Source organism: Ruminococcus sp. AM43-6, from assembly GCF_003461785.1.
In the GTDB taxonomy this organism is placed as follows: Bacteria; Bacillota; Clostridia; order Oscillospirales; family Ruminococcaceae; genus Hominimerdicola; species Hominimerdicola aceti.
Map to the genome: position 1 here is coordinate 1 of NZ_QTXU01000021.1, position 44625 is coordinate 44625.

A 44625-nucleotide genomic window follows, 5' to 3' on the forward strand; every position below is an offset into this window, starting at 1 on the left:
CTCTCGCTCGTATCGTAATTGGATATGAGGAGTTCCGCATACTGACAGCCGCCGTCGTACCGCTGTGCCAAGTTGTTAATTCTGCTGATCTCCTCGATGCGGATATTCGGCTTGTCCCATATCTCACGAATTTCGGGACAGTCGTTGTAAGAAACAAGAAACTTGCCCTTGATATCCAGAAGAGTGTCACGCAGTCTGATATGATCCTTGGTTTTAAACCCGACGTCCTTGTAATAGTTTTCGGTAGCAAAGTACGGCGGATCGCAGTAGAAAAAGCTGACAGGGCGGTCATACTGCCGTATCAGCTTTTCAAAATCCTTGTTCTCAACTATGACTTTCTGCAATCGCCTCGCCGCCAAGTCTATCATCGGGAAGTCCGACCAAATGGAATGCGGCTGACTTGCAAAGCTGTCAAGTCCGCTTGCATAGCTGTAACGAATAAGCTGATAAAATTTTGCCGCACGATCAATGTCCCGAAATTTCGGGAAAAGATTGCGTTTATGAAGCCCTGCTATCCAATCAAAATCCTCACGGGAATTGAGGACGTACCGCAGCTTGTATTTCAGCTTATTTGGCTTATCTCTGACACAGCGGTACAGATTAGAAAGATTGCTGTTAAAATCGTTATATACCTCAAAATCCATACCGGGCGGCTTATGGAACAGAACCCAGCCTGCGCCTCCGAAAACCTCTATATACCGCTCATAGTAGGGTGGAAACCTCGCAAGTACGGCGTCTCTGAGAGCCTTTTTTCCTCCTACCCATGACATAAAACTGTTCATGTTTTTCCTTTCTGCCGTTTATACCAACAGGAGAAAAGTCGCTTTGCAAGCACCAGATTTTTGATCTGCTGTTGGCAAAACGACCTTAATAAATATTAGATTTTACGCTGTTTTCAGCCCTTGATTATCGGGTCAACGTATGAAAAAATTATTCGCTTCTGTTCAAGGTAGCCGTCGGCTTTGTTTACCTCATTGCACAGCTCCTTGTACTGCCGCTCCGAAAGTACGGGTTTTGTCGCTCTCAGCATTGCAGGAATACTTCCAATACAGAACTTGAAGTCCACTTTAGCTTTGATTTTGTTTGTATGCATTAACCCATCTCCATTTCTAAATCTTCGTCCTGTTCCGAAACGCATTCTTCAAGATTGTTCACAATGTAATCCGACAGCCATGTGCTTCCGAAATCCTCCCTCGTCCGGAGCCGCCATATTGCAAGCTTACCTACATCAAGCTGAACATCTTCAAAGGGAAACAGCAGACAGGTAAGGCCTCCGTTTTTAAAGCTATATGCCTTTTCAAACCTATTGTCATTCTGCAATATTCCGCTTTCCGTCAGCATATCGTTTATGCCGTCGACCCATTCCTGCAGATCGCCGCCGCACCCTTGCAGGACAAGTCCCTCGCTGTCATTCATTTTTCTCAGATCGTGTAAAGAAATGCTTTTGATCTCCATTATTGCAAAACCTCCTTCCCGTAATATTTTTTCAGCAGATTTATGACGAAATGCTGACCCTTTCCCGTCACAAACGTCTGCTGATAGGTCTTGGTCATAGTCGGAGTTTCAAACACCGACTCCTTTACCGCAAAATATCCTCGGTCGATAAACGCCTGATAGGGGAGATTATTCGCCATAAGCACTCTCATACTCTTAAGCCAGCCGTAGAGCTTGTTTCTTCCGACAGGGATATTTTCGGCTCTTGCCAATTTTGCCATAGCGTTCATGTCGATGAGATTATCGGTATTTGCAACCTGATTCGCAAACTCCACTAACGGTTGGTCGTGACGTATCCGCTCGTTCAGCTTGTTGATAGCCATCATCTGCAAACGGAACAGATTGCGGTACGGCTCGTCGAGAAACGGAAGATAGTTTTCTATGAACATTTGCTCGTTGCTGACGTAGCCGCCTGTTTGATTGATCTGAGGCAGAATTTTATCAAAAATCCACGACTCAAATTCCGCAGCTCTCGGCAGCTTGCTGTGTGCAACAAGTCTGTAAACATCTCCCTCAGGAATAAAAATCATCTTAATAGTTTTACTTGGAGACTGCGGATGAGGTAGGTCGTGTTTCACGCCCCACCTGCAATGCCGCTTTATTGCGTCTTTTGTATTGCTGTAGCCCAATGCAGAAGCCACGTCCTTGCCGCAGAACATAATTCTGCCGTTATCATCCTTTAAAATTCTGAGAGAACCAAATTCCTCATTTTTGAAAATCTTGATCATATTATTCATTTAATTTATCTCCTCATCAAATTTCAGTAAATTTCTCGCAATTTCTTCAACAACGGGTACGCTTACGGCATTTCCGGCTTGTTTGTAGAGCTGTGCGTCGGACATCCCCGTTGCCGCAACTTTTTCGAATTGCTCTGTTGTAAAACCCTGCAGCCGCCATGCCTCAATTGGCATAAGGCGTCTTATCCGTCCATGGTGGACAATCCCGTGTCGATCGGTTACCGTAAGCGTAAACATCGGTTCGTTGGGATTTTTTATTCGTCTGCCGTTTTGACGGGTAGTTTCCTTAAACGGATTGATAATTGCTCTCGGTCCGTCCTCAATCAGAACTCCCGATCTTTCTCCTTTATGAGTTCCGTTTGTTACCCCCAAGTCCATTCTTGTATGCAGACATCGGGCGTTTTCCGTAATCTGCGGATTTTCGTTCAGATCACAAAAAACAGCGGAGTGTTCACCTTTGTGATGACTTACTCCGCTGTTCTGCCTTGCGGTTATACATCTTGCATTTTCTGTGAGATTAGGTGGAGGATTGCTGTCAATAAAGTACAGACCTGTTTTTCCGCCCATACCGCCCGAACCGCTGCACTGCGTCACCGCAAGTCCATCGGGATCATAAACTCTCGTGCCTTGACTTCCGCCTATGATTTGTTCAGTTTTCCGGCAATTCTGGCTGTCGCTTTTTCCGAAAGCCAGTATTTTTCCGGAACAGTCGATTCCAAGACATCCTGCAATGTAAACTCTTTTTCTGACTTGGGGAAGGTAATCGGCGCTGTTATACACACGCCATTCCACGCAATACCCCAGTTGAGAAAGCTTTTCAATGATTTTTGCAAAAGTTTTTCCCGAGTCAATCCCCATGAGACCGGGTACGTTTTCAAAGCAAAAATACTTAGGTCTTTTCGCTTCAAGCAGTCGGGCAAGCTCAAAGAACAGATCTCCTCGCTCGTCGGCAAAGCCTTTTCTTGCTCCGCAGACCGAGAACGGCTGGCAGGGGAAACCTCCAATAAGGAGATCAAAGTCTGCAAGTTTTCCGACGTCAATATCTCTGATATTTTCATAAAATTGTTCACCTCCGGTATCGTACAGTGCTTTGTAGGCTTTCTGCGCAAATCTGTCAATCTCGCACCACCCCACAATTTCAAATCCTCCGACTCTTTCCAGAGCAGATCGGAAGCCTCCGATGCCTGAAAATGCGTCGAATACTCGTATCATTCAAAGCGCCCCTTTCTGATTTTGACAATAAAAAAACCGCTAAATGATCTCTCATTTAACGGCAGTTCTGCGATATTTAATTGTATTATTCGGAGTCAGCTCCTATATGACTTTCGATCACAGCCATTATTTCATTCAATCGGCTTTCTCCGATACCCTTGATCTTGGATATATCTTCACGCAGCTTGTCGAAGTCGACTTCTGTGGCGTGTACGTCGTCTTTTCCTGTCTGATATATATTCTGAATGAAATTGTCCATTGTTTCACGGTCCATAGCTTTAATTTTTTTGTATAAGGCTCGGTCAAGGAGCGGCTTATTCGGCATATTCATTTTCCTTTCGCTCTTTTATTCGTATAATGGGCATTTGCTTTACCTTCTTGCCGATTTTAACACGCTGCAAAGCGAATACCATATCGTTTGTGCGTTCAAAGTAACCCATATCATGTTTCCAGCTTATACCGCACTTACAATGCTGTAATCCGATAAACTGCTGTTTCATTTTTCTGCCGCAGTTCGGGCAGATCTTACTGTTTTTACTCATGAACGTATTCCTCTCAGAATTTTATCTTGTACATTATATCACATAAACCGCCGTATTTCAAGTCCTACATGGACATATCCATTTCCGGTTCTTCCGATAATTCCTCGATTTCTGCGATTTCTTCATTTTCCGTATTTTCTTCTGTTTGTTCGTCTGACTGAGTTTGTTCATGCTTGATCGTATGAAATTTATCTTCATCGGGCAGAAGATTCAAAGTTCTGCCGTTATCCCACTTAACCATGACTGAGCCGATATCGTCGACTCCAATAATAGTTCCATTGGTGCCGCTTTCCACAGGACATAAGTCCTCCATGTGGTCAAGACAAATCCGAGTACCCTCGGGATACCTCTGTCTAAGCAACTCAACTTTCTTTTCATTGTATACCATGCGTACCTCACATTGTCATTCCAATATCGGGTTCATCGGTCAAATCTTCTGACTGAATGCTGTTTATTTCTTCCTCCGTCTGCAAGCTCCAGTTGTCATCTGAATTCCAGAAGCTGACATAAATATCGCCGTCGGGAGTTTTTATCGGCCGCTGTTCAAGAGACTCCCCAACGCCGTCTGAAAGTTGTCCCTCGCAGTACAAGCGGAATTCTTCAAGCTCTTCATCTGTAAGCTGACCGTAAATCTGAGCCGTAATAACGCCAACAAGCTCTCCGTCGCGCTCCTCGACAGACATAAACGCCGAGCGTACCTTTTGGTCGACTGAATTGCCCTTGCCATACCAGTTCATGAGACCCCGTTCTTTCTCCTCGGGCATTGTAAAATCCTCAATAAATCGGTTTATCTCCGATTTGTAAGCAGAAGCCTCATAGGACGAGATTTTTTCGTATTCCTCGTCATACCGGCATTCCGGTTCTCTGTTGATTTCAAGCGGACAGTAAAATTTTAATTCCTGTAAATGATTCTGCATATGATTTTCGTACAACAGTTTGGCGTTTGGAATATACTGGGCATATCTTGCATAGGGAGCACCCTCAGACTCTATTAACAAGCCGTCGCCCTGTTGCTTGTCGTAGATCAGCAGACAATGGTGTACGCCGTTGCCGTACCACATACTGTTAAGGTTTTCACTTATGAGATCGTTATTGCACATCGGAGTGTGTTTCAGCCTCTCAAATTCTTCGGTCGGAACAGGCACAGCTTTTTCCACCACGCAAGTATACGTTTTGAATTCCGATTCTTTGCGAAGCAGATTTGTGTTGATTATAAGTTTGTTGTTCATTGATTTCCTCCTTTGTTTTATTTTCCATTTTAATAGTATAGCTGCCACACGGGTATCACGTCCTTCCTTGAGAAATAAAAAAAGACCGTTTTGTCATTTATCACATTTCGTGATATTAGACAAAACAGTCTTGAAAAGTTTGTGAAAGTTTTTTCATAAATAATCGGCAAGTTAAGAGCGAAATTTGCTCAAAGCCTGCCGATTTGTTTGACAATATTTCGTTGTGTAGCGTTCAAATCCTTCCGGTCGGCTAAAATCGTGAAAAAGCATCCACGGTTTTCACCTTAAAATTTCCGGTTAAAAAGCATGAAAAAAGCCCGCATTTACGGGCTTTTCGGCTGGTGCATCTTTTTTGTTCCACCAATATGGCTGGGGTGGAAGGATTCGAACCTTCGGAATGACGGAGTCAGAGTCCGTTGCCTTACCACTTGGCGACACCCCAATGTTTGTTCGATTTAGCTTGTTTTTGGTTGGGATAGATGGATTCGAACCATCGGAATGACGGAGTCAAAGTCCGCTGCCTTACCTCTTGGCTATATCCCATCGTCATGTCCCTCACTCAAACAGCTTAATCATTATAGCACACCATTTCGGGAAATGCAATACCTTTTCATATTTGTTTACAAAGCATTTACAGTGTATTAACATATATGGGCAAAACGACGTAAAACCGTAGGATGTTGTAGAAAAACTATTGAAAATGGTCAAAATATGTGATAAAATGACCATAAGAGCGTGGCTCGGAACAAAAAACGAAAGGTCGTAACCGTTATGGAAGAGAAGAAAAAAGGATTTATCAAGAAGTTTGTAAATGAGTTCAAGGCGTTTGCTCTCAAAGGAAACGTCATGGACTTGGCAGTGGGCGTTATCATAGGCGCTGCGTTTCAGAATATCGTGACGTCATTTACTGAGAATTTTATCAACCCGATAATAGGCTGTATAGGCGGCGCTGACGTAGAGGGCAAGATACATTTGCTTGGAAATCAGTACATAAACTACGGCGCATTTCTGACGGCAGTGATCAACTTCATAATCATGGCGTTCGTTATTTTTGTAATAATGAAGGTCATAAACAAGCTTGCGTCACTTGGCAAGCATGAAGAGCCTGAAAAGCCTGCAGAGCCACCGGTGGACGTAGTGCTTCTTACAGAGATCAGGGATCTTCTCAAGGCACAGCAGGCGGCTGAGGCGAGCAAAGAGGAAGAAAAGGCAGAAGAATAAGATCTGAAACGGTACACTTTTTAAGTTAAGGGGCAGCTCCCATGTGGGGCTGTCTTTTTTTGGCGGTTATCTTTTTGACGGTATTCGCTCAAATTCAGGTAGGGGCAAACACTTTTCTTCTGTAAAAACTCCACAATTATTTATCTTTCACTTTGTCACTTATTCTGTTTTAAATCTCTTTACTTTTTTGTCATCATATGATAAAATAATAACATATATGTTTGTGAATACTTTTAAGCTTTTAAGTTTTCTAGCTTTCAAGCTTTTAATTATGAAAGGAAGTTTTTGTATGCCTATAACCGAGATACTGGAGCGTAACGCACGAGAGTTCGGAAACGATGTTGCTCTGGTAGAGGTCAATCCTGAGATCAGAGAAACCAGACGTGTGACTTGGAAGGAATATGAGCTTATCGAGCCTAACCCAGTCTGTCATTATCGCCGTGAGATAACCTGGAGCGTTTTCAACGAAAAGGCTAACCGCTTTGCCAATCTGCTTTTGTCCCGTGGGGTAAAAAAGGGTGACAAGGTGGGTATTCTGCTTATGAACTGTCTTGAATGGCTGCCTATTTATTTTGGTATCCTCAAGACGGGTGCGCTTGCAGTGCCGCTGAATTTCAGATACACTCCGGAGGAGATAAAATACTGTCTTGACCTTGCCGAGGTGGATATTCTTGTATTTGGTCCTGAATTTATCGGCAGAGTTGAGGAGATAGCTGATGAGATAAGCAAGAACAGACTTCTTTTCTATGTTGGCGAGAACTGTCCGTCATTTGCAGAGCATTATGACAGGCTCACTGCAAACTGTGCAAGCACTACTCCGTACATAGAGCTTACTGACGAAGACGATGCGGCTATCTACTTCTCGTCAGGCACAACTGGCTTCCCTAAGGCTATCCTGCACAATCACGAGAGCCTTATGCACGCCGCAAGAGTTGAGCAGAATCATCACGGTCAGACCAAGGACGATGTTTTCCTTTGTATCCCTCCCCTTTATCACACAGGTGCGAAGATGCACTGGTTCGGAAGCCTTATCTCAGGGGGTAAGGCGGTGCTTCTCAAGGGCGTGAAGCCCGAATTTATACTTGACACTGTATCAAGGGAGAAGTGTACTATCGTATGGCTTCTTGTGCCTTGGGCGCAGGATATCCTTGACGCTATCGACAGCGGCGAGGTGACACTTTCAAAGTATGAGCTTTCACAGTGGAGGCTTATGCACATAGGCGCACAGCCTGTTCCGCCGTCACTTATTGCACGCTGGAAAAAGGTTTTCCCTAACCACAAATATGACACTAACTATGGTCTTAGCGAATCTATAGGTCCGGGATGTGTACACCTTGGCATGGATAACATTGACAAGGTAGGCGCAATAGGCAAGGCAGGCTTTGGCTGGAAGGTCAAGATAGTTGATGATAAGGGCAACACTGTAAAGCGTGGCGAAGTGGGCGAGCTTTGCGTAAAAGGTCCCGGCGTTATGACCTGCTACTACAGAGATCCAAAGGCGACAGCTGAAACTCTTAAAGACGGCTGGCTTTTCACGGGCGACATGGCTCAGGAGGACGAGGACGGCTTTATTTACCTTGTTGACCGCAAAAAGGACGTTATTATAAGTGGTGGAGAAAATCTTTACCCTGTACAGATAGAAGACTTTTTGAGAAGTCACGACGCTATCAGGGACGTGGCAGTAATTGGTCTGCCTGACCAGCGTTTGGGCGAGATAGCGGCGGCAATAATCGAGCTAAAGCCAGACCACCCATGCACAGAGGAAGAGATAATGGCGTTCTGTCAGAAGCTTCCGAGATACAAGCGTCCGCACAAGATAATTTTTGCAGACATACCGAGAAACCCGACGGGCAAGATAGAGAAGCCAAAGCTCAGGAAGATATACTGCGGAGAGAGCCTTGTGGCAAAGCAGAATCACGGATAAAAAGTAAAGAGGGGTAACGAAAATGGGACGAGAAGTAGTATTTGCCAACATACGAAAAAGAATGATAGCAATGATAGCTGGCGGTGTGATACTCACGCTAATGGGTGGATTTATCTCATTTGCGGCGGTAGTAGCCGGTGAATACGGCGTATTGATACTTGGACTTTTTGCTCTTACGCCTGGTGTTATATTTCTTATATTTGGTACATCACGGAGGACGCACCCTGAAAAGAGCGGCATATTCAAAGCCAATCCCGATCTTTTACAGCAGGCTGACGAGCTTTACGCCAACATACAATATCAGGACGATCATATTATCGTATCCGACAGGGTGCTTGCCAACAAGAAAGCGCCATTTCAGATGTGCTGGCGAGAGGAAGCCTACGGCATTTACCAGCACACAGCGAGTATGAATTTCATCAGCTACACAAACGAGATAATCGTCTGCACGAAGCACAAGAAGAATGTACTGCGTTTTAACGTATATGCCAAGGGCAAGGACACCGCCATGGGGCTTATGCAATTGCTTTCCCAATGTTGTCCCAACGCAATGGTAGGTTACACTCCTGAAACGCTTGCATATGTTAAGGAGATGCAGAGGCGTGCTCAGCAATAGATGATGGACAAGCTCTTTGTGCTTAAATTTGCACAAAGGGCTTGACTTTTTTTGTGATTACTTGTATAATAGTATAGTTGACACAAGGAGATGTACCCAAGTGGCTGAAGGGTCCGCACTCGAAATGCGGTAGTACGGCAAAACCGTAGCGAGAGTTCAAATCTCTCCATCTCCGCCAGCAGGGGCGTGCCCCTGCACCCAATCCGCTATCATTTATGGTAGCGGATTTTTTTGCTCCCGCCCATAGGTATGATATGCTGGGAGGGGTTTGATGCTCGCCGTGACGGGCATTTCCCGTCATGGCTTTTTTGTTATCAAACTTCAGTCCCGCTCAATAAGTTTGTTTGTAAACTTTACAAAGTAGGGGACGTGTCCCTGCACCCAATCCGCTATCATTTATGGTAGCGGATTTTTTGCTGCCACACAAAATCTTGCATTTCCGCCAGAACTGTGTTATAATCCTATATATCAAACATCATAACACGGAGGTCTACCATGTACGAAAATTTTAAATATCTCGACGTTGTTGCACAAAAAGAGATAACCAACGGTGTTTTCTCAGGCTCAGTTCTCAGCGTTATCCATAAAGGCGAAACTGTCTATCTCAAAAGCTTTGGTCTTGCTGACAAGGAGAAAAATATCCCTATGAAAACTGACAGCATTTTCAGACTTTTTTCTATGTCAAAGCCTGTCACAGCCGCTGCCGCAATGATACTTATCGAGCGTGGTCTGCTCGACACTCGTCACCTGCTCAAGTGGTTTATCCCTGAGTTTTCCGATCCTGTGGTCCTTGATGAGAACGGTGAGCGTCCTGCCGACAGAGATATAACCATAGGCGACCTGCTCACCATGACTTCCGGTATCCCTTATCCTGACGGCACTCCCGCAGGTCAGAAAATGGGTGCGCTTTGGGGCGAGCAGTCTGAAAAATATCTCAAGGGCGAAAAGCTTCTGGATACCGTAAGCTTTGCCAAAGAAATGGGCAAGCGTCCTCTTATGTTCTCCCCTGGTGAAAAGTGGTTGTACGGTGCATCTGCTGACATCATGGGTGCTGTTATCGAGGTGGTTTCTGGCATGAAGTTCGGAGATTTTCTTAGAAAAGAGATCTTTGAACCCCTCGGTATGAACGATACAGGCTTTTATATCCCGGCGGAAAAGTACAGCCGACTTGCCCAGTGTTATGAATACAAAAATGGCGGAAACGAACCTTTCACTCACTTCCACCTTTGCCTTACTGATTACACTGTACCCCCTGCCTTTGAGTCGGGCGGAGCAGGTCTTGTTTCCACTGTAGAGGACTATGCAAAGTTTGCCAAAATGCTTATGAACAAGGGCGAGCTTGACGGTGTGAGGATACTCGGCAGAAACACGGTCGATTTCATGACAAGAAATGGTCTTACACCTGAACAGCGCAAGACCCTTAACTGGGACAGCACAAAGGGTCACGGCTACGGTAACTTCATGCGTATCCTTGACGACCCTTCCACTGCAGGACTTATCCAGTCAGAAGGCTCTTTCGGCTGGGACGGCTGGATGGGTTGCTATTTCAGCCTTGACCCAAAAGAACAGCTCTGCATACTATATTTTATCCAGCAGACAGGCGCAGGCACTACCGATTCTGCAAGGCGTTTGCAGAACATCGCATGGGGTGCAGTAAAATAAGCAGGGGAGGTCTGAGATTTGAAATTACAGGAAGGCAGATTTATACAAGGGCTTAGAAATATGTTCAGTCTGCGCTGGGATATGGCTGACCCTGATGAGATACATAATACGATAATATCCGGCGCAAAGCTTCAGGGTACGAATATGTGTATCCTCATGCTTGCCATACTTATAGCCTCCATAGGTCTGAATATGAACTCCACCGCCGTTATAATCGGTGCTATGCTCATCTCACCTCTTATGGGCGGTATAACAGCCATAGGCTACGGAATCGCCACCAATGACCTGACCCTTTCAAAGGGTGCGGCGATAAGACTTGGCATACAGGTGGTCATTTGCCTTATCACCTCGACTATTTACTTTACTATCTCACCTATCACCACAGCCTCCTCCGAGCTTCTCGCCCGAACCACACCTACAGCGTGGGACGTTCTTATTGCCCTTTTTGGCGGACTTGCCGGCATAATAGGTCAGACCCGTAAGGAGAAAAGCAACGTTATCCCCGGCGTGGCTATCGCAACAGCACTCATGCCGCCGCTTTGTACCGCAGGCTACGGCTTGGCAAGACATCGCCTTGACTATTTCGGCGGTGCATTGTATCTCTTTTTCATAAACAGCTTTTTCATCTGCCTTGCGGCTATCGTTGTACTGAAGCTTTTAAGGCTGCCTCACGGCAACGATATTTCCCCGAAGGCTTTGAAAAAGATACACAGAAATATCGCTTTTATCACAGTTATTACCATGCTTCCTAGTATTTATCTTGGCTATGATATTGTGAAAAAGACAATGGATAACAGCAGTGCAGAGAAGTTTATCACCGAGAATTTTGACTTTGACGGCACTCAGATAGTGCAGAAAACAATAGATACCGATAAACGTATGATAGAAGTGGCGCTCCTTGGCAAGAAAATAAGTACTGCCGATACAAAGGCACTTCAAAGCGAGCTGAAAGCTTTCGGATTGGGAGATTATAAGCTTGTGATAACACAGACCGAGGTGGAAAGCGGTGTTACCGCTGACGAGGTCGAAAAGATGCTTGAAAAGAATGCCGACGATGAGGAAACACAGAACAAGGTGGCACAGGTGCTTGCGCAGAAAGAAAACGATGACCTTAAAGCCGAGAATGAAAATCTGAAAGCACAGCTTGACAGCTATCAGAGCTATGATATAGACATGAGCGATATCGCCGAGGAGCTTGCTATCGTTTATCCAAACATAACTGGTGCGGCAGGCGGTCACATGAGCAGTCATTCAGTAGGCTCGCCCACAACAGTTAATGGCGTAACAGTGGTGCTATATGAGAACAAGGTTCTTACCGATGAACAGCTCAAAACGGTCACAGAGCTTCTGAAAAAACGTCTTGACGTGTCAAACGTCACAGTTATCCAGCAGGTGGAGAAGCAGAAAGATACCACCTCAAAGGCTGAAAGCACCGATAAAAAGAAAAAGAATTGAAAAAATTCTGAAAACCCCTTGCAATCTGAGAAGATGTGTGCTATAATATATTAAAATGTATAATTATGTTTTGGAGGAACAAAAATGAGCGTAATTGAGATCGTTGCAGGCGCACTGCTGATCGTAGCCAGCCTCGTTATCATACTTGTAGTTCTTGCGCAGGACACCAAAGAGCAGGGTCTTACATCTGCTATCGGCGGTGGATATAACGATTCTTTCTATGGAAAGAACGGTTCAAACACCAAGGACGCTAAGCTTAACAGACTGACAAGGATAAGTGCGATACTGATATTCGTGATAACTCTTGCTGTAAATATTATTTATCAGATCAAGAAATAATTACCCGCCCTGCTCCGTGCAGGGCTTTTTCTTTGCAGAAAGTAAGAATGGGGAAAAGAATGTAATGAAATGTGCAGACGGTGTAAAGAATAAGATAAGACCGCTTTTTGCGGATCTTTATGACTCGCTGATGTTTTCATATTTTGACGGCATTTTCGGCACTGCCTTTTGCGACGATACCACCGCACCAACTGCGGCGGTCATATGCTGCGGCGACTTTTATTTTGCCGCAGGTGACAAAAGCTTTGGGGCTGATATGCTCAAATTTTGCAGCGATAACAAAAACGCAGTCATAGTTCCTGACAGCGAGGAGCTTGCAAAAGCCTTGTGTGCCCGCGACGGACAGCTTAAAATAGTCAAAAGATATCACACCTGTCCGCCTGAAAACGACTTTGATACCGACAAACTGCGTGAAACATTATCAAGAGTACAAAATATGGGACAGCTTAAACTGTCAATGATAGATGAAGAACTTTATAAGAAAGCCTTGGTAGAGCAGTGGTCGGAGTCCTTTGTGTGCAATTTTAAAGACTTTGCGGACTTTTCAGCCCATGGTTTCGGATATGTGCTCACTGATAATGGCAGGATAGTCAGCGGAACTTCTGCGTTCTCATACTACGATAAAGGCGTTGAGATAGAAGTTTCAACCCGTAAAGAATACCGTCTGAAAGGTCTTGCACAGATAACTGCGGCGGCGTTTTTGCTGGAATGTGTACGCCGTGGGCTTACACCTCACTGGGACGCACGAAATCTCACCTCGCTTTCAATAGCACAGAAAATGGGCTTTGTGTTCAAAGATGAATACATAGCGTTGGAATATAAGTAAAAAGAAAGGAAATTTATGAAGTTAGATTACAGAAAAATAATATATTCAAAGTTAAAAAAAGCAGGCAAGAAGCCGCTGACTTTCAAAGAATTGCTGAGATCATGCAGAGGAAAGGGCTTTGAGTTTGAAAAATTCACAAAAGCCGTTGACAAAATGAAGAAAAACGGCGAGATAATGGAAGATAAGTTCGGCATAAGGCTCGTTGACCCTAAGAAATTCGTCAAGTGCGAGGTGGTAAGGCTCAATAAGACTTACGGCTTTGTGAAAAATCTTGACACTGACGAGGAAATTTTTGTTGTGGGCAAGTACCTCAAAGGCGCAATGCCACACGATATCGTTCTTGTGAGAACCTTCAAGGGCGAGGGAGCTTGCACCGAGGGCGAGGTCATGAGCATTGTGGAGGAGAATTTTGCCAAGTTTACGGGCGAACTTGTGAGCGAGTTCGGCGTGCTGAAAATCGTTCCTGATATGCTGTCAAAATATGCAATGACCTTTGAGAACCCTATGAGGCTTGAGCTTCACGAGGGCGATAAGGTGGTGGCACAGGTCACAAAGCGTGGAAACAGGCACTCTGAACACGTCTGCGAGATAGTTTCAAGCTATGGAAGCTCCATGAAAGCCTCTGCCTGCGCAATGAGCGTCCTTGAGGTCAATGGTCTGACCCCTGTTTTCCCAAGCGAGGTCATCTATGAGGCTAGGGAAGTGTCCGATTATTCAAGGATAAAAGAGGAGATACCGGGCCGCCTTGACCTCCGTGACAAGCCGATATTCACCATTGACGGCGCAGATACAAAGGATATCGACGACGCAATTTCTGTTGAACGAACCAAAACAGGTTATCTCCTTGGCGTTCACATTGCCGACGTTTCCCACTATGTTCAGCCAAAGTCACAGCTGGATAACGAAGCTTTCAAACGTGGCACAAGCGTTTATTACGCAAACCGAGTTATACCAATGCTCCCTAAGGAGCTTTCAAACGGCATCTGCTCCCTTAATCCGCAGGAGGACAGACTTGCGTTTTCGTGTCTTTGTGAGCTTGACAAGCAGGGCAATATCACAGAGTATAAGTTTGCAAAAACTGTTATCCGCTCCCGTGTAAAGGGCGTTTATTCCGAGATAAATTCACTTTTGGCAGGCAGTGACGATGCTGAACTTAAAGAAAAATATGCCGAGGTTTCAGATCAGCTTCCTATTATAAAAGAGCTTGCGGATATTTTGTATAAAAACAAGAAAAACCGTGGCTGTCCTGAGCTTGAAACCTCTGAGAGCAAGCTTATCATCAATGACGAGGATATCTGCGTGGGAGTTGAGAGGCGTACCCGTGGAAGAAGCGAGGAGATAATAGAGGACTTCATGCTTGTTGCAAACGAGTGTGCCGCAAGATTTGGCATGGATAATAACCTGCCGTTCGTTTATCGTATCCACGAAGAGCCGTCAGACGAGAAGCTTGAATCCCTGAGGGAAGCGCTTGTCAAGCTCAACGTCCAGTATAAGCTGGGCGAAAAGGCTTGCCCTGGGGATATGTCGGAGATACTCAAAGCCGCAAAGGGTACTGATATAGACCTTATCATGAACAATATCGTACTGAGAAGTATGTCAAAGGCAAGATATTCCACCGAGCCTGTGGGTCACTTCGGACTTGCACTGGAGGATTATGCCCACTTCACTTCACCTATCAGACGTTACCCTGATCTGACTATCCACAGAATAATGTCAGCTTTTCTCAGTGGCAGCAGTGCAGAGGAGTGCGCCACAAAGTTCAACAAGTTCGTGTACGCCTCAGCCGACCAGTCCACAAAGACAGAGCTTACCGCAATGCAGGTGGAGCGAAGCTGTGAGGATTGCTACAAGGCTGAGTATATGAACGCTCATATCGGTGATGAGTTTCAGGGAACAGTGGTTTCAGCCGTTGAGTTCGGTCTTTTTATCGCACTTCCTGACACCTGCGAGGGACTGCTCCACACGGACAATATGCCTGACGGCGAATATGTCTGCGACGATATGGTGAGCCTGAAAAACCTTACAAACGGAATGGAATATCGTGTGGGCGACCCTATCAGAGTAAAGGTGATAAACGCAAATGTAAACTCGGGCAAGATAGATTTTGCACTTGCTGACGAGGACTAAATTAGAAATCAAAAGGACGGTGAAAAAAAGCCGTCCTTTTTTGTGTGTTAAAAAAATGTAGGGGCTGGCGCCCTCGACAGCCCGCCTTTCTCGCACGTCACTATTTATGTTGCTTTTCACATTGAATAAACATCGCACAAACAATGTAGGGGCTTGCGCCCTCGGCAGCCCGCTTTTCTCGCACGTCACTATTTATGTTGATTTTCACATTGTATAAACATCGCTCGAACCATGCAGGGGACGACGCCCTCGGCGTCCCGTTCCTTTCACTCATCTTGTGACCTTACAAATTTATCGTTTCATGAATTGCGTATATGTACAAAAAATCGGACAGTCGCACCAAGCAACTGTCCGATAATTTTTTGTATTAATAAATTACTTTGAAAGACCCCAAATATCTCTAGCGTAGTCCTCAACAGAACGGTCTGCGGAGAAAATGCCTGCGCCTGCAATGTTTGCAAGGCTCATCTTCTGCCACTTTGTCTGATCCTTGTAGCACTCAGAAGCGTAAGCCTGAGCCTTCTGGTAAGAATCGAAGTCCTTGAGAGCCATGTATGGGTCAGAGTTCTTCAGGCTGTCAGCGATCTCGTTGAACTGCTGTCCGTTGATGCCGTACTGAAGTGTGTCGATAGCCTGCTTAACAACTGTGTTTGAGTTGTAGATGTCCATAGGCTTGTAGCCTGACTTGCAAGCGTTTACCTCGTCAACGTTCATACCGAAGATGATGATGTTGTCGTCTCCTACCTGCTCGTGTATCTCAACGTTTGCTCCGTCAAGAGTACCCAGTGTGATAGCGCCGTTTATCATAAGCTTCATGTTACCTGTACCTGAAGCCTCTGTACCAGCAAGTGAGATCTGCTCAGAGATGTTTGCCGCTGGCATGAGTATCTCAGAAAGTGATACGTTGTAGTCCTCGAGGAAGATAACGTTGAGCTTCTCGTTGAGCTTCTTGTCCTTTTTCAGCTCCTGAGAAATGTTCCAGATAAGCTTGATGATCTGCTTTGCCATGTAGTAGCCAGGAGCAGCCTTTGCAGCAAAGATATATGTCTTTGGTACAAAATCAGCGTTTGGATTAGCCTTGAGGTAATTGTACTGTGCTATGATGTTCAAAGCGTTGAGCTGCTGTCTTTTGTATTCGTGAAGTCTTTTTACCTGAACGTCGAAGATAGAATCAGTGTTGAGAACAACGCCATACTGATTCTTTACATACTTTGCAAAACTCTTCTTGTTGTCAAGCTTGATCTTTGCAAGTCTGTCAAGAACGTCCTTGTCGTCCTTGAATACAGCAAGCTTTGAAAGCTCAGCGGCATTCTTGAGGAAGCCGTCGCCTATCTTCTCGCAAAGAAGATCTGTCAGACCCTCGTTAGACTGATAAAGCCATCTTCTGTATGCGATACCGTTTGTAACGTTTTTGAACTTTGTTGGTGTGTCAAGGTACTCGTCCTTGAATGTTTCTTTCTTGATGATTTCAGAGTGTATCTTTGCAACGCCGTTTACGCTGTGGCAAGCGTGTACGCAAAGTGTAGCCATTTTCACCTTGTTGTCCTCAACGATAGACATATGTGAAACCTTAGCCTGATCCTTGTATCTCTCCCAAAGATCCTTGCAGTAACGCTCGTTTATCTCGATGATGATAGAGAAGATTCTAGGGCAAACGCTCTTGAGAAGGTTGCAGTCCCACTTCTCCAAAGCCTCAGGCATTACAGTGTGGTTTGTGTATGCAAATGTGTTCGTAACGATGTGCCAAGCCTTGTCCCATGAATAGCCGCAATCATCAAGAAGAACTCTCATAAGTTCTGGGATAGCAAGTGTCGGGTGAGTATCGTTGATGTGGATAGCTACCTTTTCATGGAGATTGTCAAGTGTGCCGTAAACGCTCATGTGCTGGTTTACGATATCGCCGATAGAAGCAGCGCAAAGGAAATACTGCTGTCTAAGTCTGAGTGACTTGCCCTCTGCATGGTTGTCGTTAGGATAAAGCACCTTTGTGATAGCCTGTGAAATGATGTTCTTGCTAAGAGCCTTCTGATAGTCGCCCTGATTGAACATTGACATATCAAAGTCAGCCATTTCAGCTTTCCAAAGTCTGAGCTTTGAAACTGCTTCGCTGTTGTAGCCTGATACGAACAGATCGTATGGAACAGCCATAACTGATGTGTAGTTCTCGTGAGTTACGCAGTGATACTGATTGTCCCAGTATTCCTTAAGCTCGCCGTCAAAACGAACCTCGACAGCCTTTGACGGAACAGGAACGAGCCATACAGAGCCGCCCGGGAGCCAGTTGTCAGGAAGCTCGGTCTGCCAGCCGTCCTCCAGCTTCTGCTTGAAGATACCGTATTCATAGCAGATAGAATAGCCTGTAGCATGATAGCCGTCGGCAGCAAGAGCGTCAAGATAGCAGGCAGCAAGTCTTCCAAGACCACCGTTGCCAAGACCTGCGTCAGGCTCGCACTCGTAAATGCCGTTTATAGAAATGCCCATGTCCTTAAGGACCTTTGTAGCCTGCTTCTGCATTTCAAGGTTATAAAGAGAAGTTTTAAGGCTTCTTCCCATAAGAAATTCCATAGAAAGATAGTAGACCTTCTTCTTGCCCTCAGACTGAGTTTTAACAGTGAACTTTCTTCTCTTAGCTTTAAGAATTCCTACAACGATCTTAGAAAGAGCCTCGTATACCTGCTGGTCGGAAGCGTCCTCAGGTGTTGTCTGGAAATCGTTGTGAAGAACGTCAAGAAGCTTTTCTTTAAGTTCCTGCGTGGAAATTGTTTTTTCTACAGCACTATTTGCCATAAATCTTTACCTCCTATATACTTTCAAGCCGAGCTTTGCGCTCTGCACCTTTATTACTATATTGGCGAAAACGTTTAAGAAACAAGGATAGTTTTCACCCATTGAGGGGATAGCACGCCCCCTGCTCCTGATAATTATACCACAAGCCGACAATTTTTGCAAGAAAAAATGCCAAACGCCCCAAAAATTTAAACACTTTTTACATAGGGCAGGCGTATGATTTGTAGAAATCATAGACGCTGATATGCTATTTTTGCAATAGCTGTCATGTTATGTTTGGAATATAATACAGGATATAGTATTTGCCTAATTTTATTATATGGTATAGTTGCATAATTGTCAAGGCGTTCAATTGTATAAAATGCTGATTTTGGAAGAATGAACAGCAAAAGGGGGCAGTAGGGGCGGTAGTTTTTATATAATCACAAGAATATAAATTTGCTAGGTGGGCATATAGGTCATATGATATGTGTTCAGAAAAAAGTGTACTTACGTTATTTGCAGCAAAAGGCTCAATTTCTATGATGCAGAAATTGAGCCTTTTTATATATTCGTTCGTTTTGATATAATATCTATTCTTCTTCTATCTTTTCTTCAGCCTTTGCAAGCTGTTTCTTGTCATACACGCTCTTTGCTACCTGAATACCGAACACGATAGCCGCACCGATGATAAAAAATACGATGCTGAATGTGCCGAAGGACATAGGGTCTTTAGGCTCTTTAAGCGTTGTAGGACCTATAACTATGGCGTACAGCGAGCCTATCATCATGCCGATAACGCAGTAGATAGTCTGGCTTCTGAACTTTTCAAGAGCCTTTTTGATAAGCCTGAGGGTAATGAACACCCCAAGGATAATGCCGATACCCAAAGAGCAGAGAAGTCCGAAATACTCGAAGTTCAGATGAAGGAACTCTTTTATTCCCGTGATAACAGGCATATAAAGACCGAATGTGAGAAGTATGGTGGAGCCTGAAATGCCGGGAAGCACCATTGCAGATATTGCGCACATTCCTGCAAGAACGACGAATATCACTGTGCCTATATTCATGTGAGAAACGTCAGCACCGCTGCCTGACGGATTTATAAGGGAAATGCCCACAACGATAGCAATGCCGATAACAGCCCATACGATGTTGTAATATTTGCCCTTAATGCTCTCTTTTTCTTCCATTATCATGACCGGTATCGCCAGAATGATAAAGCCCAGAAACAGCGAGCTTACCTTGTAGATGCCGCTTTCAAACACGTTGGCAAGAACGCTTACTGCAAGAAGCATACCGATCACCCAGCCTACGCCAAGCTTTATAAGAAAGAAAAATGCTTTTTTACGCTTTGCATTGTCACGTCCCATAATGTCGTTAAGGGAATTTATGAAGCTGTCATAAAAGCCCAACAGGAATGCTATAGTTCCTCCCGAAACTCCAGGGACACTGTCCGCAAGAGCCATGCAAAAGCCTCTGAGTGCGTTTATTATCATACTTGTTTCTATGCCTTAAAAGGCATATCCTCCTTCCGTGGTGTTGTCTGCTTTCGTATCAGCAGACTTTTCTTTTGTTCTGATGTAAGCTTTTTCTACCTGTGTCATCAGCTTTCCAAGCTGTGCTTCCTGCTTATCGTCACTAACAAGCGCCGCACTTTTTTCAGCCGAAGCCTTTGCCGCTCTCACATTACCCTGAGCGAGAAAACACTCGCCCTTGTAAAGCTCACAGTTGCACCGAAGCGTTTTGTCAGCGTCACGGCTTTTCTCTGCGCTGTCAAAAAACTTTACCGCCGCTTCAAAGCGTTCGTTGAAATATTCCAGCAGACCAATGGTGAAAAGCATTTGCCCATTGCGTTTATCGAGAAGACCTCGCTTGAAGTAATGCTCTGCCGAAACAAATATCTCGTTTGCCTGAGAAATATCACCTGACATTAGCCTGCCGTAAAGAAGCAGTTCAAAATACTTGTTCTGATCTGAGGGGGTAAGCCTATCAAAAGCTATACGGTCAAGTGTGAGAAAACAGTTTTCAAAGCGTTTTTCTGAAATGTAAACAGCGGCAAGCTTCAAAAGCCCGTGACCCTTATCTTTGTTCTGCCTGAGAAGATATTTTTCAAGAAGCTCAAAATATTCGTCACAGCCGCCCTTTTTAGCGTAGAGCCTTTCGAGCTTTTTTATTTTGAAGACCCATATGAAAAGCCCTGCAAGCTCGACGATGCACAGGAATATAAGACAAAGAGGAAGCGCTCTCATAAAAACGTTTATGCAAAACTGCGCTCCATAGCGACAGCCCTTTGAAAGCCATGCAATGCACATCACAGCATAACTCAGCACAAGGCTCAATGCGGCAATGAGCCACAAGGTCCTTACAACGCCTTTATGCACCTTGCTCACCTCTTTGTAAATCATATCACATATAAGTAAAAATCAAATGTTGTCTGTGTAAAGAATGGGTAAAAATGTATAAACTGTTCAAAAATTTTTAAATTTAATCTATTGCTGCCTACTGCATATCCTTATTTCTGTTTTTGAGAAGCTTCTGTCTTTTGCGTTCGTGTCTATCCATAACTATCTTTTCGCAGAAATCAACGACTTTTTTCATGAAAGGCTTGAAAATGTAGAAAAATTCGCCCTCATAGGTAACGACCTCGCCGTTAAAGCCCTTTTTGAACTTGTATACGCCGTAGTTAGGGTTTGTTTCATCGTTGTAGAATGGTATGCCCTGAAAATCATAGATATAGTTTTTGCCCTCCAAAGCCCAGTTTATCATCGTCCACTGCATGAGATAGTTAGGGTAGAGGTTTCTGTGGTGGTTTGCGGAAGCACCGTAAACATAGCAGGTCTTGCCTGCATACTGTGTTGTTACTGCACCTGACAATGGTATCTGCTTGCCGTCCTCGTCAACATAGCACATGAAAAGTCGGCAGTGTTCAGGACCAAGACCATTGAGCATTTTTACAAAATACTCCTTTGAACGGATAGAGAAGCCATCTCTGATACCTGTTGCCTGCATGAGAGGGTAGAAATCGTCAAGAGCCTCAGTGCCGCAAGCCTTGCAGTAAACGCCCTTTCTAGGGGCTTTTCTGATACGGTTTCTCCAGTCAGGCTTGAAAGTAGCCATGACCTCGTCAGGGGTCTTACCCTCGATATTTCTGAGCATATAGTTATTACGAGCCTGAATAGTGGTCAGCTCAGCCGCCTTGTGTATGTGCTTGAAGCCCATGTCCTCGATAAGCTTTGTACACTTGTCGTCGCCCTCCTCGAAACAAGGGTCCCACATAAACTGGTAGCATTTGTATTTCTTTGCAAGCACCTTTACGCCCTCGAAAAGGTCGGTCATGACCTCTTTATCAGACCAGTCGCAAACAGGGCCATGAGGGGCATACATAAAAGTAACACCGAAAATAGGCACTTTTTTGATTATGATAAGGCAAGTTCCACGGATATTGCCGTCAGCGTCACGGGAGATAACAGCGTCCCAGCCCCAGTTGTCCTTTACCTTCGGCCATTTGAGGGATTGCATGAAATTGCCGTATTTGCTGGTGCTTGCGAACTGTTCATATTCTGCAAGGAGTTTTTCATCGGACTTATTGATTATTTCCATTTTATAAAGATCCTCTCTGTAAGAATTTTTCTGTTATTATGCACTATTTCATTTATTATACTACATATTACGGGAAAAATCAAGGGGGGGAGGGGCGTTTAAGTGAGGAGTGAGGAGTGAGGAATGAGCAAAGCTGCCCCCAAGCACCGAGCGAAGCAAGAGATAAAGCGCACGCTCAAGCCCGGCGCTAGAGGGCTTGTGGGGTCTAGGGGCAAAGCCCCTAGCGGAGTTTGAGGCAGAGCCTCATTCGGCGATAGCCGACAAGGTGCAGATTTAATGAGAAAAAGCATACAAAAGTTGTGCTTCTTATCAAAAGTAATAACGGAGCAAAAAATCTGCACCGCCTATCCTATCCCCAATTACAACGTAAATCCGCAAAGAGCAAAGCGATTTTGCGGCGTGATGAAGTCGGGGTAGAATTGTAGTGGACGGCGCCCTCGACGTCCCGTTTCGGGGAACTGCAAGGTTTGAATTTATCACAATGTTGTGTAGACTTGTCGTGTGAAGAATATTGCGCTGCTCCCCTGAAGATGTGATTGGATAGTTTTCAGTTCTATCCAACAATGATATAATCGTGGGCTTGTTTCTTCGACGGGCGAACACTGTTCGCCCCTACTGCCGTTTGTGGGGGTATCAGGGGGTGTGTGATAATTGCAATGTGTAGTATTCTATACGAATTCAAAAAGCGGTGAAAAAGTGTTTTATACCACAATGTATGGCGTAAAATGCCCGTCACGGCGAGTGACAGTACAAAAAAACGGACAGCATAACGCTGTCCGTTTCAATTCTATCTCTTATTTGTCATCATGCGGCTCGGTGATAAGATCAAGATTGATCTCGTATTTGGAGTCGAGAGAGTTCTGTAAAGGTGCGTCCTTTACATATTTGTTTACAAGCGCTGTACTCTTTTCTACCGCCTGAAGCGTTCCTGCACCTGCTACACAGCCGCCAGGACAAGCCATGCCCTCGAGAAGATAGCCGTCATATTTGCCTGCTTTCGCAAGTGTGAGAAGCTTGCGGCAGTCCTTAAGTCCCTGCGCTGATACTACCTTGACCTCACGCTCTGGGTCAAGCTTGTGGATAACGTCTGCTACTGCCTTTGCTACGCCGCCGCTTACTGCAAAGCCACGTCCGTCACCTGTACCCTCGCAAAGATCTACTTTTTCTTCATCTGTAATATCTTCAAATGTTACGCCCTTGGCATTGAACATTCCCATGAGTTCCTCAAAGGTAAGCACAAAGTCTACGTCGCTGCGGATAGTACGTCTTGAAGCTTCAAGCTTCTTTGCCGCACATGGTCCGATAAATGCGATACAAGCGTCAGGATCGTCCTTTTTGAGCATTCTCGCTGTAAGTACCATTGGGGTCAAAGCCATTGAAATGTATGGGGCAAGGGTAGGGAAAAGCTTCTTCGCCATTACTGACCATGCAGGACAGCATGATGTCGCCATGAATGGCTGATGTTCAGGAACTTCTCTCATGAAGTCCTTTGCTTCCTCGATGGAACAAAGGTCTGCGCCTATTGCTACCTCGACCACGTCTGCAAAGCCAAGCTTCTTCATTGCCGCTGTGAGCTTTTCAGGGCTTGCCTTTGGTCCGAACTGACCTACAAATGCAGGTGCTACGATAGCGATGACCTTCTTCTTTTTCTTCATTGCTGTTATAAGCTGGAATATCTGTCCCTTGTCTACGATAGCGCCGAATGGACAGTTTACAAGACACATTCCGCAGGATACGCACTTGTCATAATCTATTTTTGCCTTGCCCTCTTCGTCTGAGCCGATAGCGTCCATGCCGCAGGCTCTTGCGCATGGTCTTTCCATTTTGTTTATTGCATTGTATGGACAGACACTCTGACATCTGCCGCACTTTATACATTTAGACTGATCTATTACTGATTTGCCATGCTTGATGGTTATGGCACCCTTTGGACAGACTTCCTGACATGGGTGTGCAAGACAGCCCTGACAGCAGTCGGTAACATGATAATGAGTTTCAGGACAGCCGTTGCAGGCAAACTTGATTATGTTTACAAGCGGTGGATCGTAATACTTTTCTGCGATCGCACTTTCTTCAATGCCGTCAGCCACAGACTTATGCTCCTCGATCGGTCTTAGGGGCAGACCGATAGCAAGACGGAGCCTTTCTTCAACGATAGCTCTTTCAAGGAAGATAGACTCACGGTAAACAGCTTTGCTTCCCGGTACTATCTTATAAGGAAGCTCTGCGATCTTTTCGGCATAATCGCCCTCTTCATAGGCAAGTCTTGCCACCTCTGTAAAGACTTTTCGTCTGATATCTGTTACTGAGGAATAGATACCTCTCATTTTCATATTTTTACCTCCTGCGTTGTTCTTCAAATTTGTGTCATACACTTACTATTGTACTAATTTTTCGGCTTTTGTCAAGTAATATATACTTTTTTTCATAAGGTATATTGAAAGTTTCGCATAGCTTACATATTTGTCTGAAAATGAGGTGCAGTGAGGGTACGAAACGGCTCGGAAAATCAAAGTATTTCTTTTTACCAATAGTTTTTCTGTTCATGAAGGTATGTGGCTTTTGCACAGTTTTGGGCAGGTCGATTTATGCAAACAAATGATAAATGATTTAATTTGACAACATTTCTGCAATTGTTGCATTTTTTATGCAACAAAATGGGCATTTTTCGGGATAAGTGAGAGATGTTTTTTGAGAGCCGTTAAGATACGGTGGAACATCTTTCACAGAAATTAAAAAGGAGGAACGATATGGCAGGCGAACAGAAAAGATTTGCGAGATTTTTCTTCTATCTGAGAAATCTTCGTGAAGCGGCTTTGCACACCGGTGCAAGGGCGGAGGAGGCTGAGGACAGAGGGCTTGAGCTTCTGCACTCGGCAGAAACGGAGGCGGAGCTTAAAAAGCTGGAGGAGGCTGACAGCGACACCCTTTCTTATGTGAAGCGAGGGCTGAACAGGATAGCTTTCGGGGCGGTGAATGACGCTGTAAAGCTGGTTTTTGACGCTGAGAACATGACGGCAAGGGACATCATGGGCATGGATCTTTTTAACGTGAGTGAGATAAAGATCAGCGGAAAGAACGTTTTGGAGATCAAGTTTTTTGACAGGCAGAAAGCCTTGGAAAAGCTTGGGGAGCTTGCGCCTCAGCTTGACGGCGGCGGTGAGTCGAAGCGACTTATCGAGAGCATTTACGGCAGGGACGGTGATAGCTTGTGAAAATAACAAGGCTGTCGGAAAATCAGAGGTTTGTTTTCAGGTGGTGGACGGCACGGGATCTTAGTGATTACGACGGGATAATCTGTGACGGTGCAGTCAGATCGGGCAAGACCTTTTGTTTGTCGGCGTCTTTTATGACATGGGCAATGACTAACTTTGACGAGTGCATTTTTGGGCTATGCTCAAAAACTATCGTGTCGCTGAAAAGGAATATCCTGCCTGCGCTCAGGGAGTATATGAAAGCCATGGGCATGACGGCTGTGGAGGTCACGTCAAAGAACTATATGGACGTGAGCTTTTGCGGCAGGAAAAACAGGTTTTACTACTTTGGCGGCAGGGACGAAGGCTCGCCCTCACTTATCCAGGGCGTGACCCTTGCGGGGGTGCTTCTTGACGAGGCGGCACTTATGCCCAGAAGCTTTATCGAGCAGGCTGTGGCAAGGTGTTCGGTGGCGGGGAGCAAGCTGTGGTTCAACTGCAATCCTGATAATCCTTACCACTGGTTCAAGAAAGAGTGGATAGACAAGGCTGAGGAAAAACGGCTTATCTACAGACATTTTGTGCTGGAGGACAATCCGACCCTTGACCGGGCGGTGATAGAACGCTATCACAGGATATATACGGGGACGTTTTACGAGCGTTTTGTGCTTGGCAAATGGACGGCGGCAGAGGGGCTTGTTTACCCTATGTTTGACGAGGAGAAAAACGTCTTTGAGGGGGATATACAGTGCGAGCGGTATGTAATAAGCTGTGATTACGGCACTGTAAATCCTTCAAGCTTCGGGCTTTGGGGCGAGAGTGGCGGAGTATGGTACAGGCTCAGGGAGTATTACTATGATTCTCGACGTGAAGGTATGCAGAAAACTGACGAGGAGCATTACAAGGGGCTTGAAGAGCTTGCCGACGGGCTTTGCATCGAAAAGGTCATTTGCGACCCCTCGGCGGCTTCGTTCATACAGTGCATACGCAGGCATGGAAAATTCACTGTCCAGCCTGCAAAGAACGACGTTGTTTCTGGTATCAGGCTTGTGTCGGACTGCATAAAGGACGGCAGGATAAGGATAAACCGCAGGTGTCGTGATACGCTTCGTGAGATAAATCTTTACCGCTGGGACGAAAAGGCAGGAAAGGACGCACCTGTTAAAGAGAACGATCACGCCATGGACGATATGAGATACTTTGCGGCAGAATGTCTGGGACGTGAAAAGGACGACTTTTTTGTACTGACAGTTGAACATTAGTGCAAAAAAGTGTACAGAAAGGAAGGAGAAAAAATGAGTATTTTCAGAAAGAAGGTCCGTGAATTTGTGCCGAACACGGCAGGCTCTGACAGAGAGTCGGGGTTTCATTACAGGCTTGCGCCTGAGGGGGTTTTTCAGCAGGAGCTTTATGACGCACTCAGGGCGAATGTGCCGATCATTGACGCTTGCTTCGGCAAGATAATAAGGCTCACAGGGGGCTTTAAGGTTACGGCTTGTGACGAGAGGGTGCAGGCGGAGCTTGACAGGTTTTGCAGAGAGGTTTCCGTGGGGGTGTCGGGAAAGTCCATTTACACTTTTGCGGATATGTATCTGGATTCACTGCTTACATATGGCAAGGCGATAGGCAGGATATATGCAGATTACAGGACAGGCAAGGTAAAGGGGATATATGTTGGCGACCCCACTTTGTACAGAGTGCGTGAGGGCAGGAACGCTTTTGAAAAACGTATTTTTTACATGGGAAGCGGTGAGGAGATACCGGTAAGAAGTCCTGAAAAACTGCTTTACACGGCGCTCAATCCTAGTCCTAAGCACCCTGACGGAGTGTCCATACTCCGTGGATTGCCGGCGCTGAGCGAGATACTTATGCGAATTTACGAGTGCATGGGGCAGAACTTCGACAGGGTAGGAAATGTGCGCTATGCGGTGACTTATCATCCTGAGGGGGAGAGCGACAGGGCGAGAGCCAAGGAACGTGCAGAGCAGATAGCTCAGGAATGGAGCAGAGGCATGAGGGCCTCACGAAACGGCTCGGTGCAGGATTTTGTGGCTGTGGGTGATGTGGACATAAAGGTCATAGGCGCAGACAATCAGATGATAGACACGGAGATACCTGTCAGACAGCTTATGGAACAGCTTGTAGCGAAGCTTTCAATACCACCGTTTTTGCTTGGGTTGAACTGGTCAACCACTGAGCGAATGTCTGCACAGCAATCGGATATCCTTACAAGCGAGCTTGAATATTACCGCAGGCTGCTTGAACCTATACTCAGAGAGATATGCGAGGTGTTTTTAAGGCTTAACGGATATGCTTGTGGGGTGGAGATAGATTGGGACAACATAAATCTTCAGGACGAGGAAGCGTTGGCGAAGTCAAGACTTTACAATGCGCAGGCTAAGGCGGCGGAGCTTGAAAACGAAAGGGTAGAGAACGAGAGAAAAAAGGAGGAAATGCAATGAGCGAAACAGTATCAGGCGAGGAGCTTGAAAAGATAAACGGCTATGCGAGAGAGCCGCTCACGGAGGACAAGGTCTTTGTTTTCAGGGTGGCGCTTTGTGACAATGACATTGACAGAGATGGTGAAAAGTTTTCATCAGGCGCTTTGGAGAAGCTTGCGGAGCTTTTTAAGGGCAGAACGGGTATTTTCGACCATGACCCTAAAAGCTCAAAGCAGACTGCCAGAATATTCGACACTTGGGTGGAAACTCTGCCTGAGAAAACTACAACAGATGGAGAGGTCTACCGCAGGCTTATGGCAAAGGCTTACATGGTGCGTACTGCTTCTAACGGCGACCTTATAAGCGAGATCCAGGGCGGAATAAAGAAAGAGGTATCCGTTAGCTGCACCATGGGAAAGAAGCTTTGCTCTGTATGCGGAGCGGATATGTACAAGGGCGGCTGTGACCATGAAAAGGGCGGTGAATACTGCGGTAAGCTGTGTTATCACATTCTTGACGAGCCGCTTGACGCTTACGAGTGGTCGTTCGTGGCAGTGCCTGCACAGGTGAACGCAGGGGTAACGAAGCGTTTTGCCTTAAGGGAGAAGCATGAAGGCACCGACAAGAGCTATGAGCTTGCCCTTGCGAGGGAAGCTTTTGAAAAGGACGTTTTAAGGCTCAGCTATTTCTGCAAGCCTTTTATGAGTGCAAAGTGTGTGAAAGAACTTGCGGAGCTTATGACAGTTACGGAGCTTATTGACTTCCGTGGCAGGCTTGAAAAGCAGGCGGCTGAGAATGAGGAGGTCTACAAAGCCGAAAGGGAGAGCTTTATCACGGGGGATTACAAGATGTAAGGGACAGATGTGAAAGGGGGTGATTACAATGTGGAGATAGAGGCTCAGGGGTCAGGAAAAATATGTTTCTCACCTGCAAAACAGCGAAAATGCGTAACATTTGTTGGGGCGATCTTGGGTCGCCCGTGAAAGAGAGGGTTTGATGCAGGCTGGGTTCATTGGAAAACACACATCTAAATCAGTACAAAAAATCGGACAACTTTAATTATCGAAAAGGAGAAAATAATATGTACAACAATATCAAACTTGAAAAGGGACTTTATTCTATCACAGGCAAGACATTCACACAGGCGCTGGCTGAGCTTGATCCTGACGCAAACTATGAGAACACCGAGCTTAAAGGTCTTGACGCCTTTGAAAGACAGCTCAAGCGTTTTGACATCAAGGTAAAGGGTGCAAATTCTGACAGGGTGGAGAAATTCTTCATTTCCACTGAGTCGGCAGTGCTTTTCCCTGAGTACATAAGACGCACTGTCAAGCAGGGCATGGACGAGGCTTCTATCATGGGCAAGGTAGCGGCGGCTGTTTCATACACTGACGGAGTGGATTTCAGAGGTCTGAACGTTACAAAGTCAGGTTCAACTGACGTTGTGTCAGAGGGTGGAAATGTGCCTATCACAACTGTCAGACTTAGCACCTCCAGTAAGACTCTCACAAAGTTTGCAAGACGTCTTAACTGTTCTTTTGAGTCTGTAAGGAAGCAGAAGCTTGAGGCTTTCGGCGTGGTGCTGAGAAACCTTGGGGCGACTATAAGCAGAGATGTGAACAGCCTTGCCATGACTGAGATAACAAGAGGTATTACAGCTCAGACTCTTATTGGCAGCGAGCTTACTTACGCTGATCTGGCGGCTTTTTGGGCTTCCATGGGCGAGTTTAACATGACGACCATGATCTGTACTCCTGATGTTATGGCTAAGATCCTTGCTATGGACGAGATGAAATACTGCATTGGCGACTATATGGCAGGCGGCACAGTTCAGACGCCATATGGTGTAACGCTTGTAAAGTGTCCTCAGCTCACAGGCGGTATTGCGGTGGGCATCGACCAGAGCAGTGCGGTTGAAATGGTGCTTGGGGGAGATGTTATCGTGGACTACGATAAGCTTCTTACTAATCAGAGCAACGAGATCGTTTGCTCGGTGCTTGCAGGTTTCTCTGTACTTACGAGCGGTGCTGTAAAGACGCTGAAAACTACAAAGTAAGCTGAGAGGATAATGAAAAAGGGACGGTGGGCGGGTATATTTTTTTGAAAGGAGCAGGAAAATGGCAATAAGCAAAGACAATGTAAAAAGCAATTTTATGGAGCTAAGCGGACTTGACGGCACGTCGGCTGAGGTGTATGCAGGGCTTATAACGGTGTGTGCTGACGAAATGGAAAAGGCTGTTGACCAAGAGCGAATGGTCGCTGAGGGCGGGACGGCTATATGCGAATTTGCAGCGGCAGCGGAGGTCTTTTACAGATTTATTTGTCTGAAAGCCGCTGAATACAAGGTCATGTTTACGGCACAGGGCAAGGCGGTGGAGGCTTTTGACGAGGAGAACAGGATAAAGGCGGCAAGAGAGCTTCGTGACAGCGCAGTTTCAAGGGCGGAAAGATTTTTCTCAAAGGACGGCTTTGTATTCAATGCCGTTATCGCATATTAGGAAGGAGGACGAGCCATGACAGTCTGGACAGAAATGGCGGCAGAGATAAAAAAGATACTTGACGGAGCAGGCTTTACTGCAATGGGTGAATACACATCGGCTGACAGTCTATTGCACAGTGGAGAAGCAATTGGCTTCTATGGACTTAAAGGCTATGATGTGGTCGATGAAGTCATTGGGCAGGGCGGCAAAAAGCTTTACACTGAGTATATATGTCATATCGACCTGCGGCTCATGGGCAAGGCAGGAAAATACGATGACATGGAGGAGCTTCAGGAAAAGTGTGAAAGCGTTATGGCGGAGCTTGCAAAAAGCGAGGTTCTGAATGTAAAGAGCGCAAAGCTTGGAAGCGCAGTTCAGACATTGCCCCTTCACAGGCTCGAAAGGCAGGCAGAGCTTAGTATCAGCATTTGCAGTGAGGAGGATATAAGTGAGTAAAAAGGGAAAGATAAAGCTTGACATCGGCACACGTTCATTTTATATGGATGGAGTTAAGCGAAGCGGAGGTTACATTCAGGAGGAAACAAAGGCTGTGAATGGTATTTTGCGAAATATCTCAGGGAAGGCGGCGGAGATATTTCAGTTCAGCGGCAGGATCGCTCCGTCGGACAAGGCTTACGCTTGGGCTGCTCTAAGCGAGAACGGGGGAAAGGCAATCAATTTCACGGCAGACGGGGTCTTATACAGCGGATACATACTCTCAGAGATAGAAATGGATTTTCAGCCTGACAGGATAATAGGAAGCCTTATGATAAAGCTTAGGGGGGCGGAATAATGGCGAAGATATACATCAGGTTTGAAATTATTGGCAGCGGCAATTTGGACTATAGAAACATTGTTTCAGCAAGGCTTGTGAAAGACCGCTATACGCCATACAGTGAACTTAGAGCGTCTGTCGTTCTGAATAACAGCATAAATCTTAACAATATCAGGCGTGTGGCACTTTATATAGGCAGCAGGCGTATGCACTACGGTCCTGCGGATTACATCAGAACAAGGGTGAGAGGCGGAAAAACTGTTCTTGAACTTATAAGCCGTGGGATAACACTTATGCTGGGGCAGAACGAGCCTGAGCCCGGGGTATGGTCTAAGGTGAGTTTGACAGATATTATGAAGAGCTACAGTCCCTCAAGTGAGATAACCTACGAGAGTGGAACTAACACTGTGAACTATGTGAACATCAAAGAGAAGTCTACACTGTGGGAGGCTATCGGCGTATATGCGGTCAAGGCTTACGGCAGGCGTGCATATATCAGAGGGGACAGGCAGGTCAATGTGTCGCTGAGTATCCTTTCTGTGAATATCGGTACTCAGCGTATTATTGAATATGGCAAACAGCTTGATACGAGATCGATGCTGTCGAAGATATATATGAAAAACGTGGACGGGGAGTATGGATATAGCTATTCAAGCGGTAAAACTATACCACATGGTATCACGAGGGAGAAGTATTATGGTCTTGATAAGCAGTGGCTCAATAATGTGGATGCCGGGCTTAAAGATAGGATAGAGTTTGCAGAGAGGGAGTATTTGGTGGAGCATATCACATATGAGGGGTATTGCGGTGAGGATATCACGGATAAAATAATTTGTAATGGATATGGCGTAAATGGAAAAAGAGTGAGCAGAATGGAGATAACGGTCAATAGCAAAGGTATGCAAACGAAGCTTTTATGTGAATAGGAAAGAGAAGTAAGGAATGAATAGAGCAAAAAAAACAGCGTACAGAAAAAACTGTACGCTGTTTGAAGCTTCGTATTAACCCTTTACGCTTCCCAGAGCAACACCACGAATGATGAACTTTGAAAGACAAAGGTAAACAATTACTACAGGGAGGATAGCAAGTACGATGTACAAGCTGAACATTCCCACGTCCTTCTCCTGTGGTCCTGCATAACGCATTGCGTTGAGTACCAGAGGGATCGTGTACTTACTCTTTGATGTAAGAATAAGTCTTGGCATAAAGTAGTTGTTCCAGTTTGTTACGAATGTAAAGATGATCTGAACTGCGAATGCAGGCTTGAGGATAGGAGTAACGATCTTGTTGAAGGTCTTGAACTCTCCGCAACCGTCGATACGGGCGGCTTCTACGATCTCAAGCGGAAGTGCAGACGCCATATACTGCTTCATGAAGTAGTATGTAGCTGGTGCTGCGACAGCAGGAATGATCAGCGGAATATAAGTATCTGTCCAGCCAAGTTTGTTCATGAACTGGTAGAAACCGATAGCTGAAGCCTGTGTTGGAACCATCATTACGATGAGGATGAACATATCTGCGAATTTTCTCAGCTTGAACTGGTAAACGTGTGTTGCATATGCTGTCAGTGCTGAGAAATATACGCTGAGCAATGAAGCACAAGCTGATATGAACAGTGAGTTAGCCAGTGAACGCCATACGCTTCCGTATGCTACGGCTGTTGAACCGCTGAAAAGGTTCTTGAAGTTTGTTGCGAGGAAGTGGTCAGGATACCATCTGATACCTGCCTGTGATCTGCCTCGTGTTGCGTTGATTATCAAAAGATAGAATGGGAAAAGTGAAACAACGACCAAAAGAACAAGGACAACATAAGCTATTATCCTATGTATGATAAGACCAGTACTATTCGTCTTTTCACCAACTATTTCAGTACTTCTTGGCATTTCAGCTTACCCCCTTTTCTTCTTTTTCTTCTTTCCGTCATGGTCAGCAGACGCAAACATAAGCGCAAGTCCGATAATAGCGGAAACGATAAAGATTATTACGCAGAGTGCAGACGCCTTACCGATGTCGCCCTGCTTATTTGCCTGGATTATCATTACGACGGTCTTAAGTTTTCCGTTAGGGCTACCCATATCCTTTGTGAGGAGGGCAGGTACGTCGTACATCTGAAGTCCACCGATGAGTGATGTTACAAGAACATATGACATGATAGGCTTGATGAGCGGAATTGTGATCTTCCAGAATGTCTGGCTGGAAGTTGCACCGTCGATCTGTGCTGACTCATAGAGTGATGTATCAACACCCATGATAGCAGCCATAAGAAGAATTGTTGTATTACCATACCAAAGTATGAAGTTGATGAGTCCAACTACACCTCTTGATCCCCAAACGCTTTCAAGGAGCGGTACCTTGATAAGATCATAGATAGCGCCGCCTCTGCTGAACAAGCTGTAGAACAGAAATGCAAAAGCAGATGCCATGATTACGTTTGGAAGATAGATAACAGCCTTGAAGAATCCCTGAGCCTTTATCTTAAGACGAAGGTCAGTGAACCATACTGCAAGGATAAGAGAGATAACGATCTGTGGGATAAATCCTACGATCCACATGATGATCGTATTCCAGAAAGACTGGAGAAGGTCACTTCCTGATGTGAATATAGTTGAATAGTTATCGAAACCGCAGAATGTCGGTGTTACTTCGACAGCCTGTCTTGTCCAACCACCGCCGATAGAGCCCTGATCCTTAACATAGTCCGTAAAGCTGTAATAGAAAGTCTGGAACAGAGGATATAGTGAGAAGATGATGTAAACTACAAAGAATGGGATAAGGAAAATATATCCCCACTTGGCATAGCTTATGCTTTTTCTCTTCATATAAGTATACCTATTCCTTTCGTGAGATTAATAAATAATAGGGGGGGATATCCTCCACCCCCTATATTTAATTAGATACTGTTTTTTTATACGATTAGAAATCGCAAGTAAGGTTACCATAGAGGTCTGTGATGTTCTTCTTGAAGTTCTCAAGAGCAGCCTCATATGAATCAACTGTGCCGAGGAAGTAGTCCTTCATAGCACCCTGGAATTTCTCGTTGCAGCCCTGGTCATAAGCAGAAAGCTTGTTCTCGAGGGAGATCTTGTCAGCAGCCTCTGTAAGAAGTGCAAGGTGATCCTGTCCGCCGAGGAATGCGTTTGTATAACCGCCGTCGATAAGCTCCTTGATAGCAGCCTTGTTGTTTGTGTAGTCCTGCTCGCCCTCAGTGATAGCCTTAGCTACGTCCTTGTTGCAAGTCATTACCTTCATGATATCAGCAACGATATCCTGGTTATCGGAGTCGATAGCGCCGCAGATCCATGTACCGCCCCAGTAGTAAGCCTGTGGGCCTGAGCAAGCCTTCCAGAGACCATAACCGCCGTTGCCTTCCTTAGCGTTTGAACCATCAGCCTTGATTTCTTCGTCAACTGTGTTTGGAAGAAGTGTGAAAGGAATGCCCCATGTTGAGAAGAAGTAGCCGAATACGCCACCGTCGATCTTCTGGCCAGCAGCCCAAGCATCGTCCCAAAGGGAAGTCTTGTTGTTGTAGCCCTTGTCTGTGTATTCCTTAGTCTGGTCAGCCCAAGCCTTGATCTGTGGGTCAACTGTGATCTTGTTGTCTGTTACCCATGGGCTAGACATATTGTTTGAGAAGCATCTGTATGTATCATCGAAACCGGATACCATCTTGTAGCCCTTGTCAGCCATCTTCTGAGCTGTTGCTGTGAATGTATCCCAATCCTTAACAGCTTCCTGAACCTTCTCTGGATCGCTTGTGCCGAGAACGTCCTCAGCGATCTTTGTGTTGTAGAGGAACAGACCTGGAGTTGCCTGCCATGATACACCCTTCAGCTCGCCTGTCTTTGTATCTGTTGCAACGTCCTTTGTGTACTGATACATCTGTGACATATCGTCGTCTGTGATGCCGAGGTCCTGAATAGAAAGTGCAACGTCGCCGTTAGCATATTTCAGAGCGTAGTCAGCTTCCATAAGGAACATATCTACCTTCTCTGTGCTGTCCTGCTGACCCTTAAGAGCCTCGTCCAGCTTTGTCTGGTAAGCGTTACCTTCGTTTTCAACCTGTACCCAGTTCAGCTTAACGCCGTTGATAGTTGCGATCTCCTTAGAACCGTCAGCAAGCTCGTTGTATGTAAGCTCGTTTGATGTGCCCTGTGGATAGTACTTATCAAGTCTTGACTTGAACTCTGTGTTCCAGCAGTAAATTGTAAGAGTCTTCTTTGAATCCTCTGATGAATCCACACCGTGAAGCTCAGCTGTGTTTACTCTGTCAGAGCTGTTGTTGATGCCTGTGTTGTTGCCAGCCTTTGATGTGTTGCCGCCCTTAGCATCAGGTGTTGAAGATGAATCTGAGCTGCCGCAAGCTGTGAACATTGAAGCTGCCAGACAGAGGCTCAATGAACCTGCAAGTACTTTCTTAAGATTTGCCATAATAATTTTCCTCCTTAAAATCGCATTAGTTTATTTGATTTGCTCCGCAGCATTTCTGCGGAAAATTAATGCCTTGAATTAATTGATGTCGCTTACCGAGCCGCCTTCCAGCAGCTTTCCGTCGACTGTTATCACCTCTTTAAAGGTGGTCTGTGGGTTTTCTATCAGTGAAACCAGCTGTTTTGCGGCTGTTACACCGATAAGGTCTGTGTCCTGAAGATAAGTCGTAAGCTTTGGAGAGAGAAGCTGTGAATAAGCTATTCCGTCGTAGCCCACTATCGAGATATCCTCCGGTACTGAAAGACCCATTTCCTTGACTGCATTAAAAGCTCCCATTGCTGAATAATCATCGGGCATGAAAACGCAGGTCGGTCTGTTCTCTCTGCTAAGAAGTTCTTTTGTCAGCTTATAAGTCAAATCAGGGTTGTGATAATCACCGTTAAGTATCCAATCGGGATCAACTGAAATTCCTCTTGTCATACAAGCTTTATAGAAGCCTGCCAGACGTCTTTCGGCTACTGCCGATCTGTTGCCCTGGATAAAAGCGATCTTCCTATGCCCCATCTTCGTCACATAGTTGATAAGCTCTTCCATACCTTTTTCATTATTGGACATGATCGCTGTTCTGCAATCGAAGATGTGGTCGATCGTGACCACTGGTATATCTCCGTTTATCACCTCGTACACGTCCTGCGACGTAAAATCCGTACAGGCAATGATAACACCGTCAACATTGCGGTATTTGCAATGTTCATATGTAGACATTTTCTGCTTGCCCACATCTCTATTTATAAAGGTTATATCATATCCTGCTGCTTCAGCCGTAGTCTTAAAGCTGTCAAGCACCTTTGCGAAAAACTCATGTGTAAGACCGCTTCCTGCTTCATCGAGGTACATGACCCCGAGATTATAGGTCCTGTTGGTCTTTAAAGCTCTTGCCTGAGAGTTTGGAAAGTAACCCATTTCTTTGGCGGCTTTCATAAGTCTTTCTCTTGTTGCCTCGCTTACGTCCTTATGGCCGTTGAGGGCTTTGCTTACGGTTGCGACGGATACTCCGCAGCGAACGGAAATGTCTTTTAAGGAAACCAATGATATTTCCGCCTTTCCGTAGATTTTAAACGTTTACGCTTGATGTTTTCCGTGAAAACTTATTTCAAACGTTTCCGTTAATAAAAATATACAATATTCTCGGCATAATTTCAAGTCTTTTTTCGCATTTTTATGCCCTCTGTAATAAATTATGGAGGTTTAGCCAATTTTTCAACTTTACTTTTGTGCATTTTAACAATGCTATTTGGACAATTGTAATCGATTTGTTACAAAGGAACTGACAGGCTAATCAAAAAGCTGCGAAAATGCACTGCGTTTTCTGAGGGGTATATGAAACCGGGCTGTGTGGTATGTGAAAAATGTATATAAACATTTCTTTTGTATACAATTATGTTATGTGAAATTACAAAAACCATTAAAGAACTTTATTCATTAAACGTTTTCGAATAATAATTGTTGAAAAGTGTGTTGTGACATATGATATAGTTAAAATATTGTCTTGATATGAAAATATGATAGTCATTTGATCGGAAAAGTTGGAATATTCGGTGTTTGCGAAGATATTTTGAAACGTTTAAGCATATTTCAGCGTTTTTTTATTGTGCAAAATAACGATGTGGAAAGAAAACGTATTTATTTCATACATTATATTCAAAAGGTACATATGATATGACTATTTTACAGGAGTTTTGCAAAACTTTAAAAAAATGCTTGAATAGATGTTGACAAATGTGTGGTTTTGGTGTATAATACTTAGGTCTGATATGCTGATATGGCTCAGTTGGTAGAGCAGCTCATTTGCTGAGCAAGCGACCGCTGCCAGAGGCAGATGAAGGGAGCTTGCGAAGGGAAGAAATAAGGAGAATTGCGACAGCGACAGCCGAGCAAGGCGACTATATTTCTGACCGTATATGAGCAGGTGGTGGGTTGCTGTTAAAGCGACACGGCGGCGGATCGGATAAACTGATAAAAAAATTAATATTTGCTAGTATGGCTCAGTTGGTAGAGCAGCTCATTCGTAATGAGCAGGTCGTCGGTTCGAGTCCGACTACTAGCTCCATATTGGTGATACCAAATGGATATTCACCTGAAAAAGCCCGTATTTACGGGCTTTTTTGATGTTTAGAAAGCGGAAAATTTTAGTGTAAAACCGTGGATGCTTTTCACCGGTTTTCACGAAAAAAGGGAGTCGAACCCTACACAACAAAAAATATCGAACATAACGGCAGACTTTGAGCAGATTTCGCTCTGAGCCTGCCGATTTGTTATGAAAAAATAATCACAAAGTTTTAAAGGCTGTTTTGTCTATTGTCACGAATTTAAGTGACGATGATAAAACAGCCTTTTTTCATTTCTAAGGAAAGGTTGTGATACCAATGTGGCAGCTATACTATTAAAAAACAAAAAACTATACGAACGGAGGAATGACAATGAATGAAAAACTTGTGATCAATGCAAATCTGCTCCGCAAAGAGCCAGAGTTCGGTACAAGAGTTTGCGTGGTGGAAAAGGCAGAAGCAGTCACCCATGACAAATTTGAACGCCTGAAAAGGCATCCGATGCAGGACAATGATCTGATCGCAGAAAACACAGACCTTATGTTCTGCGACGTAAATAATCAGTATCATTGCCTGCTCATATACGATGACGATCAGGGCGACGGACTGCTGATCGAATCAGAGGGCGCACCTTATGCACGATATGCTCAGTATATTCCAAATGCAAAACTGCTTTACGAAAATCATATGCAAATGCATTTGCAGGAAATGAAATTTTACTGCCCTCTTGAGATCAGCAGATGGGACGATGATGAATACAATGAAATCTCACCCAATGAGGCTTCTGCTTACGAATCGGAGATAAATTATTTTATCAGCGATTTTAATCTGCCTGAGGAAAAAGAGCGAGGTCTGATGCATTGGTACAATAGAGGAAATTCTGTTGACCAAAAGGTGTTTTCGGCATTTATGTCTGTCGAAGAAAATGACGAAGAACTTGTGGGAGTTGTTACAGCAAGCGTTTACGGTCAGCTTACGAAAGATGAACTTGAAGATCTCCGTGAATATTTTATCGGTCAGCTCAGCGACGGTGCAGGAGAGAGTCTGGAACAAAGACCGATAAAAACTCCTGACGGCGAGATCTATGTCAGCTTTTGGAGTTTTGATGACAGCTGGTCATTGCAAACGACGGAGGAAATGGATCGCACTCAATCCAAAGAGCTGACCGAAGAACCTGAAATGACATTGTGAGGTGATTTATGATGTATTACGAAAAGAAAGTAGAATGGCTGAAAGAACGATATCCCGAAGGAACTCGCATCTGCCTTGACAGAATGAATGATGACCCGTTCCCTGTTGAGTCGGGGACGTTTGGCAAGGTCGATCACGTTGATGACATCGGCACTTTGCATTGTATCTTTGACAACGGGAGAACGCTCGGCGTGATCCCAGACGTGGACGATTTTCACGTTATCAGAGAAGGATCGGAACAAACCGAGGAAGAAGAAATGAATATGTCAATGTAACGGTCAAGTTAAGAAAGCTTGGCCGTTTTTTTATTGAGGAAAGGAACGTGGTAAATGATAAAATATTTTGATATCTTTGCAGGTATCGGCGGATTCCGTTCGGGACTTGAAAAAGCAGGCGGCTTTCAGTGCGTCGGATACTGCGAAATAGATAAGTATGCTAAAAAAGCATACGAAACGTTGTATGATACGGAAAACGAGGTGTATTACGATGACGCAAGAAAAATCGACCCAAACAAGCTGCCTGATCTCGACCTTATATGCGGAGGATTCCCTTGCCAAAGCTTTTCGATCGCTGGAAAACGAAAAGGATTCAGCGATACCCGAGGAACTCTCTTCTTTGAGATCGCCAGGATTGCCGCCATTAAAAAACCTAAGTATCTGCTCCTTGAAAATGTTCCCGGACTGCTATCGCATAACGGGGGCAGGACGTTTGCGACCATCCTCGGTACGTTGGATGAACTGGGGTACGATGTCGTATGGGAAGTGCTTAACAGCGCAGATTTTAATGTCGCCCAGTCCAGAAAAAGAGTGTATATTATCGGATTTCATAGAGAAAAGTGTTCCGGAAAAGTATTGTCTTTCACAGATGCAAATCCAAAAACTCTTGTCAAAAGAATTTCAGGCAGAGAGGGAAACAGGGTATATTCAGCCGACGGACTGAGCATAACGCTGACAAGCCAGGCAGGAGGCTTCGGCGGAAAGACGGGACTGTATGAGATAATGGGACTGCCAATAAAATCAAAAACTAAGTCAGGATATCAGATAGCTCTGCCCGGTGACAGTATTGACCTTGCATACCCAAATATGAATTCAAGGCGTGGGAGAGTAGGAAAGGAGATAGCTCATACCCTTACAACAAGCTGTAATCAGGGATATTACGCATTGGGGATAGATATGAATCCCGACCCGAAGGTCACAGAGCTTGCAAGGTGCATAACTGCAAGGCAGGACAGCGGCATAGGTCATCATAAAGGCGAAAAGTCGGGAGTGATACTTGTTACCGAACCCATAGCTGTGCTTACTCCTGCAAAGGAAGCAGTAAGACAGCAGGGACGAAGATTCAAGCTTCCCGACGAGCCTATGTTTACAATTACGGTAACGGACAGACACGGCGTTGTTTACTGCGGATATATCAGAAAGCTTATGCCGCTAGAATGTTGGCGACTGCAGGGCTTTACAGATGAGCAGTTTGAAAGGGTCAAAGCCACAGGAATGTCTGACGCTCAGCTTTACAAACAGGCTAGAAATGCGGTGACAACTAATGTTATTGAGGCTCTGGCAAAGTATATTTTAGATATCGAAAAGGAGAATACAAATGGATAATACGATAAAAACATTTGTGAATGAGGAGTTTGGCTCGGTGAGAACTATCGAGGAAAACGGAAAAATACTTTTCTGCGGTTCTGATGTTGCAAAGGCATTAGGGTACAGAAGACCAAAAGATGCGATAACAGCTCATTGTAAGGGGGCTGTAAAACGCCGCCTCCTTACAAATGGCGGTGCACAGGAAATGAAAATGATATCCGAAGGTGATGTTTACCGCCTTATATCTCACTCCAGACCTCCCTATGCTGAGAAATTTGAAGGCTGGATATTTGATGATGTCCTCCCAACTATACGCAGAACAGGCGGTTATGTTTCAAACGAAGAAATGTTTATTGAAAACTACCTGCCCTTCCTCGACGAACCGTACTGTGACCTGTTCAGACTTCAGATGACGGCTATCGAAAAGCTGAACGAGCGTATCAGAAATGATAAGTCTCTCGTGGATTTCGCTCTGCACGTTGCCGACAGCGAGGATCTCATAGATATGAATGCTATGGCAAAGCTTGCGGCTGATAAAAATTTCAATATCGGCAGAACAAGACTGTTTCGCTGGCTGAAAGAAATGGGAGTGCTTATGTCAAACAATCTGCCGTATCAGAGATATATCGACCGAGGATATTTTGCGGTCAAGGAGTCGGTGTTCGAGGTCGAGGGTATGAAAAAGACTTATCGGCAGACGTTTGTGACGGGAAATGGTCAGCTTTTTATCATAGGTCTGCTGAAAAAATATTACGGGAAGGAGATGTCGTGATGTCCAAAAAGCCAAAATGTCCGCTGATAGGTCAGGACGGAAATGTATTTAATCTTATTGGCATAGCCTCAAAAACGCTGAAAAGGAACGGAATGTATGATGAGGCAAAGGAAATGTGCAGCAGAATAACATCTTCGGGCAGTTACTATGAGGCCTTGAATGTTATCGGCGAGTATGTTGAGATCACTTCTACCGATGATGAACAGACAGAAGATGAGGATATGGAAATGGAGATGATGTAAATGACGTATTTGTTCATTGGAATGATGATAGGTGTTATCATCGGAACAACAATAGGTTCTCTTGCCGTGGCTTTTAAGTCTGCTGAAAAAGAGATCGCACGTCTTGATAAGGAGGTCAAAGATGCACACAAACAGAGTTAAAGCGAAAGTAGACTTCAAGTTCTGTATGGGTAATATTCCTGCAATGCTGAGAGCAACAAAGCCTGTGCTTTCTGAACGTCAGTACAAGGAGCTATGTAATGAGGTAAACAAAGCCGACGGCTACCTTGAACAGAAACGCATTATATTCAGCTATGTTGACCCGATAATCAAGGGCTGAAAACAGCGTAAAATCTAATATTTATTAAGGTCGTTTTGCCAACAGCAGATCAAAAATCTGGTGCTTGCAAAGCGACTTTTCTGCTGTTGGTTCTAACGGCAGAAAGGAAAAACATGAACAGTTTTATGTCATGGGTAGGGGGAAAGAAGAATCTTCGTGACGAGGTTCTTGCAAGATTTCCACCTTACTATGAAAGGTATATAGAGGTTTTCGGCGGCGCAGGCTGGGTGCTGTTTCACAAGCCGCCCGGTGCAGATTTTGAGGTGTACAATGACTTCAATTCAAATCTTGCAAATCTTTACCGCTGCGTTCGTGACAAGCCTGCAAAGCTGAAATACAAGCTTAGGTATGTGCTTGATTCAAGAGAAGATTTTGAGTATTTAGCCCTACTTCATAAGCGTGGCATTTTGCCAAGACTTTATGACGTTGACAGGGCGGCTAAGTTTTATCAGCTTATACGTTACAGCTATGCAAGCGGTCTTGACAGCTTTGGAAGTCAGCCGCATTCGATATGGTCGGACTTCCCTATGATCGACCTTGCCGCAAGAAGATTGCAGAAAGTAGTTGTTGAGAACAAGGATTTTGAAAAGCTGATTAAGCAGTACGATAGACCAGTAAGTTTTTTCTACTGCGATCCGCCCTACTTTGCTACCGAAAGTTACTACAAGGACGTGGGATTTACGGCAAAGGATCATATCAGACTGCGTGACACACTTTTAGAGATCAAAGGCAAGTTCTTGGTTTCATACAATGACTGTCCGGAGATAAGGGAGATATGGGACAAGCCTAATACCCACATCGAGGAGATAAGCAGACTTAACAACTTAGCACAGCGTTATGACGCAGGCTGTCAGTACGGCGAACTGCTTATCTCAAATTATGACACAAGCGAAAGGGCAAAGGCAGTTCGTCAGCTTTCGCTCTTTGACAATTAAACGATCACGGAGGTTTGATTTATGAAAAATGGTATATGTACAAAAGGATTTATCAATGAGTTGGGAGACATAGAAGTACCCGGTGTGTTCTTTGAAGAGGGAGCGGAGGTGGATCTGAAAATATGGGTCGAGAGAGGAAGATTTGAGATCGCCCTTTTTCCTTCAGAGAATGAGAGTAAGCACCATGACTGCGGCATCTCAGAGGAGGAGATACAGCGTACCTGTGCAATGTTTGATGACTGCGGCGATTGTCCGCTGAAAGAGTATTGTGAAAGTGAGGCAAAAGAATGAGGATACTTGTGTTTGAACCTCTGAAAGAACCGTATGTGAAAGATATCGAGGACGATATCCAGGCAATGCAGGAGGTGGTCGGAGGAAGCATTGAACCTATATATTTTGAGCAGACAAATGACGCACTTTGCTGGTGCAATGATGAGTTTCTGCTGAACGGTTCAAAGCCTAACAGGATAGTTGGAAATACTCTTGTTCACGGCACTTTCTATATTTCTGGCAACTGTCTGAACGAATACGGAGAGTGGGATTCTTGTTCACTTGCTGATAAACAGATAGAAAAGTACAAGCAGCAGTTTGATCATATCATAGTGGATCTGCCCGGTATCGGGCTGGTTGCTGTTAGAGAAACAAGACCTGAAGTGATCGAACCGCTTGAAGAATTTGAAGAGTCACCGGAGATAAGTATGTAGTTTGCTAAAGCTTATGCTGTGCAAATTGTGACAAAGGTAGAACTTCAATAAAAAGTCTGGATTTTAAAGTATTAGTGTGATATATTGCTTGTCAAGGAGCGTGATAATATGAAAAAAGCAATGGTCATATCAATATTCTGTGCGGTATTTTTATCAGCCTGTGGAAATATATCGGAATCCACAGAAAGCGAAAACTCTTCAGTAGCTAGTCAAACTGCGGCCACGGCTATAGTTTCCGCAGAAACATCGGCAAAGGAAGAAATGGATACAAGTGAAACCACAGCGACCATTAAAAAGAGTTCGCAGACGGTATCATCTTCCTCAAAGCCGACAGATACTGAGGTAACTGCGGCTAAGAAATCAAGCACTTCAAATACAGGCGGCAATTCGGTTCAGGGGCAGAATAACGCTGTACAGGGTAATAACCAAGCTGTGCAGAATAATACTCCATCCAACAATTCTCAGGATAATAACTTAGCGGAGCAGAACGCCCAGCCGTCCAATGAGAAGCCTCAGAATGCCACCAAATCAACAACGGCAAAGCCGTCAGCATCGGCAGTACCTACGGTAACAAATCCGCCTGTCGCAAGGACAAAGCCGCAGACTACAACAGTTCCGCAGACTCAACCACCCTTGCCGGTGCCTACTGAGGAAGAACGATATATGGATATCGGCAGAAGCTTATCTCATAACGGCTCTGATTACAGCAAGGCAGAGGCGGTATACAACTGGATGACTGAAAACGGTTCGGGCACTTGTGTGAATTATTCGTGGCAGACCTACTATTTGTGCAAAGGTACAGGTCTGGAATGCTATCTTGCATGGACGCCGTCAAAACTGTATGGTCATGTAGCAAATGTCGTTAAGGTAAACGGAACATGGTTTGTTCTTGATACGCAGGGACAAGGATTTCTGCTGAATAACGACTGCGGATTCAGCGAAATAATAGATATTGATGAATCATATGTATCAGGGGCGGATTTGATAAGCAACCAAAGATATGATGAAATATATTAAGATGTGCAAACGAAAGAGCCGAAATCCGGCTCTTTTTCTTTGCAAAAATGAAAAGGAGAAATGCACTTTATGTTCAAAAAATCGAAAATATTAAAGAAACTCGGTGCAGGGTTCATGGCAGGACTCTGTGCTTTTTCTATGTTCGGTTCATCTATGAGCGGAGCTATTACGGCAAATGCCGCAAGTACGTCAACACAAAATTCAGCTTTCCCATCGGCAGATACGGTGATTGCAAAAGCGGCAACCTTGCTGGGTACACCGTATACCTATGGAAACAAGGGCTACTGGTATGCGTATGATCAGGGTCAGTACACTCCGCTGTCGGTGCAGACGATCAACAACCTCGGTATCGACTGTTCGGGTCTTGTGTACTATACTCTTACGCAGCTTGGATACAAAACATCGGGGTTCAGTTGGAACAACCCTGTGCCTGTTGATACAGATCATTGGCTTACAGTCAATGATAACTGCACCATAACTTACGACGGAAAGACTTCAAAGGTCGAAGTCGAAAAGAAAAACATCAAGACAACGGACCGACCGTATTGGGAGCGTGCTGACGGTTCGGTTATTACAGCAGGTTCTGTGGTGGTCGCTCAGAATCCGGGTGGTGAGGATCACGCTTGGATATATATGGGCGAATTTGACAGCCGTTCCGACGTTGTTTCTTATCTGAAATCTAT

Annotated in this window: 46 protein-coding genes, 4 tRNA genes and 1 pseudogene; 31 read left to right on the top strand and 20 right to left on the bottom strand. The window is 44.9% G+C overall.

What is annotated here, in order from left to right; translation table 11 throughout:
• From DW938_RS10740 to DW938_RS10790, 11 genes are all read right to left on the bottom strand, one after another.
• Positions 1-770, bottom strand: a 770-nt coding sequence (locus tag DW938_RS10740; RefSeq protein ID WP_147342376.1) for a DNA adenine methylase, incomplete at its 3' end; no start/stop codon positions are given.
• 125 nt (positions 771-895) lie between these two features.
• A complete protein-coding gene (locus tag DW938_RS10745) occupies positions 896-1093 on the bottom strand; it encodes a hypothetical protein (protein WP_117865688.1) in 198 nt (65 codons plus the stop codon).
• Positions 1093-1455, bottom strand: a complete 363-nt coding sequence (locus DW938_RS10750; RefSeq protein ID WP_117865687.1) for a hypothetical protein — start codon at positions 1453-1455, stop codon at positions 1093-1095. The genes DW938_RS10745 and DW938_RS10750 overlap by 1 nt, the downstream gene beginning before the upstream one ends.
• Positions 1455-2231: a phage antirepressor KilAC domain-containing protein gene (locus DW938_RS10755; RefSeq protein ID WP_118054602.1), complete on the bottom strand. Its 777-nt coding sequence runs from the start codon at positions 2229-2231 to the stop codon at positions 1455-1457. The genes DW938_RS10750 and DW938_RS10755 overlap by 1 nt, the downstream gene beginning before the upstream one ends.
• Positions 2232-3443, bottom strand: coding sequence for a DNA (cytosine-5-)-methyltransferase (gene dcm, locus DW938_RS10760; RefSeq protein WP_118054600.1), 1212 nt, complete (start codon positions 3441-3443; stop codon positions 2232-2234).
• Positions 3444-3528: 85 nt separating this feature from the next.
• Positions 3529-3774 (bottom strand): hypothetical protein, encoded by a 246-nt coding sequence (locus DW938_RS10765; protein WP_242992506.1) that lies wholly within the window; start codon positions 3772-3774, stop codon positions 3529-3531.
• Entirely contained in the window at positions 3758-3985 is a 228-nt protein-coding gene (locus DW938_RS10770) for a hypothetical protein (protein WP_117865683.1), read from the bottom strand. The genes DW938_RS10765 and DW938_RS10770 overlap by 17 nt, the downstream gene beginning before the upstream one ends.
• Before the next feature lie 64 nt (positions 3986-4049).
• Positions 4050-4373: a DUF4314 domain-containing protein gene (locus tag DW938_RS10775; protein WP_117940718.1), complete on the bottom strand. Its 324-nt coding sequence runs from the start codon at positions 4371-4373 to the stop codon at positions 4050-4052.
• A gap of 7 nt (positions 4374-4380) precedes the next feature.
• Positions 4381-5214: a DUF6329 domain-containing protein gene (locus tag DW938_RS10780; protein ID WP_118124806.1), complete on the bottom strand. Its 834-nt coding sequence runs from the start codon at positions 5212-5214 to the stop codon at positions 4381-4383.
• Positions 5215-5580: 366 nt separating this feature from the next.
• A tRNA-Gln gene (locus DW938_RS10785) sits at positions 5581-5656 on the bottom strand.
• A 25-nt stretch (positions 5657-5681) separates the two neighbouring features.
• Positions 5682-5757: transfer RNA gene (locus tag DW938_RS10790), tRNA-Gln, on the bottom strand.
• A 228-nt stretch (positions 5758-5985) separates the two neighbouring features.
• Between DW938_RS10790 and mscL the strand changes: the two genes are divergently transcribed.
• From mscL to rnr, 9 genes are all read left to right on the top strand, one after another.
• Entirely contained in the window at positions 5986-6435 is a 450-nt protein-coding gene (gene mscL, locus DW938_RS10795) for a large conductance mechanosensitive channel protein MscL (protein ID WP_242992509.1), read from the top strand.
• Between the two features lie 289 nt (positions 6436-6724).
• The gene (locus DW938_RS10800) at positions 6725-8359 is read left to right on the top strand and encodes a class I adenylate-forming enzyme family protein (protein ID WP_118124808.1); all 1635 of its coding nucleotides are present in this window, start codon (positions 6725-6727) and stop codon (positions 8357-8359) included.
• A gap of 22 nt (positions 8360-8381) precedes the next feature.
• On the top strand, positions 8382-8975 hold the full coding sequence (locus DW938_RS10805; RefSeq protein WP_117956696.1) for a hypothetical protein: 594 nt from the start codon (positions 8382-8384) through the stop codon (positions 8973-8975).
• 86 nt (positions 8976-9061) lie between these two features.
• Positions 9062-9153 (top strand) — tRNA-Ser (locus DW938_RS10810).
• 317 nt (positions 9154-9470) lie between these two features.
• Positions 9471-10637, top strand: a complete 1167-nt coding sequence (locus DW938_RS10815; RefSeq protein ID WP_118124810.1) for a serine hydrolase domain-containing protein — start codon at positions 9471-9473, stop codon at positions 10635-10637.
• Between the two features lie 18 nt (positions 10638-10655).
• The gene (locus DW938_RS10820) at positions 10656-12092 is read left to right on the top strand and encodes a DUF389 domain-containing protein (protein ID WP_118124812.1); all 1437 of its coding nucleotides are present in this window, start codon (positions 10656-10658) and stop codon (positions 12090-12092) included.
• Positions 12093-12176: 84 nt separating this feature from the next.
• On the top strand, positions 12177-12431 hold the full coding sequence (gene secG, locus DW938_RS10825) for a preprotein translocase subunit SecG (protein WP_022287545.1): 255 nt from the start codon (positions 12177-12179) through the stop codon (positions 12429-12431).
• Positions 12432-12495: 64 nt separating this feature from the next.
• A complete protein-coding gene (locus DW938_RS10830) occupies positions 12496-13257 on the top strand; it encodes a GNAT family N-acetyltransferase (RefSeq protein WP_118124814.1) in 762 nt (253 codons plus the stop codon).
• Between the two features lie 15 nt (positions 13258-13272).
• Positions 13273-15384: a ribonuclease R gene (rnr, locus tag DW938_RS10835; protein ID WP_118124816.1), complete on the top strand. Its 2112-nt coding sequence runs from the start codon at positions 13273-13275 to the stop codon at positions 15382-15384.
• Positions 15385-15759: 375 nt separating this feature from the next.
• Here the strand turns inward: rnr and DW938_RS10840 are convergent, their stop codons facing one another.
• The 5 genes from DW938_RS10840 to DW938_RS10860 all read right to left on the bottom strand — a co-directional run bounded on the left by DW938_RS10840 (position 15760) and on the right by DW938_RS10860 (position 24080).
• Complete coding sequence (locus tag DW938_RS10840) at positions 15760-18171, bottom strand: glycogen/starch/alpha-glucan phosphorylase (protein ID WP_117905427.1); 2412 nt, start codon at positions 18169-18171, stop codon at positions 15760-15762.
• Positions 18172-18743: 572 nt separating this feature from the next.
• Complete coding sequence (locus DW938_RS10845; RefSeq protein ID WP_117928001.1) at positions 18744-19619, bottom strand: DUF368 domain-containing protein; 876 nt, start codon at positions 19617-19619, stop codon at positions 18744-18746.
• 45 nt (positions 19620-19664) lie between these two features.
• On the bottom strand, positions 19665-20534 hold the full coding sequence (locus tag DW938_RS10850; protein WP_118124818.1) for a hypothetical protein: 870 nt from the start codon (positions 20532-20534) through the stop codon (positions 19665-19667).
• A 118-nt stretch (positions 20535-20652) separates the two neighbouring features.
• Positions 20653-21753, bottom strand: coding sequence for a peptidoglycan bridge formation glycyltransferase FemA/FemB family protein (locus DW938_RS10855; RefSeq protein ID WP_041337421.1), 1101 nt, complete (start codon positions 21751-21753; stop codon positions 20653-20655).
• 794 nt (positions 21754-22547) lie between these two features.
• Positions 22548-24080 (bottom strand): 4Fe-4S dicluster domain-containing protein, encoded by a 1533-nt coding sequence (locus DW938_RS10860; RefSeq protein ID WP_041337749.1) that lies wholly within the window; start codon positions 24078-24080, stop codon positions 22548-22550.
• 423 nt (positions 24081-24503) lie between these two features.
• On the opposite strand from DW938_RS10860, the gene DW938_RS10865 reads away from it, so the two are divergent.
• The 9 genes from DW938_RS10865 (at position 24504) to DW938_RS10905 (ending at position 31569) form a co-directional block, all read left to right on the top strand.
• Positions 24504-24968: a terminase small subunit gene (locus tag DW938_RS10865; RefSeq protein WP_022287537.1), complete on the top strand. Its 465-nt coding sequence runs from the start codon at positions 24504-24506 to the stop codon at positions 24966-24968.
• On the top strand, positions 24965-26209 hold the full coding sequence (locus DW938_RS10870; RefSeq protein WP_118124820.1) for a PBSX family phage terminase large subunit: 1245 nt from the start codon (positions 24965-24967) through the stop codon (positions 26207-26209). The genes DW938_RS10865 and DW938_RS10870 overlap by 4 nt, the downstream gene beginning before the upstream one ends.
• 33 nt (positions 26210-26242) lie before the next feature.
• Positions 26243-27409 carry a phage portal protein gene (locus tag DW938_RS10875; protein WP_118124822.1) on the top strand — a complete coding sequence of 389 codons (1167 nt, stop codon included), beginning with the start codon at positions 26243-26245 and terminating at the stop codon, positions 27407-27409.
• Positions 27406-28242, top strand: a complete 837-nt coding sequence (locus DW938_RS10880) for a hypothetical protein (RefSeq protein ID WP_118124824.1) — start codon at positions 27406-27408, stop codon at positions 28240-28242. Before DW938_RS10875 ends, DW938_RS10880 begins: the two co-directional genes overlap by 4 nt.
• A 227-nt stretch (positions 28243-28469) precedes the next feature.
• Positions 28470-29444: a hypothetical protein gene (locus DW938_RS10885; protein ID WP_117893055.1), complete on the top strand. Its 975-nt coding sequence runs from the start codon at positions 28470-28472 to the stop codon at positions 29442-29444.
• 61 nt (positions 29445-29505) lie between these two features.
• Positions 29506-29886, top strand: coding sequence for a hypothetical protein (locus tag DW938_RS10890; RefSeq protein ID WP_117893052.1), 381 nt, complete (start codon positions 29506-29508; stop codon positions 29884-29886).
• Between the two features lie 15 nt (positions 29887-29901).
• Entirely contained in the window at positions 29902-30324 is a 423-nt protein-coding gene (locus DW938_RS10895; RefSeq protein WP_118124826.1) for a hypothetical protein, read from the top strand.
• Positions 30317-30661 (top strand): hypothetical protein, encoded by a 345-nt coding sequence (locus DW938_RS10900; RefSeq protein WP_117924808.1) that lies wholly within the window; start codon positions 30317-30319, stop codon positions 30659-30661. The genes DW938_RS10895 and DW938_RS10900 overlap by 8 nt, the downstream gene beginning before the upstream one ends.
• The gene (locus DW938_RS10905) at positions 30661-31569 is read left to right on the top strand and encodes a hypothetical protein (RefSeq protein WP_117857986.1); all 909 of its coding nucleotides are present in this window, start codon (positions 30661-30663) and stop codon (positions 31567-31569) included. Before DW938_RS10900 ends, DW938_RS10905 begins: the two co-directional genes overlap by 1 nt.
• Positions 31570-31644: 75 nt before the next feature.
• Here the strand turns inward: DW938_RS10905 and DW938_RS10910 are convergent, their stop codons facing one another.
• From DW938_RS10910 to DW938_RS10925, 4 genes are all read right to left on the bottom strand, one after another.
• The gene (locus DW938_RS10910) at positions 31645-32526 is read right to left on the bottom strand and encodes a carbohydrate ABC transporter permease (protein WP_022287528.1); all 882 of its coding nucleotides are present in this window, start codon (positions 32524-32526) and stop codon (positions 31645-31647) included.
• 6 nt (positions 32527-32532) lie between these two features.
• Positions 32533-33462, bottom strand: a complete 930-nt coding sequence (locus DW938_RS10915) for a sugar ABC transporter permease (RefSeq protein ID WP_041337430.1) — start codon at positions 33460-33462, stop codon at positions 32533-32535.
• A 94-nt stretch (positions 33463-33556) separates the two neighbouring features.
• The gene (locus DW938_RS10920; RefSeq protein WP_117893046.1) at positions 33557-35071 is read right to left on the bottom strand and encodes a carbohydrate ABC transporter substrate-binding protein; all 1515 of its coding nucleotides are present in this window, start codon (positions 35069-35071) and stop codon (positions 33557-33559) included.
• A 78-nt stretch (positions 35072-35149) separates the two neighbouring features.
• Positions 35150-36160: a LacI family DNA-binding transcriptional regulator gene (locus tag DW938_RS10925; RefSeq protein ID WP_117865288.1), complete on the bottom strand. Its 1011-nt coding sequence runs from the start codon at positions 36158-36160 to the stop codon at positions 35150-35152.
• Between the two features lie 945 nt (positions 36161-37105).
• Here DW938_RS10925 and DW938_RS10930 point away from each other — a divergent pair.
• The 13 genes and pseudogenes from DW938_RS10930 to DW938_RS10985 all read left to right on the top strand — a co-directional run.
• Positions 37106-37181 (top strand) — tRNA-Thr (locus DW938_RS10930).
• 370 nt (positions 37182-37551) lie between these two features.
• Entirely contained in the window at positions 37552-38370 is an 819-nt protein-coding gene (locus tag DW938_RS10935; protein ID WP_051706988.1) for a DUF6329 domain-containing protein, read from the top strand.
• Positions 38371-38378: 8 nt separating this feature from the next.
• A complete protein-coding gene (locus DW938_RS10940) occupies positions 38379-38645 on the top strand; it encodes a DUF4314 domain-containing protein (RefSeq protein WP_118124828.1) in 267 nt (88 codons plus the stop codon).
• Positions 38646-38699: 54 nt separating this feature from the next.
• Positions 38700-39971: a DNA (cytosine-5-)-methyltransferase gene (dcm, locus tag DW938_RS10945; protein ID WP_118124830.1), complete on the top strand. Its 1272-nt coding sequence runs from the start codon at positions 38700-38702 to the stop codon at positions 39969-39971.
• Positions 39964-40725 carry a phage antirepressor KilAC domain-containing protein gene (locus DW938_RS10950; protein ID WP_118124832.1) on the top strand — a complete coding sequence of 254 codons (762 nt, stop codon included), beginning with the start codon at positions 39964-39966 and terminating at the stop codon, positions 40723-40725. The genes dcm (DW938_RS10945) and DW938_RS10950 overlap by 8 nt, the downstream gene beginning before the upstream one ends.
• Positions 40726-40730: 5 nt before the next feature.
• A pseudogene (locus DW938_RS10955) lies at positions 40731-40967 on the top strand (hypothetical protein); the annotation flags it as partial.
• Positions 40968-41108, top strand: coding sequence for a hypothetical protein (locus DW938_RS14820; protein ID WP_158455166.1), 141 nt, complete (start codon positions 40968-40970; stop codon positions 41106-41108).
• Positions 41089-41286, top strand: a complete 198-nt coding sequence (locus tag DW938_RS10960) for a hypothetical protein (RefSeq protein WP_117898176.1) — start codon at positions 41089-41091, stop codon at positions 41284-41286. Before DW938_RS14820 ends, DW938_RS10960 begins: the two co-directional genes overlap by 20 nt.
• Positions 41287-41411: 125 nt before the next feature.
• Positions 41412-42221: a DNA adenine methylase gene (locus DW938_RS10965; RefSeq protein ID WP_041337816.1), complete on the top strand. Its 810-nt coding sequence runs from the start codon at positions 41412-41414 to the stop codon at positions 42219-42221.
• Positions 42222-42242: 21 nt separating this feature from the next.
• The gene (locus DW938_RS10970) at positions 42243-42512 is read left to right on the top strand and encodes a hypothetical protein (RefSeq protein WP_041337578.1); all 270 of its coding nucleotides are present in this window, start codon (positions 42243-42245) and stop codon (positions 42510-42512) included.
• Positions 42509-42925, top strand: a complete 417-nt coding sequence (locus DW938_RS10975; protein WP_051706986.1) for a DUF3846 domain-containing protein — start codon at positions 42509-42511, stop codon at positions 42923-42925. The genes DW938_RS10970 and DW938_RS10975 overlap by 4 nt, the downstream gene beginning before the upstream one ends.
• Positions 42926-43033: 108 nt before the next feature.
• Positions 43034-43942, top strand: a complete 909-nt coding sequence (locus DW938_RS10980) for a hypothetical protein (protein ID WP_118124837.1) — start codon at positions 43034-43036, stop codon at positions 43940-43942.
• A 69-nt stretch (positions 43943-44011) separates the two neighbouring features.
• A partial coding sequence (locus DW938_RS10985; protein WP_181984426.1) for an NlpC/P60 family protein occupies positions 44012-44625 on the top strand: 614 nt, incomplete at its 3' end.

Coding starts and splice junctions, on each gene's coding strand:
- DW938_RS10745 (WP_117865688.1), bottom strand. CDS start 1,093: ATGCATACAAACAAAATCAAAGCTAAAGTGGACTTCAAGTTCTGTATT.
- DW938_RS10750 (WP_117865687.1), bottom strand. CDS start 1,455: ATGGAGATCAAAAGCATTTCTTTACACGATCTGAGAAAAATGAATGAC.
- DW938_RS10755 (WP_118054602.1), bottom strand. CDS start 2,231: ATGAATAATATGATCAAGATTTTCAAAAATGAGGAATTTGGTTCTCTC.
- dcm (WP_118054600.1), bottom strand. CDS start 3,443: ATGATACGAGTATTCGACGCATTTTCAGGCATCGGAGGCTTCCGATCT.
- DW938_RS10765 (WP_242992506.1), bottom strand. CDS start 3,774: ATGAATATGCCGAATAAGCCGCTCCTTGACCGAGCCTTATACAAAAAA.
- DW938_RS10770 (WP_117865683.1), bottom strand. CDS start 3,985: ATGAGTAAAAACAGTAAGATCTGCCCGAACTGCGGCAGAAAAATGAAA.
- DW938_RS10775 (WP_117940718.1), bottom strand. CDS start 4,373: ATGGTATACAATGAAAAGAAAGTTGAGTTGCTTAGACAGAGGTATCCC.
- DW938_RS10780 (WP_118124806.1), bottom strand. CDS start 5,214: ATGAACAACAAACTTATAATCAACACAAATCTGCTTCGCAAAGAATCG.
- mscL (WP_242992509.1), top strand. CDS start 5,986: ATGGAAGAGAAGAAAAAAGGATTTATCAAGAAGTTTGTAAATGAGTTC.
- DW938_RS10800 (WP_118124808.1), top strand. CDS start 6,725: ATGCCTATAACCGAGATACTGGAGCGTAACGCACGAGAGTTCGGAAAC.
- DW938_RS10805 (WP_117956696.1), top strand. CDS start 8,382: ATGGGACGAGAAGTAGTATTTGCCAACATACGAAAAAGAATGATAGCA.
- DW938_RS10815 (WP_118124810.1), top strand. CDS start 9,471: ATGTACGAAAATTTTAAATATCTCGACGTTGTTGCACAAAAAGAGATA.
- secG (WP_022287545.1), top strand. CDS start 12,177: ATGAGCGTAATTGAGATCGTTGCAGGCGCACTGCTGATCGTAGCCAGC.
- DW938_RS10830 (WP_118124814.1), top strand. CDS start 12,496: ATGAAATGTGCAGACGGTGTAAAGAATAAGATAAGACCGCTTTTTGCG.
- rnr (WP_118124816.1), top strand. CDS start 13,273: ATGAAGTTAGATTACAGAAAAATAATATATTCAAAGTTAAAAAAAGCA.
- DW938_RS10840 (WP_117905427.1), bottom strand. CDS start 18,171: ATGGCAAATAGTGCTGTAGAAAAAACAATTTCCACGCAGGAACTTAAA.
- DW938_RS10845 (WP_117928001.1), bottom strand. CDS start 19,619: ATGGCTCTTGCGGACAGTGTCCCTGGAGTTTCGGGAGGAACTATAGCA.
- DW938_RS10855 (WP_041337421.1), bottom strand. CDS start 21,753: ATGGAAATAATCAATAAGTCCGATGAAAAACTCCTTGCAGAATATGAA.
- DW938_RS10860 (WP_041337749.1), bottom strand. CDS start 24,080: ATGAGAGGTATCTATTCCTCAGTAACAGATATCAGACGAAAAGTCTTT.
- DW938_RS10865 (WP_022287537.1), top strand. CDS start 24,504: ATGGCAGGCGAACAGAAAAGATTTGCGAGATTTTTCTTCTATCTGAGA.
- DW938_RS10875 (WP_118124822.1), top strand. CDS start 26,243: ATGAGTATTTTCAGAAAGAAGGTCCGTGAATTTGTGCCGAACACGGCA.
- DW938_RS10880 (WP_118124824.1), top strand. CDS start 27,406: ATGAGCGAAACAGTATCAGGCGAGGAGCTTGAAAAGATAAACGGCTAT.
- DW938_RS10885 (WP_117893055.1), top strand. CDS start 28,470: ATGTACAACAATATCAAACTTGAAAAGGGACTTTATTCTATCACAGGC.
- DW938_RS10890 (WP_117893052.1), top strand. CDS start 29,506: ATGGCAATAAGCAAAGACAATGTAAAAAGCAATTTTATGGAGCTAAGC.
- DW938_RS10895 (WP_118124826.1), top strand. CDS start 29,902: ATGACAGTCTGGACAGAAATGGCGGCAGAGATAAAAAAGATACTTGAC.
- DW938_RS10905 (WP_117857986.1), top strand. CDS start 30,661: ATGGCGAAGATATACATCAGGTTTGAAATTATTGGCAGCGGCAATTTG.
- DW938_RS10910 (WP_022287528.1), bottom strand. CDS start 32,526: ATGCCAAGAAGTACTGAAATAGTTGGTGAAAAGACGAATAGTACTGGT.
- DW938_RS10915 (WP_041337430.1), bottom strand. CDS start 33,462: ATGAAGAGAAAAAGCATAAGCTATGCCAAGTGGGGATATATTTTCCTT.
- DW938_RS10920 (WP_117893046.1), bottom strand. CDS start 35,071: ATGGCAAATCTTAAGAAAGTACTTGCAGGTTCATTGAGCCTCTGTCTG.
- DW938_RS10935 (WP_051706988.1), top strand. CDS start 37,552: ATGAATGAAAAACTTGTGATCAATGCAAATCTGCTCCGCAAAGAGCCA.
- DW938_RS10940 (WP_118124828.1), top strand. CDS start 38,379: ATGATGTATTACGAAAAGAAAGTAGAATGGCTGAAAGAACGATATCCC.
- dcm (WP_118124830.1), top strand. CDS start 38,700: ATGATAAAATATTTTGATATCTTTGCAGGTATCGGCGGATTCCGTTCG.
- DW938_RS10950 (WP_118124832.1), top strand. CDS start 39,964: ATGGATAATACGATAAAAACATTTGTGAATGAGGAGTTTGGCTCGGTG.
- DW938_RS14820 (WP_158455166.1), top strand. CDS start 40,968: ATGACGTATTTGTTCATTGGAATGATGATAGGTGTTATCATCGGAACA.
- DW938_RS10960 (WP_117898176.1), top strand. CDS start 41,089: ATGCACACAAACAGAGTTAAAGCGAAAGTAGACTTCAAGTTCTGTATG.
- DW938_RS10965 (WP_041337816.1), top strand. CDS start 41,412: ATGTCATGGGTAGGGGGAAAGAAGAATCTTCGTGACGAGGTTCTTGCA.
- DW938_RS10970 (WP_041337578.1), top strand. CDS start 42,243: ATGAAAAATGGTATATGTACAAAAGGATTTATCAATGAGTTGGGAGAC.
- DW938_RS10975 (WP_051706986.1), top strand. CDS start 42,509: ATGAGGATACTTGTGTTTGAACCTCTGAAAGAACCGTATGTGAAAGAT.
- DW938_RS10980 (WP_118124837.1), top strand. CDS start 43,034: ATGAAAAAAGCAATGGTCATATCAATATTCTGTGCGGTATTTTTATCA.